This window comes from Kitasatospora sp. NPDC018058, from assembly GCF_044327205.1.
Classification (GTDB): domain Bacteria; phylum Actinomycetota; class Actinomycetes; order Streptomycetales; family Streptomycetaceae; genus Kitasatospora.
The window spans coordinates 1-57066 of the sequence record NZ_JBIRFA010000012.1 but is presented as its reverse complement, the minus strand read 5'-3'; the positions used below and the strand labels follow the sequence as shown (position 1 = coordinate 57066).

Sequence of the window (57066 nt, the reverse complement as noted above, 5' to 3'; positions counted from 1 at the left end):
CTTCGGCGGCAACGGCGCGCTGGCGGACCAGAAGGTCCGCCAGGCGCTCGGCAAGGCGCTCGACCGCTCGGCGCTGATCAAGATCGCCAACAACGGGGTGCCGGTGGAGTTCAAGCCGCTCGGCAACCACATCATCATGCCCAACCAGGCGGGCTACCAGGACAACTCGGGGGACTGGGCCAAGTTCGACCTCGCCGCCGCCAAGAAGCTGCTGGACGAGGCGGGTTGGCGGGAGTCGGGCAGCGGGCCGCGCACCAAGGACGGCCAGTCGCTGGAGCTCCACTGGGTGCTCAGCGACGGCACCCAGCAGGCGCAGCTCGACCTCGCCACCGCGGCCGCGGCGATGTGGCAGGCGGCCGGGGTGAAGGTCGACCTGGACAAGGTGCCCGCCAACGACTTCTTCGCCAAGTACGTGACCCCGGGCAAGTTCGACATCGCCAGCTGGCGCAACACCGACTCCTTCCCGAACTCCAAGAGCCTGGCCAACTTCCGCCTGCCGGTGGGCGACAACTCCTTCCAGAACCCGTCGCGTCTGGGCAGCCAGGAGATCGACGACCTGCTGAAGAAGGCGGCCGGAACGGTCGACCCGGTGGAGGCCGCGAAGCTCTACAACCAGGCGGACGCGAAGATCTGGGAGCTCGGCCACACCGTCGAGCTCTACCAGCGGCCGGTCGTGGCGGCGGTGCGCAAGGGGCTCGCCAACTACGGCGCCTTCGGCCTCGGCAGTGAGGACTACAGCAAGGTCGGCTGGGAGAAGTAGCCGGGGCCGCCGACGCGGCGAGCGCGACCGCGCGGCGGGCGCTGGCGAGCAGCGCGGTGATCACGAGGCCGGTGGTGCGGACACGGGTGGGTCGGCCGTGCCGCCCCCGCTGTCCTGCCACCCGCCTTGACCTTCCGCGTTGCCCGCAGGCCGCCCGTGTCGTGGGGCCCCGCAGGGCCCGCGATCGCTTCCAATCGGGGACGAATCTAGCGGGGCGTCGCGGCGGGTCGAGGCGCAGCGCGCGGGGCGCGCCCGGAAACCCGCCGCGCTGTCACCCGGTTCGCGCACCGGGTCGTCAACTACGGCTGACAGCAAGGAGGAAAGGGGTATACGGGGCATCGTGGCCGGGGTCGAGCGGGGTTGCCGGAGCGGCGCGGCGGCCCCGCGTGCGCGCCGCGCCGGTGCGTGCACCGGGCCCGGGCCGCTGCCAGGCCTGCACTTCCGGCACACCAAGCGCGGCCCGGTCGCGCAGGCGCTGGCACCGGCCGGGGCCGTGCTGGTACTGGCCTGCACGGCGTTCGGCGGCTCCGGGGTGCTGGCGGCGGGGCTGGTCTGCGCGCTGATGGTCACGGTGGGCGTGCCGATCCACAGCCGGGTGAGCCGGGCCTGAACCCGCTCAGGGGGCGCCCTGGATCCGCCCCAGCAGCACCGGTTCGTGTCGCGCCAACCAGGCCAGGTAGGCCGGGTTGACCTTGGCCAGATCCAGGTAGGCGGCGCGCAGTTCGCCGTACAGCGCGGCCAGGGCGGGCGGGCTGAGCGCGCGCGGGCGCCAGGTGAACAGCAGTCGGACGGCCAGCGGGTCCCCGTGCACCGGGCGGACCACGGTGCCGGGCCCGGGCAGTGAGGTCGGCTGGCAGGGGCGGACGGCCTCGCCGGAGGCGACCAGCTCGGCGGCGGTGGCGTTGTCCCGTACCTGCACCACCCGGGGGTTGAGCCCGGCCTCGCTGAACACCCGGCGCATCGCCGCGTACTCGTGGTCGGCGGTCGGGTCCACCATCCAGGTGTCCTCGGCGAGGTCGGCCAGGTGGACGACCGGACGGGCGGCGGCCGGGTGGCCGGCGGCGAGCGCGACGAACTGCGGCTCCCGGGGCATCAGCACCCGGTGCTCGGCGTCCGGCGGCACCCGCAGCGGGAAGCCCTCGCTCTCGTGGACGAAGGCCACGTCCAACTGGTCGGCGGCGACCATCCGCAGCAGCGCGCTGGCGGAGATGTCGACGTGGATGGTGGTGTCGGCGTCCGGCAGCCGCTCGTGCACCCGGCGCAGCCAGGCCGCGACCACCCGGCTGCCGACGCTGCCGATGCGTAGCCGCCGCTGCCGGCCGGGCCCGGTGGCGTCCCGGGCCTCCTGGCGGGCGGCGGTCACCAGCGCGGCCATCTCGCTGATCACCGGCCGGGCCCGGGACAGCACCGAGTGGCCGAGCATGGTGGGCCGACTGCCGGTCTGTTCGCGGGTGAACAGGGTTCCGCCGATGGCCCGTTCGATGCGGTGCAGCTGGGTGGTGAGGGATGGCTGGGTCATGCCGAGTTGGAGCGCGGCCTTGCGGAGGCTGCCGGTGTCGGCGATCGCGCACAGCACCCGCAGGTGTCTCACGTCGAGCTCCACGTCGGGAGCATAGACGTCGCCGCACCGCCTCGCCAAGGACATGACATGGAATCAAAGGCCCGCCGGGGGAGCGCTCGACCGAACCCGGCCGGTATGCGGCCGGGCTATCGCCGGTTGACATCATCCGCGACCGGCCCGGGCGGGTCGAAGCTCGGTGGCAGCACACCGCCCCGGTCCCCGCCGGGGCGGCCCCCACCGTGCGCCGTGCGAGCCGTGCCCGGCCCCCACCGGCCCCGGCGAACCGGCGCACCCACGAATTCGGAGCCCCCACATGAAGCGATCCGTGCTGTCCGCCGCCCTGGGCCTGGCCGTTGCCGCCGGCCTCGCGATCGTGCCCGCCACCGCCGTCGCCGCGCCCGCCGCTCCGGCCGCCGTGCAGGGCTACACCGCCTCGACGTACGCCGGTTCGGCCGCCGAGGCGGCCGACAACCGGGCGTTCTTCCAGGCCGTGATGGCCTCCGCCAAGGCCAAGCAGGCCGCCAACCCGTGGCTGCAGACCGTCACCGTCACCTACGACACCGCCGGCGCCCCCTCCTTCACCGGCCAGATAGCCAACGCCGCGCAGATCTGGAACGGCTCGGTGCACAACGTCCAGCTCCAGGAATCCAGTGGTACCGGCGACTTCTCGTACTACGAGGGCGATGACAGCCGCGGCTCGTACGCCAGCACCGACGGGCACGGGCACGGCTACATCTTCCTCGACTACCAGCAGAACCAGCAGTACGACTCGGTGCGCGTCACCGCGCACGAGACCGGGCACGTGCTCGGCCTGCCGGACCACTACTCCGGCCCGTGCAGCGAGCTGATGTCGGGTGGCGGCCCCGGCCCGTCCTGCACCAACCCGTACCCCGACGGCAACGAGCGCGCGCAGGTCGACTCGCTCTGGGCGAACGGCGCAGCGCCCGCGAACTAGCCGCACTGCCCAGCGGATCGGGGCGCGGCGGGCCGCCCGGCCGGAAACGGGCGGCCCGCCGCAGTGGGTACTTCCCCGCCTCGGAGCCTAGCCGCCGACGGAACGGAATGCCAGGGATATGGGTGAGTCAAGACTAGGAAAAGACGACTCGAATCCGCCGGGCCGCGGGGGTATTGGGTCGGGCTATCGCGGGTTGACATCATCCGCCCGCCCGCCGGGCTGCCCGAAGCTCTGGGGACATCACCCGTTCACCAGGTGTCCCCCAGGGCCGGACCCCAACCGGCCGCGGCACCACAGGAATCGGAGCCCCCACATGAAGCGATCCGTGCTGTCCGCCACCCTCGGCCTGGCCCTCGCGGCCGGCCTCGCCGTGCTGCCCGCCACCGCGGCCGCCGCCGCACCGGCCGCACCGGCCGTGCAGGGCTACACCGCCTCGACGTACGCAGGCTCGGCCGCCGAGGCCGCGGACAACCAGGCGTTCTTCCAGGCCGTGATGGCCTCCGCCAAGGCCAAGCAGGCCGCCGACCCGGGTCTGGCCACCGTCGTGGTCACCTACGACGCCAGCTCGGCCCCGTCCTTCCGCACCCAGATCGCCAACGCCGCGCAGATCTGGAACAGTTCGGTCAGGAACGTCCAGCTGAGGTCCGGTTCGGCCGCCGACTTCCGCTACTACGAGGGCAACGACAGCCGTGGCTCGTACGCCAGCACCGACGGGCACGGGCGCGGCTACATCTTCCTCGACTACCAGCAGAACCGGCAGTACAACTCGGTCCGGGTGACGGCCCACGAGACCGGGCACGTGCTCGGCCTGCCGGACCACTACTCCGGCCCGTGCAGCGAGCTGATGTCGGGCGGCGGCCCCGGCCCGTCCTGCACCAACCCGTACCCGAACAGCACGGAGCGCAGCCGGGTCAACTCGCTCTGGGCGCGCGGCTGACGGCCCTGAGTACCCCCGGACCGGCCGCACGCCGCTGCGGCCGGTCCCGGGTGTTGTCGGTGGCGCGTGCGAGCATGCGGGCGAGATCCGTCCCGAAAGGTGCCGCCATGCCCCGTTCCGCCCCCGACCGGCTCGCCGACCTCCCGTACGCCGAGCTGCTGCGCCCGCACACCGGGCCGCTGCGCAGCGACGACCGCTACGACACCGCGCACTTCGACGGCGGCGAGCACACCGACGAGTCGGCCGCCGGGGCGGCCTTCCTGGAGTGCGCCTTCACCGGGGTCGCGCTCAGCGGGGTCAAGCTGCGCCAGGCCCGGTTCAACGAGGTCTGGGTGCAGGCCGGCCGCTGGGTGGCCTGCGACCTGAGCGACACCGAGTGGCAGGACAGCGCCTTCGTCGGCGGCGTGCTGGCCGGGGTGGCCGGGTACGGCTCGGCGCTGAGGCGGGTGGTGTTCCGCGGCTGCAAGCTGGAGGCGGTCAACCTGCGGTCGGCCGTGCTGCGGGACGTCGTGTTCGAGGACTGCCTGCTGCGCGACGTGGACTTCGGGGAGGCGAAGCTGACCGGGGTGTCCTTCCCCGGCTCGACGCTGGAGGAGGTCCGGCTGCGCGGGGCCGTGCTGAGCGGGACCGACCTGCGCGGCGCCGTCCGGCTCGGGCTGGCGGACGGCCACCAGGGGCTGCGCGGAGCTGTCATCAGCTCCACCCAACTGCTGGAACTGGCACCGCAGTTCGCTCACGCGCTGGGGATCGAGGTGAAGGATGTCTGAACAACTCGTTCACCGGCCCGTCGCTCGGCGATGGGCCGGTGAACAGTCCGCCAAAGCTTGACCGGGGGCCCTTTCCCGCGGCTCCCACCTGCGCAAAGATGCTCGCCGTTCGGGGGCTGAGGCACGACCTGTATACACACCTCGGGAATGGACGGGCCGGTCAGATGGCTGAGCTGAATCGCAGGAAGTTCATGGCACTCTCCGCGGGCGCCGCGGCGGGAGCGGCGGTGGTCGGTGGATCCGCCGTCGCCGGCAGCGCTCCGGCGGCGGCCGCGACGCTGAGCACCACCGGGACCATCACCGACGTCCAGCACGTCGTGATCCTGATGCAGGAGAACCGGAGCTTCGACCACTACTTCGGCACTCTCAAGGGCGTCCGCGGCTTCGCCGACAAGGCCACCATCCAGATCTCCGGCGGCTACAGCGTCTTCAACCAGCCGAACGGCCTGTTCGCCCGCCAGTACCCGTGGGCCTTCAACCCCTCGGGCAACAGCGGCTCCCCGGAGACCCTGGCGCAGTGCAACGGCGACCTCTCGCACGCCTGGTCCGACCAGCACAAGGCCTGGAACGGCGGCAAGATGGACTCCTGGGTGTCCGCCAAGGGCACCGTCCGCACCCTCGGCTACCTCCAGCGCGCCGACATCCCGTTCCACTACGCGCTGGCCGACAACTGGACCATCTGCGACGCCTACCACTGCTCGGTACTGAGCGCGACCGGCCCCAACCGCACCTACCACTGGTCGGGTTGGATCGACCCCAACGGCACCGCCGGAGGCCCCGCCTACGACGGCGGATCCGAGTCCAACCTGCGCTGGCAGACCTACGCCGAGGCGCTGGAGAACGCCGGCGTCAGCTGGAAGGTCTACCAGAACGCCAACGACAACTTCGGCGACAACGCCCTCGCCTACTTCAGCCAGTTCACCGGCGCCCCGGCCGGCAGCCCGCTCGCCGTCAAGGGCATGGGCTCCGTCCCCGCCGTCACCGGCAGGACCCCGGACGACATCGCCGCCGCGATCAAGGCCGACGTGCTGAACGGCACCCTGCCGCAGGTCTCCTGGATCGTCGCCGACCAGCAGTCCTCCGAGCACCCCTACGCCACTCCGGAGGACGGCGCGCACTTCGTCCACATGGTGATGAACGCCCTGAACGCGGACCCCAACGTGTTCAACTCCACCGTTCTGCTGATCAACTACGACGAGAACGACGGCTTCTTCGACCACGTCCCGCCGCCGGCGGCGCCCTCCGGCACCGCGGACGAGTTCTACAACTCCACCAACGTCGGCCTCGGCTTCCGCGTCCCGCTGATCGCCGTCTCCCCGTGGAGCCGCGGCGGCTGGGTCAACTCCGAGACCTTCGACCACACCTCGGTGCTGCGCTTCCTGGAGGTGTGGACCGCCGCCATCGGCAAGCCCGCCACCAGCCCCAACATCAGCGCCTGGCGCCGGCAGGTCTGCGGCGACCTCACCTCGATCTTCGACTTCGCCGACCCGGTGTACGGCATGCCCTCGCTGCCCGACACCTCGCAGACCATCGGTCTGTCCACCTGCGGCCCGCTGCCCAACCCCTCGCCCGGCAACAACGCGCTGCCCGCGCAGGAGCCCGGAACCCGTCCGGCCCGTGCCCTGCCGTACCAGCCCAACGCCAACCTGGACCACTGGGACACCAACGCCAGCGGCGTCATGCACGTCTGGCTGAAGATGTCCAACGACGGAGCCGCCCGGGCCGCGCACTTCGCCGCCTACGCCAACGCCTACCGCAGCGGAGGTCCCTGGCAGTACACCGTCGATTCCGGCAGCCCGGTCACCGACTTCTTCAACTGCGGCACCAACGGCTTCGGCAACGGCAAGTACGACCTGACCGTGGTCGGCCCGAACCGCTTCCTGCGCCGCTTCACCGGTGACCTCACCCAGCCGGGCAAGAACGCGGCCGTCACCGCCTCGTACGCGGTCGAGCCGGGCACCGGCAAGCCGGCGATCTACTTCAAGCTGGCCAACTCCGGCAGCACGCCGGTGACCTTCACCATCACCTCCGACAACTACCGGACGGACGGCCCCTGGACGTATCAGGTGCCGGCCGGCGGCAGCGTCAGTGACTTCTTCAACGCCGTGGCCTACAACAACGGCTGGTACGACTTCACCGTCACGGTGGACTCCGACGGCAGCTGGTCGCAGCGGTTCACCGGCCACCTGGAGACGGGCGCGCCCAGCGTCAGCGGCTGAGCCGACGGCTCAGACGAACGGGCCCCGGGGGAACCACGGATCGCGGACCTCCCGGGGCCCGTACGGCGTCAGCAGCGTGAGGGTGTGCGGCGCGGCCGCGTACTCGGCCAGCTGCACCGCGCCGTAGCGGGTCTCCAGCTCGGCCTGCACCGGCACCGGCAGCTTGCTCAGCGCCCGCCGCAGCTGCAGCGCGTCCCGCCGGCTCACCGGGTGCGGGGCGCGCAGCACCAGTCGCAGCGGGCTCAGCGGTCCGGCCACCGGCACCCCGGTGCCCAGCTCGTAGGCGACCGCGCCGATCGGCCCCCAGGACAGCCGGTGGTCCGCCACCAGCCGGCCGACCTCCGGCAGCAGGGCCAGCGCCGCGATCCCGGCGACCCGCTCGGGGGCCAGCCGCTCGCGCCGCTCGGCCAGCTGCTCGGGCCGCAGTGTCCGGGCCACCGCGGCCCAGGGCGCCAGCGCGTCCAGCCGCTGCCCGGGGCGCGGGCCGCGTACGGTCACCGGGATCCAGTGCTCGGGCGCCGCCTCCGGGTCCCGGGTGCAGCGCTGCGGTCGCGGTACGTCCACCGGGCCGCCGACCACCGAGGGCGCCCGGCCGACGGTCACCCACGGGTGCGTCCGCAGCACCGCCCGCGCCCACTCCGGCAGTTCGCCGCCGGCCAGCGGCCGCAGCGAACTCGGGCACTGCATCAGCAGCAGGTCGTGGGCGCCGGGCAGCCGCCCGTCCAGCGCGGCCAGCGGACCGACCCGTCGGCGCGGTCCGTCGTGCAGTTCCTCGGTCGAGTTCCTCACACCGCCACCCTCCGCCTGCTCCACGCCCCCGGCTACGGCCCTTCGACGTGTTCCGCCGGGACCAAAGGCTCAAGGTGCGTCCGCCCGGACCCGGTGTGAGAGTGGGGGCAGCCCGGTATTCCGTCATTCCGCCCCGAGGAGGAGGAGCCATGGGCATCTTCGACAGGTTGTTCCACCGGCCGCCGCAGCACGAGTCCACCAGCGAGGACGCCACCCAGCGTGCCGCCCTGGCCCACGACGAGGCCGCCGACGCGTTCAGCAACGACGTCGAGCGGTCCCGCGAGACGCGGGAGCGGCTCGCCCAGGAAGAGGCCGACCGGCGCGCCGCCGAGAACATGACGGCCGAGGGCGACCCCTGGGACTGACGCCCGACACCTTCAACGCGTCCGTGGCGGCAGTGGCGGCCGCCGCAGGTCCGGCCGGGGCGTGGACTCCGGCGGGGGCGCCGCGGCCGGGGCGTCCTCCAGCAGGTCCAGGGCCAGCTGGACGGCGGTCATCAGCTCCGGGTGGCGCCCGCGCGCCCAGTCCTGCGGGGTGCGCAGCACGTGCACGTCCGGCTCGACGCCCCGGTTCTCCACCGACCAGCCGAGCCCGCCGCTGAACCAGGAGGCGTTCTTCGGCACCGAGATCTGGGTGCCGTCGCCCAGGGTGTGCCGTCCGGTCATCCCGACCACCCCGCCCCAGGTGCGGTTGCCGATCACCGGGCCGAGTCCGAGCAGCTTGATCGCCGCGATGATCACGTCCCCGTCCGAGCAGGTCGCCTCGTCGGCGAGCGCCACCAGCGGACCGCGCAGGGCGTGGCGCGGCCAGCGGACCGGCTGGCGGTCCCGGGTGAAGTCCCAGGCGAGGACCTGCCGGGTGAGCTTCTCCAGCACCAGTTCGGAGACGTTGCCGCCGGCGTTGCCGCGCACGTCCAGCACCAGTGCGGGTTTGTCCAGTTCCCGCCGCCGGTCCCGGTTGAACTGCGCCCAGCCGGAGCCGCCGAGGTCCGGGATGTGCAGGTAGCCGCACCGCCCGTCGCTGTACTCCCGCACCAGGGCGCGGCGTTTGACCACCCAGTCCTGGTAGCGGATGGCCCGTTCGTCGGTCAGCGGGGTGACCGCGATCCGCCGCACCGGGCCGTCCGGGCCGCTGCGCAGGGTGAGTTCCACGGTGGTGCCGCCGGTGCCGACCAGCTGCGGGGACGGGCCGCGAAGCGGGTCCACCGGGCGGCCGCCGACCTCCAGCAGCTCGTCGCCCTTCCGGACGCCCTTGGCGGCCAGCGGGGCGCGGGCGCGCGGGTCGGAGGACTCGCCGGGCAGCACCCGGTCGACCAGCCAGCGGCCGTCGGGGGAGCGGTGGGCGCTGGCGCCGAGCAGGCCGAGCGGCTGCTGGGCGAGCGAGGGGCCTTCGGCGCGCCGGGAGGGGGTGACGTAGGCGTGCGAGGTGCCGAGTTCGCCGAGGAGTTCGCGCAGCAGGTCGGCGAAGTCGTCGGGTGAGCAGACCCGTTCCAGCAGCGGCTCGTACTGGGCGACCATTGCCGGCCAGTCCAGGCCGGACATCTGCTCGTCCCAGAACTGGTCCCGGACGATCCGGGCCGCCTCGTGGTACGCCTGGCGCCACTCGGCGGCCGGGTGCACGGTGTGGGTGATCCGGCGCAGGTCGACGGTGGTCCCGGCGGAGGGGACGCCGACCGGGAACACCCGCAGTGTCCCGGCCGAGTAGACCGCGATCGAGCCGCCGTCGCCGGAGACCGCGTAGCCGTCCAGTTTGTCGACCAGGGTGGTGCGGCTGCCCCGGGCCAGGTCGTAGTGCTCCAGCGAGGGGCGGCCGGAGGTGTCCTCGGGGCTGGCGAAGGTCTGCCCGAGGGTGCCGGAGATCGGCCAGCGCAGCCAGACCAGGCCGCCGCGCACCGCGTCGGTGGCCGAGTATTTGGAGGCGATCACCGGGAACTGCAGTAGCCGCTCGCCGATGCCCTCGGGGTCGACCCGGACGGTGCCGTCGCCGCCGCCGTTCCCGCGCGGGGCGCCGTCCTCGGCGGGCGCGGCGAACGGCGAGGGGGTATCGGCGCTGAGCGGGACGAGGTACGGGCGGCAGCCGACGGGGAAGGAGAGGTCGCCGGTGTGCACGTCGTGCACCGGGTCGAAGCCGCGCCAGGAGAGGAAGGCCAGGTAGCGGCCGTCCCGGGTGAAGACCGGCTGCTCGTCCTCGAACCGCCCGTCGGTGACGTCGACGACCGGTGCGGGCGCGTCGGTGCGGGTGAGCCGGATCCGGCGCAGCGAGCGCCCGGCGGCCGGCTGGGACCAGGTGATCCAGTGCGAGTCGGGGGAGAACCGGGCGCTGGAGACCGGCCCGTAGTCGGAGGCGGTCAGCTCGCGCACCTCACCGTCGGTGGCGGAGACCAGCAGCAGCCGCCCGTCCGAGGCGGCGGCGGCGAGGTGGGTGCCGTCGGGGGAGGCGGTGAGCTCCAGGACCCGGCCGAGCCTTCCGGCGGCGAGCACCCGGTGGCGGTGCTTCTTCGCTCCCTCGTGACCGGGGAAGTCGTCGTGGCCGGGCAGCGGCGTCACCTCGATGGCGTCGGCGCCCTCCGCGTCGGTGACCCAGGCCGCCTCGCCGGTGTGGCCGAGCACCACCGGCAGTCGGGTCCGCACCCCGGGGCTGTCGGCGAGCGCGCGGGCCGGGCCGTCCTTGTGGGTGAGCCAGTACTGGCTGCCGCGCACGGTGATCACCCCGGCCCGCCCGGTCTGGTCGCAGGCGAGGTCCTTGACCTGGGCGGCGGCGTTGACCTGGTACGGGCGGCGGCCGGCCCGGGCGCCGCCGAGCGGGACGTGCAGCCGGCGCGGGGCGGGGGCGTCCAGGTCGTCCAGCAGCCAGAGGTCGCCGGCGTGCTGGTAGACGATCCGGGTGCCGTCGGTGGCGGCCTCGCGGGCGTAGTAGGAGGCGTGGTCGGTGTGCCGGCGCAGGTCGCCGCCGTCGGGGAGGCAGGAGTAGAGGTTGCCGATGCCCTCGTGGTCGGAGAGGAAGGCGATCCGGCCGCCGACCGGCATGGGTGAGGCGAGGTGGCCGGTGTGGTCGGGCAGGATCAGCCCGCCGTCCACCCAGAGCCGCCCGATGGCGCCGCCGCGGTAGCGCTTCCAGGCGGCGGGTTCGTGCGGAGCGGCGCCGGTGAGCAGCACGGTCCGCTCGCGGCTCATCTGGGCGTCGCCCACGGGGCCCCAGGGCATCCGGCGGCCGGGGGAGCCGTCCGGCGGCAGGGCGTGTGCCCAGGTGTAGTGGCCGAAGGGCTCGTGGAAGGAGGTGACGGCCAGTACCTCGCCGTCCGGCAGCCAGCCGCGGACCCGGGTGTCCTGGCTGCCCCAGAAGCTGAGCCGGCGGGTCTCGCCGCCCTCGACCGGGGCGGTCCACACCTCGGGGGTGAGGCTGAGCCAGCTGGTCCAGGCGAGGGTGGTGCCGTCGGGGGAGAAGCGGGGGTGGCTGACCCGGGTGCGGTCGCAGCCGACCCGCCAGGCCCGTCCGGTGCCGCCGCCGTCGGCGTCCAGCGGGGCGATCCAGACGTCGTCCTCGGCGGTGAAGGTGAGCAGGCCGCCGTGCAGATGGGGGTAGCGGAGGTAGCCGGACGGGGTCACTCCTCCATCCTTCGACGGAGTGTCATCCCCGGCAACCGGGGTGGTCTTCCCGAGCCGGCCCAACCGGGGGCTTCCGGGCCCGGACGCCGACGGGGACCGTGCTTGAACCTGACACCGGTGTGAGGTCCAAGCACGGCCCCCATGGCGACCACACGGCTCACAACCCCGGTATCCCGTAAGCCCTTTCCGCTCCCCGGCCTGCTCGGCCCGGCCACCGCCGTCTTCGGCACCGCGCTCACCGAGAACCTGCCCGCGGGTGTCCCCGGCGGCGCTGTCGCTGGGCGTGCCGGTGGGCACCTTCCTCGGCCTGGTCCTCGCCGCCCCCGCCACGCCTTCGCGGCGAAGCGCGGCCAGCGGTCAGCGGAGCAGCAGCCGGTTCGCCCGCAGCTCCTCGGCGATCCCGGCCGGGGCGGTCGTGATGTGGCCCGCCGAGTACGGGGGCTGCGGGTCGTACTCGATGAGCAGTTGGATCGCCTGCGCGGTCGCGTCGCCGGCGATCCGCCCGGTCAGCGTCAGTGCGAGGTCGATGCCGGCCGAGACGCCCGCCGCGGTCGCGTACTTGCCGTCGATGACGACCCGCTCGGTGCCGGTCGGCTCCGCACCGAACTGCGGCAGCTGGTCCAGACAGACCCAGTGCGAGGTGGCCCGGCGGCCCTGGAGCAGCCCGGCGGCGCCCAGCAACAGCGAGCCGGAGCAGACCGAGGTGGTCCAGGTGGTCGTCGCGTCCACCGCGCGCACCCACTCGACCACGGCCTGGTCGGCCAGCTGGGCCTCCGTCCCCGGCCCGCCGGGCACCAGCAGCAGGTCGGCCGAGTCCACCTCGTCCAGGGCGGCGTCGGCGGTGAGCGCCAGGCTCGTCATGTCGGTGCGGACCGGCCCGCGCCGGGCGGCGGTGAACACCACCTCGGCGCCGGGGATGCGGGACAGCACCTCGTACGGGCCGACGGCGTCCAGGGCGGTGAAGTCGTCGTAGAGCAGGACGGCGATGCGCATCAGTGTCCTCCATCGGGACTGGTTCGGACATCGGAACTGGAACGGAAGCGGCGTCGGTATTCCGCGGGCGGGGCGGCCAGGGTCCGGACGAAGGCGCGCCGCATCGCCTCCGGGGTGCCGTAGCCGCAGGAGCGGGAGATCTCCTCGATGCCGTCGTCGGTGTCCTCCAGCAGCCGCCGGGCGGCCTCCAGCCGGACGCCGTCCACGTACCGGCCCGGCGTCACCCCCACCTCGGCGGCGAAGGCCCGGGCGAAGTGCCGGGGCGACAGTGCCGAACGACCGGCCAGCGCCTCGACCGACAGGTCGGCCTCGGGGTGCTCGGCGATCCACCGCTGCACCTCGCGCAGCGGTTGCCGGGCCGCCACCTGGGCGGCCAGCTGGGTGCTGAACTGGGCCTGGTTGCCCGGCCTGCGCAGGAAGACCACTAGACGGCGGGCGATCAGCAGCGCGGTGTCGCGGCCGAGGTCCTCCTCGACCAGGGCCAGCGCCAGGTCGATGCCGGCGGTGACCCCGGCGGAGGTGGCGATGTGCCCGTCCCGGACGTGGATCGGATCCGGGTCCACCTCGATGTCGGGGAACCGCCGGGCCAGCGCCTCGCAGTACGCCCAGTGCGTGGTCGCCCGGCGCCCGGCCAGCAGCCCGGCCTCGGCGAGCAGGAAGGCCCCGGTGCACACCGACACCACCCGTTCGGCCCGGTCGGCCAGTTCCCGGATCCGCGCCACCAGCGCGCCGTCCGGATGCTCGGTGCCCTCCCCGCCGGGGACCAGCAGGGTGTGTACCGGCCCGACGTCGGCCAGGTCCGTGTCCGGCAGCAGCCGCAGCCCGCTGAGGCCGCGCACCGGTCCGCCGCCGAGCGAGGCGGTGGTCACCCGGTACGCGCCCGGCCGCCCGGCGGCGGCGCCCGCTCCCGCGAACACCTCCACGGGCCCGGTCACGTCCAGGCTCTGCACGCCGTCGTAGAGGACGACGACCACGCTGTGCGCTCTCATGCGGCCAGCCTGTCAGCGGGCCGGGGTGGCAGCAATGACCTGTTCCCCACCTTTCCTGCCACAGGCGGCGAGTGATCCCGCCCCGAGCCGACGGGGCGCGCCGGTGCCGAACGGGAGAAGTGACGAGCGAGGTACGAGGGCCGGAGCGACGACCGTCGGCACCGGGTCAGAGCGCCCCGGAGGCAGGTGGGCGAGTGGGTGAGTAACCGCCGAAACGCCGAGGGGCCCCTTGCTTTCGCAAGGGGCCCCTCGACTGTCTGTGCGCCGCCAGGGACTCGAACCCCGGACCCGCTGATTAAGAGTCAGCTGCTCTAACCAACTGAGCTAGCGGCGCTTGCTGACGTGGAGAACATTACCTGGTCAGCGGCCGAAACACACAATCGGCCCGGATGGCCCCCGCTCGCTCAGGCGGTCAGCACCACCTTGCCCCGGACGTGCCCGGTGGCGACCAGCCGGTGGGCCTCGGCGGCCTTCTCCAGCGGCAGCGCCTCGGCGACCTCCAGCCGCAGCGCGCCCGCCTCCCACAGTCGCACCAGCTCGGCAAGCCGTTCGGCCGTCCGCGGCGCCCGCAGCCCCCGGACGCCCAGGCGCTCGGCCTCCGGATAGTCGACCACGGTGCCGATCCGGTCCTTGTCGGCGACCAGCTCGACCGAGGCCTGCAGTGCGCCCCGGCCGGCCGCGTCGAAGGCCGCGGTCACCCCCTGCGGCGCCACCGTCCGGACCCGCTCGACCAGACCCTCGCCGTAGCCGACCGGGATCGCGCCCAGCTCGCGCAGGTAGTCGTGGTTGCGCTCGCTCGCCGTGCCGATGACGGTGGCGCCCCAGACCCGGGCGAGCTGGACGGCGACGGTGCCGACCCCGCCGGTGGCGCCGTGCACCAGCACCGTGTCGCCGGGGCCGAGCCCGAGCAGGGCGAGTGCCATGTGCGCGGTCTGGCCGGAGGCGGAGAGCGAGCCGGCCTGCTCCCAGGGCATCGTGGCGGGCTTGGCCACCAGCTGGGCGGCGTCCACCGTGACCAGCTCGGCGTGGCAGTCCAGTACCCGGAAGCCCAGCACCTCGTCGCCGACCTTCCAGTCCCCGGCGCCCGGGCCCAGCCGGTCGATCACCCCGGCGAACTCGTTGCCGAGCGTGAACGGCGGCTCGACCGTCAGTCCCGGCGGGCGGAACCCCTCCCGGATCGCGAGGTCCACCGGCTGCACCCCGGCGGCGTAGACCCGCACCCGGACCTCGCCCGGGCCGGGCTCCGGTGCGGGCACCTCGGTGACCCGCAGGACCTCCGGACCGCCGGACCGCGCCACGGTGACCGCCTTCACGGGGGCTCCTCTCCCTCGACTGTTCGACTGATCGTCTGCCTGATCGTCCGCCCGATCGTTCGACGCTCCCGATCCTCGAACCTGAAGTGCACTTGAGGTCAAGCGCCGCTCGGCGCGCCCCCACCTATGGGCGCATTGTCAGATTTATCCTGGGCGGCGCTCAGCCGTCCGCCGTCGAGAGGAACCTCCCCGTGGGCCAGCTGCCCCTGTTCTTCCTGGTGCTGCTCGCCTCCGTGGTGACGATGCCACTCGCCCGCAGGACGGGGGTGCCGCAACCGGTCCTGATGACCCTGCTCGGCATCGCGATGGCGCTCATCCCGCAGATCCCGGACGTCTCGCTCGAACCCGAGCTGATCCTCCCGCTGGTCCTGCCGCCGCTGATCTTCGCGGTCGCCCGGCGCTCCTCGGTCCGCTACTTCAAGGCCAACATCCGCTCGATCCTGCTGCTGGCCGTCGCCCTGGTGGTGGTCACCACGATCGCGGTCGCCGGGACGGTGCACTGGCTCCTGCCCACCCTGCCGCTGGCCGCCGCCATCGCGGTCGGCGCGTTGGTCTCCCCGCCCGACCCGGTCGCCGCCGTCGCGGTGGCCGGCAGCGTCGGCCTGCCCCGGCACTTGGTGGCGATTCTGGAGAGCGAGGGCCTGTTCAACGACGTCACCGCGATCGTCATCTACTCGCTGGCCATCGAGGCCATGGTCAGCGGCGACTTCTCGGTCGGCAACGCGGTGCTGCGCTTCATCCTGTCCGCCGTGCTCGCCGTGGTCATCGGCGTCGCCCTGGGCTGGATGAACGCCAAGCTCGCCGAACGCCTGGACGACCCGACCCAGCAGGTCGCGCTCAACCTGCTGGTGCCCTTCGCCGCCTACACCATCGCCGAGGAGATCCACGGCTCCGGGGTGCTCGCCGTCGTGGTCTGCGCGCTCTACCTCGCCGACCGGGCCGCCGACGCCGACGCCGTCTCCTATCGGCTGGTCGGCAACGCCTTCTGGGAAGTGGTCGAGATCCTGATCACCGGTGTCGCCTTCGGCCTGATCGGCCTGGAGCTGGCCACCGTGCTCAAGGAGGCGGGCAACGGCTGGACCGGCTTCATCGGCGACGCCGCCGTGGTCATCGCGGTGGTCGTCGTGGTCCGGCTGCTCTGGCTGCTGCCGGCCGGCTGGCTGTCCCGGAGGCTGCGCCGCGACGACGACGAGGACACCCCGTTCAGCTGGAAGGAGAGCGTGGTCCTCTGGTGGTCCGGCATGCGTGGCGTGGCCACCGTCGCCCTGGTCCTCGCCATCCCGCTCACCCTGCACTCCGGCGCGGACTTCCCCGAGCGCGGCCGGCTGGTCTTCATCGCCTTCAGCGTGGTGCTGTTCACCCTGTTGGTCCAGGGCCTGAGCCTGCCCTGGCTGGCCAAGCGGCTCCGACTGGACATCGACCAGGACCGGCACGAGCAGGCCGTCCGTCAGCTCTGGTGGCGGGCCGCCAAGGCCGGGCTCACGCGCCTCGGCGAACTGGAGGAGCAGGACAAACTGCCCGCCGAGGTCGCCGACCGTCTGCGGGACCGTCAGCACGACCGGCTGGCCCGGCTCTGCCCGGAGAACTACGCCGAGGAGGACGCCGCCGAGGCCAAGCTGCGCCTCGCCCAGTGGCGGGCCGCCCGGGACGTCGAGCAGGAGATGATCGCCGCCTCCCGGCGCGAGATGCTCGTCGCCCGCAGCGAGCTCGGGGCCGACCCGGAACTGGTCGACGAGGTGCTGCGCGGGCTGGACCTGCGCACGGAACGGAAATGACGGGCAGTCCGCGCGCCAGGCGGAATGTGCGCGACCGCCTCCGGGGTTGCATAGGCTGAACCCGGGCAGGCCGTCAACGGAGTCGGCGCACCACCAGTACCCGCACGACCTCGCACAGACCCTCACCGCCTGGCCTCACGCCTGGCCCTGCCGGTTTCTGCACCCAGATGAATCGAGGACCCACCGATGTCGGAGACCCGCGCCGACGCCCGCACCCCGCTCGACCGCACCCCGCAGTGGGCCGCGCTGGCCAAGCACCGGGACGAGCTGGGCGAGACCCACCTGCGCGAGCTGTTCGCCGCCGACCCGGAGCGCGGCAGCCGCTACACCCTGCAGGTCGGCGACCTGCACGTGGACTACGCCAAGCACCTGGTCACCGACGAGACGCTGGAGCTGCTGCGCGAACTCGCCGCCGCCACCGGCGTCGCCGAGCTGCGGGACGCCATGTTCCGCGGCGAGAAGATCAACAACACCGAGCAGCGCGCCGTCCTGCACACCGCGCTGCGCGCCCCGCGGGACGCGGTCGTCGACGTCGACGGCGTCAACGTCGTCCCCGGCGTGCACGCCGTCCTGGACAAGATGGCCGGCTTCGCCGACCGGGTCCGCAGCGGCGAGTGGAAGGGCCACACCGGCAAGCCGATCCGCACCGTCGTCAACATCGGCATCGGCGGCTCCGACCTCGGCCCGGCGATGGCCTACGAGGTGCTCCGCTCGTTCACCAAGCGCGACCTGGACGTCCGCTTCGTCTCCAACGTGGACGGCGCCGACCTGCACGAGGCGGTCCGCGACCTCGACCCGGCCGAGACGCTGTTCATCGTGGCCTCGAAGACCTTCACCACCATCGAGACCATCACCAACGCCGTCTCCGCCCGCGACTGGCTGCTCACCGGCCTGGGCGCCGGCACCGAGGCGGTGGCCAAGCACTTCGTCGCGCTGTCCACCAACACCCAGGGCGTGCAGGACTTCGGCATTGACACCGACAACATGTTCGAGTTCTGGGACTGGGTCGGCGGCCGCTACTCCTACGACTCGGCGATCGGCCTCTCGCTGATGATCGCCATCGGCCCGGACGCCTTCCGCGAGATGCTGGACGGCTTCCACCTGGTCGACGAGCACTTCCGCACCGCCCCGGCGGAGCAGAACGTCCCGCTGCTGCTCGGCCTGCTCGGGGTCTGGTACGGCGCGTTCTTCGACGCCCAGGCGCACGCGGTGCTGCCGTACTCGCACTACCTGTCCAAGTTCACCGCCTACCTGCAGCAGCTGGACATGGAGTCCAACGGCAAGTCGGTGACCCGCGACGGCACCCCGGTCAACTGGCAGACCGGCCCGGTGGTCTGGGGCACCCCCGGCACCAACGGCCAGCACGCCTACTACCAGCTGCTCCACCAGGGCACCAAGGTGATCCCGGCCGACTTCATCGGCTTCGCCCGGCCGGTCGCCGACCTGCTGCCGGGCCTGGTCGCCCAGCACGACCTGCTGCTGGCCAACTTCTTCGCCCAGACCCAGGCGCTGGCCTTCGGCAAGACCCCGGAGGAGGTCGCCGCCGAGGGCGTGCCGGCCGAGCTGGTCCCGCACAAGACCTTCAAGGGCAACCACCCGACCACCACCATCCTGGCCGGAGAGCTGACCCCGTCCGTGCTCGGCCAGCTGGTCGCGCTGTACGAGCACAAGGTGTTCGTCCAGGGCGCGATCTGGAACATCGATTCCTTCGACCAGTGGGGCGTCGAGCTGGGCAAGGTGCTCGCCAGGCGGATCGAGCCGGTGCTCCTCACCGGCGAGGGCGGCGAGCAGCTGGACAGCTCCACCGCGGCGCTGGTCGCCCGCTACCGCATGCTGCGCGGCCGCTGAGCCCCGCCCGGGCCGTCCGCTCCGGCGGGCGGCCCGGCTGCTTCGGTACGGGCAGCGCCTGCACCGGGAAACGCCGAGAGGCCCCTTGCTTTCGCAAGGGGCCTCTCGGCTGTCTGTGCGCCGCCAGGGACTCGAACCCCGGACCCGCTGATTAAGAGTCAGCTGCTCTAACCAACTGAGCTAGCGGCGCCTGCTGACAGAGAAGACTCTAGCAGCGGCCCGCGTCCGAGCCAAAATCGAATACCGGTCGCCCTCCGTTCACCCTCCGGTCACGACGGAAGGCTCCGCCGGGACGGGCGTGCCGGGCTCGCGCGCCGCCCGGACGCAGGCCCAGAGCACCACCGAGGCGCCGGGCAGCCAGGGCTCCCGCTCCTCCGGGGCGACGATCCAGCGGCCGGATCCCCGACCGGGGGAGTCTGGGCCGTGCACCATCCGCTGGATCGGCGGCACGGTCACCGCGTCGCCCCTGCCGTGGCACAGCAGCGGCGGCACGTCCCGGGCCCACTCCTCCCAGGCCAGCAGCCGGCGCAGCCGGGGTGCCGCGCCGGGCTGGACGAACAGGAGGGTGCGCCCCCGGTAGCTCGCGACCGGTCCGCAGCCCGGGCCGGAGGCCCAGAGCTCGTCCAGCACCCGGCGGCCGAACAGCGCCGGCATGCTGATCACGTCGAAGGCCCGGCCGCAGGGCAGCACCGACGGCGCCCACGGGCGGGACTCCCAGAGGGCGCGCATGCTGCGCGGATATTCGCTGGCGGAGGCGAGCCAGGCCTCTCCGGCCACGGTGACGTACTCCACCGACTGCAAGGTCCAGATGTCCACGCCCAGCAGCCTGCGCGGTGCGCGCCCCCGGTGTGGTGGAAAGCGCTGTTCGCCGGACAGGGCGGCGGGGCACGGCGTACCCTTCCGCTTCTGGCATATGCCAGGGGCCGGCCGATCAGTCCTCGTGGCGGCGCGGCTGGAGCAGACCGCGGCCGTACTCGATCATCTTGGCGGCATAGTCGGGGGTCCAGTCCGCCTGCTCGGCGATCTCGGTGTTCGACAGCGCGTCGAACCGGCGCGGGTCCGCCAGCTGAGCAGCGGCGACCGCCTGGAAGTCGGTGGCCCGCTCGGCGGCCGCCCGGAAGGCCAGGGCCAGTTCGGTGGAGCGGCGCAGCAGCTCCGCCGGGTCGTCGATGGACTCCAGGTCGAAGAATCGTTCCGGCTCCGGCTCGGCGGACTGCGGCTCGAACAGCAGCTGCGAGGGGCGCAGGCGCCGGGTGGGCTCAGGCGCCTCGGCGGGGGAGTCGGGCATGGACGGACACCTCCGGGGTCTCGGTGAGGGAGGGCGGGCGGGCTGCTCCGGGCCGCACCGCCCGGTTGTGGCCGTCGTCCATTGTCTCGCGGCGGCGGCCGGTAACGGAACGGTGCGCGTGCAGGCGCTATTCCCCGGCGCGCGCCGGGGGCGTGCCTCGGGTGCCGCGCATCCGGATCGGGTGCGAACCGGTTGTTCCGGGTGTACGGGAACCAGTCACCGTCGAACCGGGAGTACCCCATGCGCGCACCGAAGACCCTGTCCACCGGCGTCCTGCTGGCCGCCGCCGTCCTGGCCCCGGCCGCACCCGCCTTCGCGGCGGAGACGGCGAAGGTGGTCACCGGCCCGCCGAGCGCCCCGGGCGGCGTCTCGACCGCGACCTGCCCGGCCGGCACCCACCTGACCGGCGGCGGCTACCGGCTCCAGCCCGACGCGGACGGGCCGGTGCGCGCCAGCGGCCCGACCGCCGACGCGACCGGCTGGAGCGCCCGGGCGGAGCGCGGCTCCGTGGTGGCCTTCGCGGTGTGCGAGACCGAGGACTGAGCCCTACCTAGCGCATGTGGACCCGGTGGCCGCTGAGGTGCTGGAGGACCTGGTGGTTGGCCTCCCAGCCGTCTGGGAAGGTCACCGGGACGCCCAACTGGACTGGCTCGGTGGCGGGGTGTTCGTCCAGCAGCTCGGCGATCCCGGCCCGGGCCACCACGATGCAGGCGTGCCGGTGCCGGGAGGCGAGCACGCACAGCCGGCCGGTCTCCAGGTGGAAGGCGGTCGCGTCCGGGCGTCCGGAGAGCGGGTGCAGCACCACCGTGACGTCGTACTCCCGGCCCTGCAGCCGGTTGGCGGTGTCCACGGTGACGGCCGGACCGGCCGCGCCGTCCACCGGGACGCCCGCCTTGAGCAGGGCGGCCCGGACGGCCGCCGCCTGGTCCCGGTGCGCGGTGCCGACGGCGATCCGGTCCGCGGTGAGCGGGGATCCACCCTGCTCGGAGTGGGCGGTCAGCCCGCGCTCCAGCAGCCGACGGACGGTGGCCGCGACGGCCGCCACCGCCTGCGGGTCGGTCCGTACGGTGTGCCGGGCGGGCAGTTCCAGCAGCGCCCAGCCGTGCTCGGCGGCCCGGTCGATCACGGCGTCCAGTGCCGAACCGTCGGGGCGGACGGCTGCGGTCAGCAGGCGGTCGTCCGGGCCGGTACCGGAGCGGAACGGCGTGTATGGGTAGAACGCCCGCGAGATCAGCGGCGCCGCGCTGGCGGGCAGCCGCCAGGAGACCGGCAGCCGGTGCGGCTCGATCTGCGGGTTGTGGGCCAGCATGGTGACCACGGCGCTGCTGGACGGGTCGTACGACAGGCCCGCCCACTGCTCGGTGCCGACCACGGTGAACGGGTCCAGTTGGCCCGGGTCGCCGACGAACAGCGCCCGCTCGAACAGCCGGGCCACCGCGAGCAGGGCGTCCGAGCGCATCTGGTAGGCCTCGTCGACGATCGCGTGCCGCCACGGCGCCTCGGCCCGGACCCACTGCCACTTGGCGGAGGTGGAGATCACCACGTCCTGCTCGACCAGGTCGGCGACCTTGTCGGAGGGCGTGACATTGGCGTGCCTGAGCACCTCCGGGCCGGGCCGGGAGTCCGCCGCGTGCAGCCGGCCGATCGTCAACTCCGGCGCCTTCTCGGCCAGTCGGCCGACCAGGTCGTCCACCTGCCCGTTGGTCTGGGCGACGATCATCAGCCGTTCGCCGGCCTCCACCAGCTCGCGGGCGGCCCGCACCACCAGGGTGGACTTCCCGGCGCCGGGCGGGGAGTCCACCACCACGCCGCGCGGGGCGCCGGCCGACGGGCGGACGGTGGCCGTCAGGATCCGGGCCACGGCGGCGTCGGCGGCCGCGCCCGGGGACTGCTCGGGGGCCGATTCGGCCATTACTCCCACTCCTCGGCGGCAGCGGACGGGGCGGTTGCGGGCGCGGTGCCGGGCGGGCCGCCGTGGGTCCACGGGGTGTCGTCCGGCTCGGGTAGCGGCGCGGACTGGCGGACCGTCAACTCGAACAGGGTGAAGGTGACCGGCTCACCGGGCTCGGGCAGGCTGCCCGGTTCGGGCTCCTTCTTGCGGCCCATGCCGGACAGCACCCGCAGGGTGATGGTGCCCTCGATGGGATCGACCGCGACGATCTCGGCCTTCTGCGCGGACGGGCCGTGCACCCGGTGAACCTCCCGGCCGAGGTCGGCGTGCGGGCGGTCGGCGGTGCGCAGGGTGAGCAGCGGGCGGGGCTTGGGGGAGCGGCCGGTGGTGTCCCAGTCCGGCACCACCTCGGTCACCACCCCGCTGAACGCCTCGCCGGACAGTCGGTGTTCGGCCATCGCCAGCGGGTCGTCCAGCGCCTCCTGGACGTCGAGGCGGGCCTGCTCGCGCTCGCGCTGGGCGAGCTTGCGGGCGGCGGTGACGGCGTCGTCCTGCCGGGGCTGCGGGGGCTCGCCGGCCGCGAGGCGGTCCCGGTGACCGGTGTAGGACCAGCGGTCGCCGGTCCAGCGCTCCTCCAGGTGCCCGGCCGGCGGCAGGGCGCGCAGCAGGTCCAGGCCCTGCCAGACGTCCCGCCAGGTGGGCAGCAGGACGGCCGACAGCACCTCCGTCAGCTGGTCGACCGCCGAGCGGACGGCCGCCCGGGCGCGCCCGACGGCGGCCTCGTCCTGCTGCTCGGTGCTGTGCTGCAGGGCGTTGACGGCGGCGTCGTAGCGGGCGATCGCCGGGGCGAGCAGGAACTCGTCGAAGCGCGGGTCGGTGGTCGGGCCGGCCGGCGGGTGCAGCAGCAGGCCCTGCTCGTCCCGGCCGGTCTCGGCCAGCTCGGCCGCCTGCGCGCCGGTCAGGCCCGCAGGCGGGTTGTGCCAGGCCAGCCGGGCGGCCAGGTGCTGGTCCTCCAGGTGGCTCTGGCCGGTGGCCCAGTGCCGGGCGAGCAGGCCGGTCATCGGCAGCAGCAGGCTGGAACCGGGCACCTGGGCTCGGTCGGTGAGGTGGGTCAGCCAGCGGCCGAGCAGCGGCACCCGCATCGGCGCCGGGTAGGGGCCGGGCTCGGCGTCCTCCACGGTGCGGCGGAACCGGGTGGAGCGGCCGATCAGCGCCAGGTGGTGCACGCCCGCGCTGTTGGGCACGATCAGCTGCGGCGCGTCGGCGCACAGCTCGCGGAACACCTGGGTCTTCTCGCCGGTCTCCGGGTCCTTCTCAGAGCCCTCGATCTGCTCGACGTCGTCGGCGAAGGACTCCAGGTAGGGCAGCAGGTCGGCGGCCAGCTCGGCCAGGAAGTCGAACCGCAGGGTGCGGTTGAGCGGCTGCGGCACCAGGTGCAGCCGGGGCGCGGCCCGGTCGGTGCCGAGCATCACGGCCAGCGGCGCGCCGGACTCACCGGCGGCGGTCAGCGGGATCAGCACCATCGGGCGCTCGGACAGGTGCCGGTGCCGGACGGTGGCCAGCGGTTCGGCGTGCCCGCTGCGGACGGCCTCCAGCCGGGCGAGGGTGGTGAGGAGAGTCATGCGCCCGCCTCTCCCCCAGCCTCCGGCCGGGGGCACCCCCACCGCTCGGGGGCATTCGCCCACGCGCACCTTTCGGTGATTCGTTCTCCCCCAGCCTCCGGCCGGGGGTACCCCCATCGCTCGCTCATGCGCCCACTCCCAGCGCTTCCGCGCGCAGGGCGGCCGCGTAGGCCAGGCGCTCGGCCGCGTCGTCCGCGCCGTCGCCGTCCCCGGCGCCGTTGTCCGCGCCGGATGCGGCGGCCAGCGCCTCGGTGACCGTACGGATGCCGCCCAGCTCGCCGCGCACGCCCCGGCCGAGCTGCTCGACCCGGTCGCCGCAGCGGGACCGGGCGCGGCAGTGGAAGCCGAGCTCGCAGGTGGAGAGGCAGTCCGGGCTGTACGCGGCGGGCACCGCCTCGACCGCGGCGGTCAGCTGCTCGGAGGTCCGGGCCGGGGCGCCGTCCTGGTCGGCGGCCAGGTCGAAGTCGGTGCCCGGCGGCAGGGTGTCCAGCAGCCGGCCGATGCCGGTCATCCGGCTCAGCTGGCGGCGGGTGGTGGCCAGCTCGCGGCGGACGTCGACGGCGACCGCGGTCGGCCGGTTGCCGAAGTCCTTCGGGCAGACCAGCAGCACGCTGGTGCGGGGGCTGCCCGGCAGCCGCTGCTCGGTGTACGGGTCCTCGGCGAGCGTCTGCCCGGCGGCCGCGGCGGCGGTCCGCTGGAGCGCCAGCACGTACACCGCGGCCTGGCGGGCGGCGGCGCCGACCTTGGCCGGGTCCGCGCTGCCGTCCAGCACCGGGAAGGACTTGATCTCGACCACCGTGCACCGCCCGCCGTGCACCACCAGCGCGTCCGGCTCCAGGTAGGCGGTGCTGCCGGCCACCTCCAGGCGCAGCATCGGGTGGTCCAGCAGTGTCCAGGCCTCCGGCTCGGCGGCGGCCCGGGCCAGCGCCTCGGCCGTCCGGTCGGCGCGGACGGCCGGGCCGGAACGGTGCAGCAGGTCGGGCACCAGCAGCGGGGTGCGGTCGTCGGCCGGGACGCCGAGGTGGGCGCGGAGCGGTTCCAGCAGCGCGGAGTGGTCGTCCGCCTTCAGCCGGGACTCGAAGATCACGCCGCGGGCGATCGCGAACGGGGACTGGCCGAAGGGGGCGGGGCGGCCGAGCCGGGCGGCCAGTGCCGATTTGTCCACTCCGGCCGCGTCCAGCACGGCGCGGCGGTGACAGCCCGGATTGGCGGCGAGCGCGGCGAGGGCGCGGGCGTTCAGACTGCGCTGCTGGGCCGGTCCGCGCAGCTCGGCGAGCCGCTGGGCGAGCGGCTCAGCGGACCCGCTGAGCGGGACGTTCGTCGAGGCGTTCATGGTGCGGCCCAGTGTCGCATCCGGGTCCGACAATGCGGTGCGGACCGGCCCGTTCCGGCCGGAACCGCCGGGTATCGAAGCCCGCGATCGTGGCCGCGGCCCGGGTGGGGGATCATGGAGCCCGGTGCTCAAGGGTGAGACCGACCGTTGACCGCCCCGTTGCGAGGAGCCCACCATGCCCGCCCGAATCGTGCTGGTCCGCCACGGCGAGACCGAGTGGTCGGCCACCGGCCGCCACACCGGCCGCACCGACATCCCGCTGACCGAGGAGGGCCGCGCGATGGCCCGGGCGCTCGGCGCCCGGCTCGCCAAGGCGCCCTGGAGCGGGCTGCCGGACGCGCTCGTCTACACCAGCCCGCTCGGTCGGGCCAAGGAGACCTGCGAACTGGCCGGCTTCGGCGACCGCGCGGTGGAACGCCCCGAGCTGATGGAGTGGGACTACGGCCAGTACGAGGGCCGCACCGGCGCCGACATCCGGGCCACCGACCACCCCGGCTGGCTGATCTGGCGCGACGGGGTGCCCGGTGGCGAGAAGCTCTCCGAGGTGGCCGCCCGGGTGGACGCCTTCCTCGCCGGCCTGAACGCGGAGCACGGCGTCCCGGAGCCGGACACCACCGTCATGCACTGCGCCGACCGGGACGTCGTCCTGTTCGCGCACGGTCACGTGCTGCGCATCCTGACCGCCCGCTGGCTGGGCCTGCCGCCCGAGTTCGCCCAGCGGTTCAAGCTCGGTACGGCGGCGCTGTGCGTGCTGTCCTGGGAGTACGGCGCCCCGGCGGTGGAGGTCTGGAACGACCTGTCCCACCTGGAGGGGCTGAACTCGGGCCACTGAGCCCGCGGTCGACGGCCTTCGGGGGGCCGCTCGGGCCTTTGCCCGTCCGGGCCTGCGACCGCTCGGGCCTTTGCCCGTCCGGGCCTGCGCCCGCTCGGACCTCGACCGCTCGGACCTCGACCGTTCAGGCCGCCGCGGCCTGGTCGTACCCGGCCAGGAAGCGGCGGACCTCGGGCACCGAGGCGTGCCGGCGCAGCTGTTCGGCGGTGTCCGCCAGCATGCTGCGGATCCGGGCCGAGCGGACCTCGCCGAACAGCGCGACGGCGGCCGAGCCGTGGTGCGCCGCCCCCGCCAAGTCCCCCCGGCCGAGCCGGTCGTGGGCCAGTTCGGCGGTGTACAGCACCCGGTTGCGGACGAAGTGCGGCTCCTGCAGCGCTATGGCCAGCGCGGCCTGCTCGCTGGCCCGGTCCCAGTCTCCGAGCGCGGACCAGCACTGCGACTGCAGACCGGCGATCTCCGCCTCGCCGAAGAAGGACATCCACTCCGGGTCGGCCTCGGAGGGCCCCCGATCGAACAGGATGTACGCCCGGCCGATCGCGCGTTCGCAGGAGGAACGGTCCCGCAGTACGGCCCAGGCGCCGGCCTCGCGCATGGCCAACAGGGCGAGCAGCCGGGCGGAGTCCAGCAGCCGGGCGGCGGACTGCCCGGCCTGCGCGGCACGCAGTGCCTCGCGTGGGCGCCCGGCGTCCCGGGCGAGGAAGGCGCTGTTGCAGAAGACGTGCGCCTCCAGCGCGGAGTCCCCGGCCATCCGGGCGGTGGCGAGCGCCTCGGCGTAGAACGAGCGGGCGTCCGCGAGCCGGTTCGAGTCGTGCGCCAACCAGCCTACTGAGATGGCCAGTTCACCGGCTCCGGCCTGCAGTCGGCGCTCCGTCTCGGCGCTGTACTCGCCCTCGTTGAGCAGCAGGTAGGCGGTGCGCAGTGACTGCCCGGCGAGGTCGTAGAGGGCGTCGGCGCCGTGCGCGTCGTCGGCCAGTCTGATCTCCCGGACGGCCTGTTCGACGCCGAGCACCTCGGCGGCGCCGACCTTGCGCAACGGCGGCACCGGTCCGGGGCGGCCGGGTACCACCGGGTCCAGGCCGAGCAGCGAGGGTGCGGTGAACTCCGCACCGGGGACGGTACCTCGGCTGGCGGGCGGGCGGAAGCCGGCACCGGTGGCGGGACCGGCCGCGGCCGGCCGGTCGATGCCGATCACGGTGGCCAGCGCGGTCGAGCCGCCGGCCAGGAACGTACGGCGACGCACGTCGTCGTTCTCCTCGTCGAGATAGGGCGATCCATCGGGCCCCCTGGGCACCGCGCCGGCCCTCGGCCACGGGGGCCCGTCCGGAGCGGCTGGATCCGCGTACGGCGAGGCAGCGTACGGGAGTTGGGTGGAGAGTGGTGAGCGCGGGGCGGGCAGGGGCGGGAACGGTGGATGGAGCGGGGGCACCCCGGCCGCCCCGTCGGCGCCGTCCGCCGAGCGGCGGCGGACGGCGATGCGGGGGGCGAAGCCGAGGTCGGTGAGCGTGCGGTCCGGCCACATGTGCCGGAAGACGCGCTCGTAGGCGTAGTTGGGGCAGCGGATCTCACCGGACTCGACCCGTCCGACGTAGCGGGCGTCGCAGGACACGTGCTCGCCGATCTCGCGGGCGGCCCGGCGGACGGCCGTGGCGAACTCGCCGGGTGAGCGGTCGCCGCGCAGCGCGCGCATCACGGTGTTGGGGGACGGTCGGTTCGGCTCGGCCGGTGGGGTGGCTGCCATGGCGCCGAGAGTACTCGGAGTCACCGGGTGGCCACAGTCGGTTTGCGGTATATATATATCGTCAATCCGGTGCAAACCGGGCGTTGTTGCGGGATATCCGCCATGAAATGCCATGCCTTGCTGTAATGCGCCCCGTGGCCTCGGGTGCCACTGCCGCGTTGTCCTGATACGCGGAAGCCCAGGCCGTCCCCCGGCCCCTCCCCGCCTCGGGCGACTGCGCTTCCGATCCGACGAGGTACAGGAGGGCCCATGATGGCCGCCGGACTGCCGCAGTACCGACCCGTCGCCGGGAGTGTGCTCGCCGGCGCCGCCCCGGCCCTGCTCCCCGACCCCGCCGACGACCGATTCCCCGGCCGGGGCGCGGTGGGCGGCGGTCGCGGCTCCTGCGGCGGCCTGCGCCGGGACGCCGCCGTCCCCGAGGAGGGCACCCTGCTGACCAGCTGCGACACCGTGACCGTCGCCCTGCGGCACGGCCTGGAGGCCGTCGACATCCTGCGGCTGCGCCGTGCCTGCGGGGCCGTCCTGCAGAGCCGCAACGGCAGCACCGTCTCCTTCCTCGTCCCGGCCGGCACCTGGGAGACCTGGCACCTGCCCGGTAGCTCCTGTACGGCCGGCGCCCTGGTGCCCGGCGCCACCGACCCGCGCTGGGTGATCCCGCCCTCCGGCACCGGTCGCAAGACCCGCCCCACCGACGCCTGGGTGCTCCGCTCCGCCCTCTGCGAGGCCGCCTGCACGCTCACCGCAGGCGGCCTCGGCCCGTTCTAGTGGGCGTGCCGCGAGGATTCCGCCGGGCCCCTTCAGCCACCGGCCGGATCCCCACGGCACGCCCCTGACCTGTGGGTGTTCCCTCCCGGCGGCGATAATGGCGGCCATGGGACGAAGCAGCAGAGCCGCGCGCAACCCGGAGCCGGCGGCCACCACCGGGCCGGGCGGCCGCACCCACGCCCAGGGCCCGCTCACCCGCCCCGTCGGCTCCGGCCTGGCCGAACTGCGCCCAGACCGCGACCGCCCCGCCGTCTGGACGCTGCTGATCGACGGCGCCCCGCAGTCCCTGGTCGACCTCGCCGACCCCACCCACCTCGGCTTCGAGTACCAGCGCCGGCTCGGTCACCTGATCGACCTGGCCGCCCCGCCCGGCCGCCCGCTGACCGTCCTCCACCTGGGCGGCGGCGCCCTCACCCTGGCCCGCTACGTGGCCGCCACCCGGCCGCGCTCCCGCCAGCAGGTCGCCGAGATCGACACCGAGCTCACCGAACTCGTCCGCGCCGAACTCCCGTTGGAGCGCGGCTGGCAGATCAAGGTGCGCGGCGCGGACGCCCGCAGCGTGCTGGAACGCACCCCCGAGGCTAGCGTCGACCTGGTCATCACCGACGTGTTCTCCGGCGCCCGCACCCCGGCCCACTGCACCACCGTCGAGTTCGCCGCCCTCGCCGCCCGCGCCCTCGCCCCCGGCGGCTGGTACACCGCCAACATCGCCGACGGCGCCGCCCTCCCCTTCGCCCGCTCCCAGGTCGCCACCCTCGCCGCGGTCTTCCCCGAACTCTGCCTGGTCGCCGACCCCGCCGTCCTGCGCGGCAAGCGTTTCGGCAACCTCGTCCTCGCCGCCGCCCACACTCCCCTCCCCATTCCCGACCTCACCCGCCGCGTCGCCTCCGACTCCTCCCACGGCCGGGTCGAACACGGCCGCTCCCTCGGCGACTTCACCGCCGGAGCCGTCCCCGCCACGGACGCCACCGCCGCGCCCTCCCCGGCCCCGCCGCCGGGCGTCTTCCGCTGACGGGCGTGCCGGGCGGTCCCCGTCGACCGCAAAACCGTTGGCAGACGACCGAGTTGCGCCGGATAATGGCCACCGCCGCCCGGCCGTCGACCCGAGGGGACACCGTGCGCATCCGACCCGCCCGCCCGGCCGAGGCCGAGCTGCTCACCGGCATCGCCGTGCGGGCCAAGGCGCACTGGGGCTACGACGAGGCGTTCATGGCCGCCTGCCGGGACGAACTGACCCTGGACGCCGCCGCGATCGGGTGGGCGTCGGCTTCGACGGTGGTGGCCGAGGACGGTGGCCGGGTGCTGGGGTTCGCCGTGCTGAGCCCTTCTACCTGGCGATGGGTGCCACCCGCATCGGCAGCACGCCGTCCGGCTCGGTCCCCGGGCGTGAACTCCCCCTGATGGAAGTGGAGCTGGCCCCCGGAGCCTAGCCAGTGCCGGTCCGGGCCGTTCAGTGCCCGCGTGGCAGTCCGCGGTGCTTGTACATGGCCGCGCCGGTGAGCAGCAGTCCGGCGGCGATGGGGGCGAGCACCGCGGTCGCCGTCGCGGAGCCGTCGTCCACGGCCGTCACGGGCGCCGTGTCGGCGAGGTCGAGCGCCTGGGGCGTCCCGCCGTCCGTCGATACGGCGGGATCCGCGGCCGCCTCCGTAACCCCCGTCGCACCGACGGGTTCCACTGCGGACTGCCCCTCGAAGGCGGTGGCCTCCCGCACCACCGGAGCCTCGGCCGCCTCGGAGCGGGGCCGGGCGGCCACCGGCCGCGGCAGGGTGGCCGGCTCGGCGGCCTCGCCCTCGCGGGCGGTGCGGGTCCCGGCCGGGCGGGCCTGGGCCTGGACGGCGCCGAGCAAACCGGAGGCGAGGGCGAAGGCGTCGGGGACGGCGGCGCGTTGGCCGGGGAGGGGGAGCCCGCCGGCCCGGATGCGCTCCCGGAGGACGCCGCCGACCGCGCCGGTGGCCTGGTCGACCGGTGCTCCGTCGGTCAGTCCCCCGACCAGCCCGGGGGAGCGGCCGGGCTCCGCGGTCGCCGGGTGCCCGGGTTCCTCGGGGTGGGCGGCTGACTGCCCGTCGATCACGGTGCCGCCGTGCAGGGCCCGGCGGGCGGCGGGCTGGGCCTGCCCGGGCAGCGCCTCGGCGGAGGCCGCGTACGCGCCGGGCGCTCCGACGCCCCAGAGCTGTGCGAGCAGTGCCCCGCCGGCGGCGACGGCGCGGGGGTGGGGCAGCCACCGGGCGATCGCCCGCCACGCTCCGGCGACGCCGCGGAGGGCGGGTTCCTGGGGCTTGGTCGCGTGATTGGCTCGCACGTGAGTTGAGAACGAGCGGACGGGCGGCGAGGTCACGCCAGCCGTTACGGACAGTCATCGCGCAGGTGGCCCCGGGACGCTCCGCCCGGGGCCACCGACCGCGCGGCGGTCAGGAGTTGGGGCGCAGGGTCCAAGTGACCGTCATCACGCCGGTGACGGCGCCGTCGGCGCGGGTGATCTCGACGGTGACCGGGAACTCGGGGCGGCCGCCGGCGTCCAGTTCGGCCACGACCTCGGCGGCCGGGCGGCCGAGCACGGCGGTGGCGGTGACGTCGCCCATGGCGAGCTTCTTGTAGGCGATCTCGGCGTTCACGGCGAGCGGCACGGCCCGGGACAGCTGATCCCCGAAGGCGGCGAGCACGATGCAGCCGCTGGCGGACTCGGCGAGCGTGAACATGGCGCCGGCGTGCGGGCCGCCGACGTGGTTGTGGTACGCGGGCTGGTCGGGCAGTCGGAGCACGGCGCGCTCCGGGGTGGTCTCCAGGTACTCGAGCTTCAGGGTGTGCGCCATCGGCACGGTGGCGTCGAGCATCTGGCCGATCGAAGGAGTGGTCATGGCGACGATGTTACTAGCCGGTAGCTTCTCGCGGCAGGGGCCGACCGGAAAAGCCGGACCGTCACGCAGAACTGAGGCAACGCGAAAACGCCTGAGGGGCCGATCTCTTGAAGAGATCGGCCCCTCAGGCTCTGGGGTGAGTGACGGGACTCGAACCCGCGACCACCTGGACCACAACCAGGTGCTCTACCAACTGAGCTACACCCACCATCTGTCCGGTCCGTTCCCGCTCTCGCGTTCCCGTTCCGACAGGAAGAACTCTACAGGATCCGAGAGGGTGCTCGCGCCAGGGTTTCGCTCCGGCGAACGCGGGCACCCTCCCCGACCCTCCGGGGGCCGCCCGCACGGCCCCCTCCGCGGTGGTCGCGCCGGGGTGGGGTCGCTGCGGAGGGGGCCCGCGTTCGCCGGGTCAGCCGGGTCAGCCGGCCGAGGCCTGGTACTTCCCGGCGATGGCGCGCGCGGTGTCCGCGTCCGGGCCGGGCTGCGGGACGAACACCGCCTCGCGGTAGTACCGCAGTTCGTCGATGCTCTCCCGGATGTCGGCGAGCGCCCGGTGGTTCCCGCCCTTCTGCGGGCTGTTGTAGTACGCCTTCGGGTACCAGCGGCGGGCCAGCTCCTTGATCGAGGAGACGTCCACGATCCGGTAGTGCAGGTGCTTCTCCAGGGCCGGCATGTCCCGGGCCAGGAAGCCGCGGTCGGTGGCCACCGAGTTGCCGCACAACGGCGTCTTCCCGGCCTCCGGCACGTGCTGGCGCACGTACGCGAGCACGCGCTCCTCGGCCTCGGCCAGGGTCATGCCCTGCTCCAGCTCGTCGAGCAGGCCGGAGGCGGTGTGCATCTCGCGCACCACCTCCGGCATGTTCGCCAGCGCCTCCGCCGGCGGGCGGATGATGACGTCCACGCCCTCGCCGAGGATGTTCAGCTCGGAGTCCGTCACCAGCACCGCGACCTCGACCAGGGCGTCCCGGTCGAGGTCGAGGCCGGTCATTTCACAGTCGATCCATACCAAACGGTCATTCACGCAACTCACCCTACGGCGCGATCACGCGCCGCGGGCACCGGTGGAGCCGGGCGGGGTGCCGGAGCGAGGTCCTCGGTCCGGTGCTCCTCCGGCCCGTCGTGCGGGCCGCGGCCGTCCGGGTGCTCGCCCTCCCGGCCGGTGCGGACCGCGTGGCCGTCCCGCCCGGGACGGGCCTCGCGCGCCGCCCGTCCGCCGTCCGACGCCGCGGCCCGACCGCCTTGGGCGCGGACCTGCGGCGCCCGGGCCTGCCGGCCGCGGAGCTCGCCCGCCCCGGCCGCCGGCTGCCCGGCGGCGGTGGTCGGCACCCGGCCGCCCGGCGCACCGTGCGCACGCCCGGCCGCGCCCGGCACGTCCGCGGGCCGTTCGACCGCGCTGCGGTGCCCCTGGCCCTGGCCGCGTGCCCCCGGCTGGGGGAGGCCGTCCTCGGCCGCCGCGTGCTCGGCGGTGCGCGGCGGACGCCCCGCACCCGGCCCGGCCTGCGGCGGCACCAGCGGAGGCCGCACCGGACCGCGCGCCACACCCTGCTGCCCGGGGTGCGGCTGCTGCGCGGCCTGCTGGTGCGTGTACGGCTGACCCGCGCGGGCGTGGAAGCCCTGGGCGGCCGGCGTCCCGACCTGCCCCGGACCGTACGGACCGGCGTGACCGTGCGGCACCGGCTGCCCGGGACCGACCGGCTGACCGTGCGGGCCCGCCTGGCCGACCGGAACCTGCGTCCCCGGTCCGGCCGGGAACGGGTGGGCCGGTTGCCCGCCGTGCCCCGCCGCGCCGAACAGTGCCCCGCCCGCCGCCGAGGCGGGTGCCGCGTGGGACAGTGCGCCGGGCAGTCGCAGGTCGCCGCCGTGCGCCCCGGCCGGGGCACTCGACGGCTGCCCGGGCCGACGGGCCCGGTAGCTGGTCCGGTACGCGGCCGGCGAGACCCCGAGCTGGCGGCGGAAGTGCCCGCGCAGCGCCACCGGCGAACGGAACCCGCACCGGCGCGCGACGTCGTCCACCGACAGCTCCGAGGTCTCCAACAGCCGCTGCGCCTGGAGCACCCGCTGGGTGATCAGCCACTGCAGCGGCGCACTGCCGGTGAGCGTGCGGAACCGGCGGTCGAAGGTGCGGCGGCTCATGTACGCGCGGGCCGCCAGCACCTCGACGTCGAACTGCTGGTTGAGGTTCTCCAGCGCCCAGGTGACCACCTCGGCCAGCGGGTCGTTGCCGATCTCCTCCGGTAAAGACTGATCGATGTACTGGGCCTGTCCGCCGCCACCGCGACGGCTGGGCACCACCAGCCTGCGGGCCAGCGCGTTGGCCGCCTCGGTGCCGTGGTCGCTGCGCACCACGTGCAGGCACAGGTCGATCCCGGCGGCGGTACCGGCCGAGGTGAGCACGTCGCCGTCGTCCACGAAGAGCTCGCGCGGGTCGACGTGCACCCGGGGGTAGCGCTTGGCCAGGGTCGGCGCGTACATCCAGTGGGTGGTCGCCGGGCGGCCGTCCAGCAGTCCGGCGGCGGCGAGCACGAAGGCGCCGGTGCACAAGCCGATGATCCGCGCGCCCTCGTGGTGCGCCTTGCGCAGGGCGGTGATCGCTTCGACCGGCGGGGGCTGGGAGATCGAGCGCCAGGCCGGGACGACGATCGTGCCGGCCCGGGCGAGGGCCTCCAGGCCGTACGGCGCGGAGAGGGTCAGGCCGCCGGTGGTGGCCAGCGGGCCCTCCTCCCCGGCGCAGACCAGCAGTCGGTAGCGGGGGACCCCGGCGTCCTGGCGGTCCACGCCGAAGACCGAGAGCGGGATGGAGCTCTCGAAGATCGGGGCGCCGCCGAAGATCAGCACCGCGACGGTCTCCCGGCGGCGTCGGCCGGACAGCTTGCGCGGGGCGCCGGCCGGCGACGGGGTCGCCGGGGAGCCGTTGGCGCCCGGACCGCCGTGGCCCAGCGGGCCGTGGCCGGGGGCGGTGCCCAGGGCGAGGCCGCCGAGCGGGCCGCCCGCACCGTTCGGGCCCGGGGCCGCGCCGCCGGCGGGGTAGGCCGGGTGGCCGTTGTAGCCGGAGTACTCGCCGGTGAAGGGCTGGGCGGGGTTGCCGTAGGTCTGGCCGGGGTTGACGGGGCCTCGAATGACGGGCTGTCCGCCGTAGTTCGGGTGCCCGCCCTGGGGCGGCTGCGCCCCGTACGACGTCTGGCCGCTGTGGGCCTGGGCGCCGTGGGCTGGACTGCCGTACGCCTGGCCGCCGTACGCCGGACTGCCGTACGCCGGACCGCCGTATGCCTGACCGCCGTACGCCGGACCACTGTGCTCGGCCGGGACGGAGCCGGTGGAGGCCGGCGCCGCGGGATAGGAGGAGTGCGAGGCCGGGCCCGAGGTGCTCGGGGTGCCGGAGGTACGGGGGGTGGCGGCGGTCGCGGAGGTGCCGGTGCTTCTCGCGGACCGACCCGCGGTGCCGGCCAGCGCCTGGCCGCTGTCAGGACCCGCGTCGCTCCTGCTCACCCTGCTCAAGGCGCTCAAGCCCCCTCGGTGGTGTGGTGTGGGTGGTGCGGCACTGCTAGCCAAGATCGAAATCTATCGGGTGGACCATTGCCGTTGTGACAAGTTCACCATCCGACGCTATGTCGACATGGCAATTTGGCGTGATGCATTCGATCACGAAGCGTGGCACCCGTCGACCCTTCTGGGAAGAGGGCCGGGGCAACGGTGGCTGGTTGTCGCGGGACTGCTCCTGGGGTGTCCGGCTTCCGGGCGCCCGGCCGGCGGGTCTGGGCTGCGGATTTGCCCAAGGGGGACGGAGCAGCGAGAAATTGACCGAAAATAGGCAGTGCACGTGAGGGCGCACGGGCACGGGTCGTGCGCCTCCCAGGCTTCATCCGGCCAGTGCCGGTGCGGCTCGACCGGGGCAGGGGTCGCCGGACTACGGTCCTGCCGTGAACACTGACAGCCGGCTCGAACAGGCCAACGACAACGCCGCCGCCTTCTGGCTCGCCCAAGCCCGCGCGCACGGCTGGCAGTTCCGGGTCCGACCGGGGCTGACGGCGGTCCGCTGCGCCCGCACCCCGGGCGACTCGCAGCGCTTCCTGGTCACCCGCCACTACGCCGAACCGGGCCTCGTGGAAGAGGAGTTGGCGGGGCTCCTGAATGAGTGGGAGACCATCCGCTTCACCCTGGAGGACCCGTACGGTGGGCTCGACCTCTCCCGCTTCGGGGCCACCCGGATGCCGGTCATGCCGGTGATGGCGCGTGAGCCCGGCCCGGTCGACGGCGTGACGGCCGAGCTGCCCGCCGCTTCCCGGGCGCGCGGTGGCGGCTCCCTGACGGTGGATGAGGCGCTGGACGGCGACTCCTTCGCCCAGGTCGAGCGGACCGTCGTGGACGGCTTCCCGCTGCCCGCCCGTCAGCCCTGGACCCGTGGCGACGCGCTCCCGGAGCAGCTGCTGCGCCAACCCGACTGCCGGGGCTGGATCGGCCGGGTCGACGGCGCCCCGGCGGGCGCCTGCCTCACCTACGACGACGGCCGGGCCACCGGGGTGTACTGGGTCGCCACTCTGCCCGACCAGCGCGGTCAGGGGGTGGCCCGCGCCGTGCTGCAGACCGCCCTGGCCCACGCGCACCCGGACCGCCCGGCCACCCTGGTCGCCACCTCGCTCGGCGAACCGCTCTACCGCGCCCTCGGGTTCACCGGGCTGGCCCCCACCTGCTGGTGGACCCGAACCTCGGCGGGCGGCTGAACGGCGGCGTCGGGGCGTGGGGCGCGCAGCGGCGCTGTGTGTCCGATTCCGAGCGGGGTCTTCGAAGCGGCCGGACCCGGCCCCGGTGCTACTGGGCGGCCGCCGTGGCCGTGATCGTGACCGGCGCCGAAGCGAAGACGGTCCGGGCGGGTGCGGTGTCATCGACCGTCGCACGGAGGGGCGTTGGGCGCGCCAGCGCAACGGGCCGACCGCCGTACGCGCCCGGCTCCGCCCCGGCGCCCGCCCCGATGACCGGTTCCGTGCGCACTTCCGCGCCCTGGCGACCGTCGGCGATCACAGCAAATTCGCCTGATCGGTTTCGGACATCGACCCCCGCTCCGAAGCCCGAGGCGCCGACCGCCCCGGCCTTCACCCCGGCGTTCAGGGCGACGGGCGCACGGGGGCCCTCCGGGGCGGTCCCCGTCGGGCGTGCGCCGGACCGCGCGCCGAGCGGCGCCGTCGCGCGCACCGGGACCCTGTCGGGGGGCCCGGCGGGCTGCCGACGCACCGGCTGGCCCGCGCGGACGCCCGGCCGGGCGGAGGGCGCGTTGCGCGCGGCCAGCACCAACCCGACGGCCTCCGGCAACCCGGCGGCCTTCAACGTCGGTCGGTAGCCGCTCTCCGCCCACGGCCGGCCGTGGTGCAGCCAGACGCTGCGCAGCCCGGCCAGTTCGGCGCCGGCGATGTCGGCGGGCGCGTGGTCCCCGACCATCCAGGTGTGCGCCGCCCAGTCCCCGGTCGGTCGGACGCCGCAGCGCTGGGCGGCGATCTCGAAGATCAGCGGATCCGGCTTGACGCAGTCGGCCTCCTCCGAGATCACCCAACCGTCGACCATCGACCCCAGTCCGGTCCGCCGGATCTTCTCCAACTGAGGCGTGGTGCCCCCGTTGGAGACGATCCCGAGTGTCCACCCGGCCGCCCGTGCCGCCCGCAGCGCCTCGATGTGCCGGGACGGACAGCGGATGTGCGAGTTGATGCCACGTCGGAAGTGCGCGAGCAGGAACTCGACGGAGGCGTCCAGCCCGTAGCGGCGCCGGACGGCGGACAGTACGGTGCTGCGCGGCACGTAGCCGCCGCCGTCGAGGGTGACGAACCAGTCGAGGTCGCCGGGCGGTAGGTGGTGTTCGGACAGGAAGTCCTGCGCCCAGGCCCGGAAGGCGGCGTCCCGGGGCAGCAGCGTGTTGTCGAGGTCGAACAGGAGCAGGGGCATGCCGAGCATGGTGCCAGCGCCCGCGCCTATGCACTTGGCAAATGCCAGAGCGCGTCGCGAAGCAGTACGAAGTGGCTGAAACGGGCCTGGGCGCGTGATGGACGGATGGCGTTCGGACGGGCTGGTGGGGCCCGGCGGGACTCGCGGGGCGTAACGGTTCGCGACGTCCCGCAACGGATCGTCGCCAATCCATGACAGTCCGGTCACGGTGTCCGGTGGGCCTGTTGCGCCTTCCGGTCCGCTCAGTCAAGCTCCAGGGAACCTCCTTTCCGGAGGGGGCGCGATCGCCTGCGGGCAGGGCGCACTGTTTCGGCGTGCGCATCCCCCTTTCGCGGGAACAACATCGCTCCGGGGCTTCGCCGCTGGGCTGGGCCCCGTGCCCGTCGTACTCTGAAAGGAACAGGTCACATACGGTGCTGCTCGGCGTAGACCGACGTCATGCCGTGGGCGGGCCTGCTGCCCGGGCAGCGTTGTCCTCTCCTGTCGGCCCCTCTCCCCTGAAGAGCCGTGAGCCATGGCTGTTTTTGAGCCTTCCCGACCGGTCGAACCGGACGCGTCCTGCAGTGCGGGCGCAGGGCCCGGGGGAGACGGCGCCCGCACGAACCTCGACCCGGTCGACGGGCACCGTGACGAGCGCGCCGAAGGGCTCCTGGGCGAGCACGCCGAAGACCACGCCGACGGCGGCCGTGTCGATGGGGGGTGTGCCGACGACGGGCGTGCCGATGACCGCCGCGCCGATGACGGCGTCGACGGCCGCGCCGTCGGGCCTGCCGACCCGCACGTCGAGCGTGCCGAGTGCGCCGAGTGCGCCGAGTACGCCGAGCCCGATGGCCACCCGTCGACCGGCGAGCCGGACTGTGAGCGGACCGATGCGCCCGGCGAGGCGGCCGGGCCCGCAGGCGCGATCCCTGGGCGGGGTGAACCCCGGGGCCTCGCACGCGCTCTGCGCAGCCTCACCCGCCGTGGCGGCCTCGCCCGCCGCGACCGTCCAGGGCCGCGCCAGCGGCGTGGCGAGCACCCGCCCGGTCCTGCGGAGCCCCCGGTGACGGGCCGCACCGGCCCGGGCGCCGAGCATCCGGAGACGGCGCCCGGCATCCTCGGCGGGCACGCCGAGCCCTCGGCTCAGGAAGCGCCCGGGCACTCCCTCGACCCGGTGTTCCAGCACGGCGTGGTGGTCGGCTTCGACGGCTCGCTGTCGAGCGAGCGAGCTCTCGCCTACGCGGTCGGCATGGCCCGCCGGTCGCAGTGCGGCCTGGTGATCGTGCACGTCGCCAACCGCCTGCCGGCCACGGTCTGGGCGGGCTGTGAACCGCCGGTCTTCGTCGACCTACCCGACCATCGGACCGAGGTCCTCGGCCTGGAACTCGCCTGCGCGGACTTCCTCGCCGGGGTGCCGTGGATCCTGATCGAGCGGGGCGGCGACATCTGTCACGAGATCGAGGAGGTCGGCCGCGAGTACGCCGCCGACGCGATCGTCGTCGGCACGACGCACGGCCTGCTCGGCAAGCTCTTCGGCTCGGTCTCCGGTCGGCTGGCGCGGCGGGCCAACCGCCCGGTGATCGTGATCCCTTGAGGACTTCCGAGGGCCCGTGAGACCGCTGCGGATCCCCTGGCGAGTCCCTACGGGCCCTGGGAGTCCCCGCGGACGTCCGCCCGGGCACCCTGTTGCTCCGATATCCCCTGATGCCTCCTCCTGATGCCTCCTCCACCCCCGGCCGCTCCTCAACACGCTTTGCGGAGCGGTGGGTTGACCCGGTGGACTCGGCTCAGGAGGTGACCATCAGGAAGTGATCGTCACGACGTGACGCCGAGCTCCCGGGCGATGAGCATGCGCTGAACCTCAGACGTGCCCTCCCCGATCTCGAGAATCTTGCAGTCGCGCCAGAAGCGGGCGACCGGGAATTCGTTCATGAAGCCGTACCCGCCGTGGATCTGGGTCGCCTCGCGGGCGTTGTCGACGGCGGCCTCGGACGAGTACAACTTCGCGATCGCGGCTTCCTTCTTGAACGGTTCGCCGTGCAGCAGCCGGGAGGCGGCGTCCCGCCAGGCCAGGCGGGAGGTGTGGGCGCGCAGCTCCATGTCGGCAAGCTTGAACTGGATGGCCTGGTTGGCGCCGATCGGCCGGCCGAAGGCCCGGCGCTCGCCGGCGTACTTCACGGACTCGTCGACGCACCCCTGGGCCAGGCCGGTGGCCAGGGCCGCGATCGCGATGCGGCCCTCGTCGAGGATCCGCAGGAACTGGGCGTAGCCTCGGCCACGCTCGCCCAGCAGGTTGGCCGCGGGAACGCGGCAGTCGGTAAAGGACAATTCGCGGGTGTCGGATGCGTTCCACCCGACCTTCGAGTACTTCTTCGAGACCTGGAACCCGGGGGTCCCGGTGGGCACGATGATGGAGGAGATCTCCCGTACAGACGAGCGGAATTCGCCCTCTTCACTCGAACGAGCGATCGGTTCGGTGAGCGCGGTGACGGTGACCAGTCCGGTGATGTCGGTGCCGGAGTTGGTGATGAAGCACTTCGTGCCGTTGATGACCCACTCGTCGGTGGTCTCGTCGTAGCGCGCGGTGGTGCGGGTGGCGCCGGCGTCCGAACCGCCCTCCGGCTCGGTGAGGCCGAAGGCTCCGAGGAGTTCGCCCGAGGTCAGTCGGGGCAGCCACTCGCGCTTCTGCTCCTCGGTGCCGAACCGGTAGATCGGCATCGCGCCGAGTGAGACGGCGGCCTCCAGGGTGATCGCCACCGAGGAGTCGACACGGGCGAGCTCCTCCAGCGCGAGGCCGAGCGCGAAGTAGTCGCCGCCCATGCCGCCGTACTCCTCCGGGAAGGGCAGGCCGAACAGCCCCATCCGCCCCATCTCCCGGACGATCTCGTACGGGAACTCCTCCCGCTCGTAGAACTCGCCGATCTTCGGCGCCACCACGTCCTGGGCGAACTCGGCGACGGTGCGCCGCAGTTCCTCGTACTCGCTGCTGAGCCGGTGGTCGAGCATCTGATCCTCCTGGTGCCCGGCCGGGGTGGCCGCGGCGTGAACGGGATGACCGGCGTCCGTCAGGCGGTGTGACGGTCGCACGGTGTGATTGAGGGATGAACGCGGTGCGTGGGGCGCCGGCCGGACCGAACGGGCGGCCGGCGCCGGGGGGTCGGGTCGGGGCGGGGTCAGCCCCGGTCGGCGCCGAGCAGCGCCTGGACGGTGCGGGACGGGCTCGGGCGGCCGAGGCGCTCGGCCATCCAGCCGCTGGTCGCCACCAGCGCGCGCAGGTCGACGCCGGTCCGGATGCCGAGCCCGTGCAGCATCCACACCAGGTCCTCGGTGGCGAGGTTGCCGGTGGCGCTCTTCGCGTACGGGCAGCCACCCAGGCCGCCCGCCGAGGCGTCCACCGTGGTGACGCCCTCGCGAAGCGCCGCCAGGGTGTTGCTGAGCGCCTGGCCGTAGGTGTCGTGGAAGTGCACGGCGAGCCGGTCGGCCGGTACACCGGCCTTCGCGAAGCCGGTCAGCAGGGCACCGACCTGGCCGGGGGTGGCCACGCCGATGGTGTCGCCGAGGCTCAGCTCCGCGCAGCCCATCTCCAGCAGCTGCACGCCGTACCGGACCACCTGGTCGACCGGGACGGGCCCCTCCCAGGGGTCGCCGAAGCACATCGAGAGGTAGCCGCGGACCGTGACCCCGGCCTCGGCGGCCCGGGTCACGACCGGACGGAACATCTCCATGGCCTCGTCCGCCGAGCGGTTGAGGTTGCGCCGGGCGAAGGTCTCGGTGGCGCTGGCGAACACCGCGATGTCGGTGGCGTGGTGGGCGAGCGCGCGGTCGAGGCCGCGCTCGTTGGGAACCAGCACCGGCAGCTGCAGGCCGGGGTGACGCTCCGGCAGGTCGGCGAGCCGGGGCATCAGCTCCTCGGCGTCGGCGAGCTGGGGTACCCATTTCGGGTGAACGAAGCTGGTGGCCTCGACGGTCCGCAGCCCGGCGGCCGCGAGCCGGGCGATGAACTCCGCCTTGACCTCGACGGGCACCAGCGAGCCCTCGTTCTGCAGGCCGTCGCGCGGGCCGACCTCGTGGATCCGGACCTCCTCGGGCAGGCCGGGGGCGCGGACCGGGTCGGGCAGGCCCAGGTCGAGGGCGTCGGGGTCGTGGGTGGCGTCGGTCATGACCGCACCTCCGCGGGCTCGGCGGCCTCCTCGGCCGGGGTGACCACGACCAGCAGGTCCTCCATCGCGACGGTGGCGCCGGCGGCGGCCCGCAGCTCGGCCACCACGCCGTCGTGCGGGGCGGCGATCACGTGTTCCATCTTCATGGCCTCCAGCACGAGCAGGGGCTGGCCCTTGCGGACGGTCTCGCCCGCCGTGGTCTTCACGACGGTGACGGTGCCGGGCATCGGGGCGGTCAGGGCGCCGTGGTGGGCGGCGGCCCCGGCGGCGCTCTCGATGACCGGGTCGTAGGCGTGCAGCGGCCAGGCGTCGCCCTCGACGCCGAGCCAGGTCACCGGGCCGGCCGCCAGACCGGGGGTGGTGTCGGTGGCCAGCGCGAAGGCGGTCTGCAGGCCGTCGACGGTCAGGTGCAGCCGGTCGCCGGCCAGGGTCGCACGGGCGCGGTGGACGGGCCCGGCGTCGAGCCGCAGCTCCACCTCGCGGGTGAGCCCGGCGGAATTGTCAGTGGGGTCGGTTACGTTGCCCGCAGTGATCGAACGGATGCGCACCGACACCGGGTCCTGGCCGGGGGTACGGAGTCGGTGGGTGGTCCAGGCGGGGGTGCCGCCCAGGCGCCAGCCGGAGAGAAGGGAGAACGGGTCGGTCCAGCCGCCGGGGTCGGCGGTCGGGATCAGTTCCAGGTGCCGTGCCAGCGCGGCCGCGTAATAGAGGAGGTGGGCGGGTGACGGCGGCTCGGCGGCCGCGGTGTCGGCTTCGTCCGCGGGGTGGGCGGAGCCAGCGGCTCCGGCCGGGGCGGCAGCGTTCGACGGGGAGTACGGCGCGGTGAGCAGGGCTGGCTGCTGCTGGGCCGTCTGTTCCACCAGGCCGGTGTCCAGTCGGCCGGCGACGACCTCCGGGTGGGCGAGCAGTCGGCGCAGGAAGCCGGTGTTGGTGGTGACACCCAGGATGCGGGTGTCGGCCAGCGCGGCGCGGAGCCGGCGCAGCGCGGTCGGGCGGTCGGGCCCGTACGCGATGACCTTGGCGAGCATGGGGTCGTAGGCGCTGGTCACGACAGTTCCGGGGGTGACCCCGGAGTCGACGCGGATGCCCTCGCCCCGGGGCTCGTCCAGGGTGAGGATGCGGCCGCCGGTGGGCAGGAAGTCGCGTTCCGGGTCCTCGGCGCAGATGCGGGCCTCGATGGCGTGGCCCAGGAAGGAGATGTCGGACTGGGCGAAGGCGAGCGGTTCGCCGGCGGCGACGCGCAGCTGCCACTCGACCAGGTCGAGCCGGGCTGAGTCCGGGCCGACGGCGACGGCGAGTTCGGTGACGGGGTGTTCCACCTGGAGACGGGTGTTCATCTCCATGAAGAAGAAGTCCCGTACCCCCTCGGCGGCGGAGGCGGGGGCGTCCGGGTCGATGCCGGGGACGATGAACTCCACGGTGCCGGCCCCGGTGTAGCCGCAGGACTCCGCGGCGCGGACGGCCGCGGCGCCCATCGCGGCGCGGGTCTCGGCATTGAGGAGAACGGAGGGAGCCTCTTCGATCAGCTTCTGGTGGCGGCGCTGCAGACTGCACTCGCGCTCGCCGAGGTGGACGGTGGTGCCGTGGGCGTCGGCCAGCACCTGCACCTCGATGTGGCGCGGCCGGTCGACCCAGCGCTCCAGCAGCAGGGTGTCGTCGCCGAAGGCGGTGCGGGCGACGCGGCGGGCGGCGGCGATCTCGGTGGGCAGGTCGGCGCGGTCCCGCACCAGGCGCATGCCCTTGCCGCCGCCACCGGCGGACGGCTTGAGCAGCACGGGGTAGCCGATCTCGTCGGCGGCGGCGACGAGCTCCTCGTCGGTGGGCGCGGTGGCCTGGCTGCCGGGGACCACCGGGACGCCGGCGGTGCGCACAGCCTCCTTGGCGTTGATCTTGTCGCCCATCAGCTCGACCGCGCCGGGAGGCGGGCCGATGAAGACGAGGCCCGCGTCGGCGCAGGCACGGGCGAAGCCGGGGTTCTCCGCGAGGAAGCCGTAGCCGGGGTGGACGGCCTGGGCGCCAGTGCGGCGGGCGGCGGTGAGGATCTGGTCGGTCCGCAGGTAGGTCTCGGCGGCCGAGCTGTCGCTGCGGTCGGCCGGGCCGAGGCGGACCGCGACGTCGGCCTCGCGGACGTGCGGGGCGTCGGCGTCCGCGTCGCTGAAGACGGCGACCGAGCGGACACCGAGCCGCCGCAGGGTGCGGATCACCCGCAGGGCGATCTCGCCGCGGTTGGCGACCAGAACTGTGTCGAACATGGGAGGCGTTCCTCCGGGTCGAGGGGAGCCGTACGAAGGAGGTGGCGGCGGGCGGTTGGGGCGCCGGCCCGAAGGGCGGGCCGGCGCCGCGGGAGTCACACCCGGAAGAGAGGGGTCACATCAGGGGGTGCATCACGAGGGTCACGCCGTGAGGCGTCACATGCGGAAGACGCCGTACGGTGCGGGCGGCGCCAGCGGGGCGTTGGCGCAGGCGGTGAGGGCGAGCCCGACGACGGTGCGGGTGTCCATCGGGTCGATCACGCCGTCGTCCCAGAGCCGGGCGGTGGCGTAGTAGGCGTTGCCCTGGCGCTCGTACTGCTCGCGGACGGGTCGCTTGAACTCCTCCTCCGCCTCGGTCGGCCATTCCTCGCCGTGCGCCTCCAGTTGGTCGCGGCGGACGGTGGCGAGGACGGAGGCCGCCTGCTCGCCGCCCATCACGGAGATCTTGGAGCCCGGCCACATCCACAGGAAGCGAGGTGAGTAGGCCCGGCCGCACATCGAGTAGTTGCCGGCTCCGTACGAGCCGCCGATCACCACGGTCAGCTTCGGGACCCGGGTGCAGGCCACGGCGTTGACCATCTTGGCGCCGTGCTTGGCGATGCCGCCCGCCTCGTACTGCCGGCCGACCATGAACCCGGTGATGTTCTGCAGGAAGAGGAGGGGGATGCCGCGCTGGTCGCACAACTCGATGAAGTGGGCGCCCTTGAGGGCCGACTCCGAGAAGAGCACACCGTTGTTGGCGACGATGCCGACGGGGTGGCCGTGGATCCGGGCGAAGCCGGTGACCAGGGTCGCGCCGTACTCGGCCTTGAACTCGGCGAAGCGGCTGCCGTCGACCAGCCGGGCGATCACCTCGCGCACGTCGTAGGGCGTGCGCGGGTCGACCGGGACGGCCCCGTATAGGCCGGCCGGGTCGACGGACGGCGGCTCGACCGGGGTGAGCGGCCACGGCTTGGCAGGGCGCGGGCCGAGCCCGGACACGATGTTGCGGACGATGGAGAGGGCGTGGGCGTCGTCCTCGGCCAGGTGGTCCGTCACGCCCGAGGTGCGGGAGTGCAGGTCGCCGCCGCCCAGTTCCTCGGCGGTGACCACCTCGCCGGTGGCGGCCTTCACCAGCGGCGGCCCGCCCAGGAAGATCGTGCCCTGGTTGCGGACGATCACGGCTTGGTCGCTCATCGCCGGGACGTAGGCGCCGCCGGCCGTGCAGGAGCCGAGCACGGCGGCGATCTGCGGGATGCCCGCGGCGGAGAGCCGGGCCTGGTTGTAGAAGATCCGGCCGAAGTGGTCGCGGTCCGGGAAGACCTCGTCCTGCATGGGAAGGAAGGCGCCGCCGGAGTCCACCAGGTAGACGCAGGGGAGCCGGTTCTCCAGCGCGACCTCCTGGGCGCGCAGGTGCTTCTTCACTGTCATCGGGTAGTAGGTGCCGCCCTTGACGGTGGCGTCGTTGGCGACCACCACCACCTCGCGTCCGGCGACCCGGCCGATGCCGGCGATCACCCCGGCCGCGGGCGCCGCCCCGTCGTACATCCCCTCGGCGGCCAGCGGGGCCAGCTCCAGGAAGGGCGAGGCGGGGTCGAGCAGGGTGTCCACCCGGTCGCGGGGGAGCAGCTTGCCGCGCGCCGTGTGCCGGGCGCGGGCCTTGGCGCCGCCGCCCAGGGCCGCCGCGGCGAGCTTGGCGCGCAGCTCGGCGACCAGGGCCTGGTGCGCCTCGGTGTTGGCCTGGTAGGCCGCGGAGCCCGGGTCGACGGAGGTGCCGAGCCGGGGAGCCGGAGCGGCGGCTCCCGGCGGTACGGCACCCGGTGCCGCCGCCGTGCCGTTCGCCGCGCTGAGCCGGACGCCGGAGGGGGCGCCGGTGGTTGAGATGGCCATTCCCAAGAGCTCCCTTGCCCTCGGCAGCAGGTGCGCGGGCCGGGTGCGGTGCGCCCGTGATCCCACGTTAATTAACGTTAACTTACACGCCCAGGTTAACGGCCGATAACCCGACTGTCTACGATGGGCAGCATGCCGAACGTCCCCGCAGCCTCCGCGCTCCCACGCCGCGACCAGATCCGCCGGGAGGCCGCGCGACTGTTCGCCGCCCGGGGCTTCCTCGGTGTGGGCGTGGACGAGATCGGCAAGGCCGTCGGCATCAGCGGCCCCGGGCTCTACCGCCACTTCGCCGGCAAGGACGCGATGCTCGCCGATCTGCTGATCGGCATCAGCGAGCGCCTGCTGGAGGAGGGGCGACGCCGGGCGGGCGGCGGCGACGGCCCGTCCGCCGCGCTGGACGCGCTGATCAGCGGCCACGTCGACTTCGCCCTGAACGACCGCGACCTGATCACCCTGCACGACCGCGAGCTGCTGAACCTCAAGGAGGAGGACCGCCGCACCGTCCGCCGGCTCCAGCGCGGCTATGTCGAGCTGTGGGTGGACGTGGTCCGGCAGGCTTACCCGCCGCTCGCCGACCCCGCCGCCGAGCCGGTGGCGCGGGCCGCCGTGCACGCGGTGTTCGGCCTGATCAACTCGACCCCGCACAGCCTCGGCCCGAACCCGGCCCAGGGTGAGCGCACCGGCCTGCAGCGCGACGGCATGGCGGCACTGCTGCACACCCTCGCCCACGGCGCCTTCGCGGCCGCCGCCGATTCGGCCGGTTCCGATTCGGTCGGCTCCGACTCGGCGGCCACCGACCCGTCCGGGCGGGCCTGAGGACCGGGCGTCACATACCCGAGCGCTACACCGCTCGAGCGCTCAACCTCCAGCCCGCACCGCACCGCACCGCACCGCCCGCACCGCACCGCCCGCACCGCACCGCCCGCACCGCACCGCACCGCACCGCACCGCCCGTGCCCGCCCCCGGCCCTAGGTCCAAAGAACGGCCCCGCCCGCCCCCGGGCCGCTGGGCTGCCCGACGGGCTGTCGGCGACCCTGGAAGGGCGGCGGACGTGCGAACCGCAGATGTGTTCGGCCGGGAATCAGCGCAGGCCGCAGGCTGTTGCCCAGTCCGCCGGACCGGACGATCCAGGCCGCCCCGGTGCCCACCCCGGCCGCCGCGCGCGGCCGGAAAATGCCATGGCGGTCAACCGATGAAATGGTTAGCATCCCTAAATATGCCTGAGACTCACGGATCCACGGTGGAGCAATCCCCGAGCGGCCCACCGGCCCCCGAGCCGCCCACGGACACGCTCGTCGAGCAGCAGCCCGAGACGCCCGCCGAGACGCACCCCGACGCGCCCGCCGAGGCAGTCGGCTGGCTGCGCCGACTGATCGGCTACAGCTGGCGGTCCCGACGCAGCCTGCTGCTCGCTTTCGGTGCCTCGCTCCTCGGCATGGCCGTCACCGCGTTGGTGCCGCTGGTCACCAAGCTGATCATCGATGACGTCATCGTCGCCCACACCCGCTCACTGACCCCGTGGGCGGTGGTGCTGCTGCTCGCGGCCGTCGTGGTCTTCGGCTGCACCCAGGTCCGCCGCTACTACGGCGGTCAGCTCGCCCTCGACGTCCAGCACGACATGCGCAGTGACCTGTTCCGCTCGCTCGGTCGGCTTGACGGCCACCGCCAGGACCGCCTGGACACCGGCCAGGTGGTCGGGCGCGCGACCTCGGACCTCCAGCTGATCAACGGCCTGCTCTCGATGCTGCCCATGATGACCGGCTATCTGCTGATGTTCGTCATGTCGCTGGCCGTGATGCTCTGGCTGTCCCCGCCGCTCACCCTGATCGCCCTGGTCATGGCCCCCGCGCTGTGGTGGGTCAGCGTGCTCAGCCGCAAGCGCCTGTTCCCCGCCACCTGGGCCGCCCAGCAGGAGGCGGCCGCAGTCGCGGGCGTGGTGGACGGCGCGATCGGCGGCGTCCGGGTGGTCAAGGGCTTCGGTCAGGAGGCGCAGGAGCAGGGCAAGCTGGAGCAGGCCTCCCACAACCTCTTCGCCGCCCGGCTCCGTTCGATTCGCCTCAACGCCCGGTACAACCCGGCGATGCAGGCGATCCCGGCTCTCGCCCAGGTCGCGGTGCTGGCCTTCGGCGGCTGGCTGGCCGTCGACGGGCAGGTCTCGCTCGGTACCTTCGTCGCCTTCTCCACCTACGTCGCCCAGATGACCGGGCCGGTGCGGATGCTGACCATGGTCATCACGGTCGGCCAGCAGGCCCGGGCGGGCGTCGAGCGCGTCCTGCAGCTGATCGACGAGCGCCCGCTGGTCCAGGAGCGCCCGGAGGCGCTCACCCTGGACCTCACCCGCGCCAGCACTCCCGCCGGCACCGCCGACGGGGCCCGGAAGGATGACGCCCCGACCGGTACCGCCGTCGGCCCCAGGGCCCTCGAGGTCGCCCTGGAGTTCGACCAGGTCGAGTTCCGCTACGACCCCGAGCACCCCGCCCCCGTCCTGCACGGCCTCAGCCTGCAGCTGGCCCCCGGCGAGACCCTCGCCCTGGTCGGCGCCTCCGGCTCCGGCAAGTCGACGGTGGCCCAGCTGGTGCCCCGCTTCTACGACCCGGCCGCGGGCGCCGTCCGCCTCTACGGGCACGATCTGCGCGACCTCACCCTGGACTCGGTCCGCGCGGCGGTCGGCATCGTCCCCGAGGAGAGCTTCCTCTTCTCGGAGTCGGTCCGCACCAACATCGCCTACGGCCGTCCGGACGCCACCGACGAGCAGATCGTCGCCGCCGCCCGCGCCGCCCAGGCCGACGAGTTCGTCCGCGCGCTGCCGGACGGCTACGAGACCAAGGTCGGTGAGCAGGGCCTGACCCTGTCCGGCGGCCAGCGCCAGCGCATAGCCCTGGCCCGGGCGATCCTCACCGATCCCCGGATCCTGCTGCTGGACGACGCCACCTCCGCGGTGGACCCACAGGTCGAGGCGGAGATCCACGACGCGCTGCGCTCGGTGATGACCGGCCGTACCACCCTGCTGATCGCCCACCGCCGCTCGACCCTCCAGCTCGCCGACCGGATCGCCGTCCTGGACCGCGGCCGACTGCTGGACATCGGGACGCACGAGGAACTCGAAGCCCGATGTCCCCAGTACCGGGCCCTGATCACGGACCCCGAGGCCGGCCGCATCCCTCAGCCCGACCAGACGACCGATCCCACCGGGCCGGCGACCGACGAGGCCGAGCAGGGCGGGCGAACCGGCCGGGCCGAGCAGCCCCCCGCTGCCGCGACCGCCGCCACCCCCGCCCTGACCAAGGCGGCCCGAACCGCCGACCCCGACCTGATGGCCAAGGTCGCCGCGCTCCCGCCGGCCGCCGACACCCCGGCCGTCCCCCGCGTCGAGGCCGAGGCCGGCGACCCTGACTTCACCCTGGGCCGCCTGCTGCGGCCTTTCCGTGCCCCGCTGGCCCTGGCCTTCCTCCTGGTCGCCCTGGACGCGGCCGCCGGCCTGGTGCTTCCGGTGCTGATCCGGCACGGCATCGACGAGGGCGTTCGCAAGGGCCTGATGGCCGGCGTCGCGGTGGCCGCGCTCACCGCGCTGGTCGTGGTGCTGCTGGACTGGGTGGTGCAGAGCGCCGAGAACCGGGTCAGCGGCCGCACCGGCGAGCGCGTGCTCTACACCCTCCGGCTCAAGATCTTCGCGCACCTCAACCGGCTCGGCCTGGACTACTACGAGCGCGAGCTGACCGGCCGGATCATGACCCGGATGACCACCGACCTGGACTCGCTGACGTCCTTCCTGCAGACCGGCATGGTCACTGCCGTGGTCAGCCTGCTGACCTTCGCCGGGATCTTCGTCGCCCTGCTGATCATCGACGCCGGCCTGGCCCTGGTGGTCTTCGCCGTGCTGCCGCTGCTGGTGATCGCCACCTTGGTGTTCCGCAAGAAGTCCAAGGACCAGTACGAGCGCTCCCGCGACCTGATCAGCACGGTCAACGCCGACCTGCAGGAGAACGTGGCCGGCATGCGGATCGTTCAGGCCTTCCGCCGGCTGGACACCAACACCGACCGCTTCGTGGCCCGCGGCATCGCGTACCGCGAGGCCCGGGTCCGCGCACAGCTCTACATCTCGCTGTACTTCCCGTTCGTCCAGTTCCTCTCCAGCGTGGCCGCCGCGCTCGTGCTGATCGTCGGTGCCGCCCGGGTCGACGCCGGGACACTGACGGTCGGCGCGCTGGTCGCGTACCTGCTCTACATCGACCTCTTCTTCGCCCCGGTCAACCAGCTGTCCCAGGTGTTCGACGGCTACCAGCAGGCCTCGGTCGGCCTGGGCCGGATCCGCGAGCTGCTGCGCACCCCGACCACCACCGCCGAGGCGGCCGACCCGGTCCCGGTACCCAAGGGGCTGCGCGGCGAGATCTCCTTCGAGGGCGTCGGCTTCGCCTACAACGGCGGCGCGGACGGCGCCCCGGAGGTGCTGAGCGACGTGAACCTGCACATCCCCGCCGGTCAGACGGTGGCGCTGGTCGGCGAGACCGGCGCGGGCAAGTCGACGCTGGTCAAGCTGGTCGCCCGGTTCTACGACGCGACGGCCGGCACCGTCCGGGTGGACGGGGTCGACCTGACCCACTACGACCTGGCACAGTACCGCCACCGCCTGGGCGTGGTGCCGCAGGAGGCGTACCTGTTCGCCGGCACGATCCGCGAGGCGATCGCGTACGGCCGGCCGGACGCCTCGGCGTCCGAGGTGGAGGCGGCGGCCCGCGCGGTCGGCGCGCACGACATGATCGTCCGACTGCCGGACGGCTACGACCACGAGGTCGCCGGCCGCGGACGGAACCTCTCGGCGGGTCAGCGCCAGCTGATCGCCCTGGCCCGGGCCGAACTGGTCGACCCGGACATCCTGCTGCTGGACGAGGCCACCGCGGCGCTCGACCTGGCCACCGAGGCGGCCGTCAACCAGGCCGCGGACCGGCTCAGCGGCGGTCGCACCACCCTGGTCATCGCGCACCGCCTGACCACCGCCGAGCGAGCCGACCGGGTGGTCGTGCTGGACCACGGCCGGGTGGTCGAGGACGGCACCCACACCGAACTGCTGGCCCGGGACGGCGTGTACGCCCGGCTCTGGCAGGCGTTCATCGCGGACGGCCACCCGGCGGCCGAAACGGTCGCCGCCGGGTAGCCCGTCCGGCCTCGACGGAAGCCGCCTCGACGGAAGCCGCCCCGACTGAAGCAGCCCCGACCGAAGGGGGTCCGGACCGATCGCCGCCCGACGGGCAAGCCGTCAGGCGGCGATCAGCGAGGCCAGCAGCCCCGACGCATCGATCCCGCGCGGCAGGTCGCTCACCTGCCCGTCCCCGACCTCGACCACTCGCCAGCCGGACCCGTCGGCCCGGCTGGCGAGGTCGGTGGTGACGAAGCGGCAGCCGAGTCTGCGCACCAGTGCGGGGACGTCGGTCAGGTCGGGCTCGACCTCCTGGTGCGGGGCGTCCGGGTGCGGCCCGATCAGGATCGGCCGGCCGTCCAGCCACCACACCCGGGCCTCCACGGCCCGCCCGCCGGCACCGTTCGCGCCGTCCGACCCGTCGCTCGCGTGGTCCGGCCCCCCATCCGAGCGCTCGAACTCCTCGTACCGCCGCAGCACCACTCCGCCGGTCAGGAACTCGCCCTGCAGCTCGATGAACCGTCCGACCACCCGGCCGACGGCTGCCAGGTCGGCCAGCTCCGGTACGTAGCAGGCCTCGTGCCATTCGTGCTTGCGCGACTTCACGTAGTCCTTGACGATCGCCGGCCCGCTCCCGCCGAGCCTGGCCGCGGCCGCCGCCAGCTCCTCCGGCCCGGGCGCCGCCGTCCCGGTGGACGGGATCCAGACGCTGGGCGGGGTCGCCCCCTCGAACGCGCCGTACCAGCCGGGCAGTTCGTGTGCCGCCGCGTAACCGGGCGCACTGGTCAGCAGGTTGCCGCCGCGGGCGGTGAGCGCGGCGGCGAACTCGGCGTACCGGGCGGAGGGGAGCATCCAACCCCGGTACCAGAGCGGGCCGCTGTCCCGGGGCACCCGCCGGACCGCCTCCTCGGCGTGCCCGGCGAGCAGCGCGTCGTGGTCGACGAGGTGGTGTTCGCCGCCCAATTCCCGCAGCGTCCTGGCCTCCCAGGTGAAGTGCGGATCGGGCCGGCGTGGGTTGAGCGGATCGGCGGGGAAGATGATCGAGGGCACGGGCATGGCGGCCAGGGTACGGCCGGCGGGCCGGCCGCGGCGCCGCCTCGGTGCAGGGCGCGGTTCAAGCGGGTGACCAGCGCGGTGAATTCGCTCGACGCCCCGGTCGGGCGCTGTCAGAGTGTCCCGATGCGAAATCTGCTGCGACCCCGCAAACGCGTTCCCCGGCAGGCCGCCCGCACGGTGGTGCTGGACGAGAACGGCTCGGTGTTCCTGCTCCGTTCGGACAACGACGAGGTCGGCGTGCACTGGACCATGCCGGGGGGTGGACTGGAGCGCGGCGAGAGCCCGCTGGTCGGCGCCCGGCGTGAGCTGTGGGAGGAGACCGGCTGGACCGACCTCGAGCCCGGCCCGCTGCTCTGCACCTGGGAGCACGACTTCACCTGGCACGGCACCCCGGTCCGCCAGCACGAGCACATCTACCTGACCAGCGGACCGCACCGCGGCCCGGTCGGCGACGTCAGCGCGGTGCACGCGCAGGACCGGATCCTCGACTGGCGCTGGTGGACCCCGGCCGATCTGGCCGACGAGAACGCCGACGCGCTCTGGCCGCCCCGGCTCCCGGAGTTGCTGGACGCCGTCCGCGCGGGCTGGGCGGTCGACGGGCGCCCTCCGGTGCCCGTCGACCTCGGCTACATCCCGAATGCCCCGGCGACCCGCTAGCCCGCCGCCCCGGACCGCCGTCGCTACCCGCGCCCGCCGCGCCCGGCGGCCGGACCGGGCTCCCAGCCGTGCAGGTCCAGCTCCCGGTCGTGCAGCGCCCAGGGGTTCATCATCACCGTCAGCTGGGCGTCGGCGAGTTGCCCGACGGTCAGCCCGGTCTCGGCGAGCAGCTGCTCGGTCGACACGGAGACGGCGATAGCGGGACGCCAGGAGGGCAGCACGACCAGGCTGGTGCCGCGTCCGACCCGGATCGGCTCCGCCGCCACCCGGACCGGTGTCCGCTCCTCCGAGCGGCCGACGGCCTCGGGCTGGCCGGGGCTGCCGCCGATCAGGATGCCCAGCGGCGGTTCCGCCCGGGCCGCCCCGGGCCCGGCCTCGCTCCCGGCTCCGGCCGAAGCCCCGAACGAAGCCCCGAACAAAGCTCCGTTCGGGGCACCGTACGAGGCCCCGAACGCGGTCTCCACAGCGGTGCCCGGAGGTATGTGATCAGCCACCGCCCCCGTTGCACCGGCCAGTCCACCTGCCCACCCCGCACCGCGCGGCTCCGCCCCCACCGGGTCGGTCGCGGCCGTCTCCCGTGCGGCCGCCTCCTGCCCGGTCCGATCGGCCTGCGGGTGCATCCGGCGCAGTCGGCGCGAGGGCGACGGCCGCCGGGAACCGAGGCTCCGGACCTCCTCGCGTGCCGAACGCGGCACCGGTGCGGGCCGGTTGGCCTCCGCCGGCGCGGTCGGCTGCTGGAGCCGGACGAACCCCGGCCCGGTCCCGCCGACGGGGACGTCCTGCTCGGAGGGGCCCTCCACGGCCTCCTCGCCGATCAGTGCCCGTACCTCCTCGACCGGGCGCCGGCACGCGGCCGCCAGCTCGGTCAGCGAACGCCCCTCGGCGCGCGCGGCCCGCAGCCGGTCGGCGAAGGCCGCCCGGAGCCGCGCTGCCGTCGGATCGCCCCCCGCCGCAGCCGGTTCGGCGGCCGCGGCGAGGTACGCCTCCACGTCCTCCTCGGTGCGCGGCCGCGGCACCGAGTCGTGGCGGGAGGTGCCGCCCTGCCGGGTCGCGCCGGACGCGGCTGCGCCGCCCTCGGCCGCCGTGGCGATCGAGCAGATCTGCGCGGAGAGCGCGTCCGGTACGGATGTTGCGGCCGTGACGGGCGGGACGGCGCCCGGAGGCGAGGAGTCGGTGCCGTCCGCAGGCGGGCAGGGCAGGGACGGGTCGGTGGCAGTGGGATGGAGCGAGGTCATCGGCGGGCCCTTCGGGGGACGGTCCCGACGATCCTCCCGCACCGCGCGACCAGCTCCAAGCGTCATTCCCGGGCGTGTGCGCGCGACCACCGAGAGATCACCGCCGCCCCCTACCGGGCGTATCGGCTCAACTCCCGGTCGCGACGAAGCCCTTGAGATCGGCCAGTACCGCGTTCACCGCCGTGACGCCGAGCCCGAGGAACCAGGTCTCGTCCGAAACCGGCCGGGCCTGAGCGGACTTGACCGCGCCGAGGGTCATCCAGAGGGCGCCGCCGAGCACCGCGTCCTGGTTGGTCGAGCCGGGGCTGCCGTACCCGTGGTAGAGGATCCGGTCGGCGTCGGCATCCTGCTGCTCGGTGCCGGGTTGATGACCTGGTACGACCTGGTACGACCTGGTACGACCGGAGTTCTTCCGCAGCGCAACGCTGCGCACGGACACCCTCGCGCTGGTCGTGGAGGACCGACGCGGCCGTCGCCGAGGGGCTATGCCTGCAAAGGCCGGTGCCGCGGCGGGAGTGCCGCTATCGTTGCACGCATGAAGCGCTTCACTGGCCTGTGCTGGTGGCCGTCCTAGGACGGCCACCTCACTCGCCTGACCAGGGCCGTCCGGGATGGACGGCCCTGCTGCGTTTCCCCCGCGGGACGGGCCCCTCGCCCCGGACGGCCGACACCACCGCCGTACCGAGGGAGAACCCCGATGACCACCGCCACCGCGACCACCGTCACCGCGACCACGTCCGACCTGCTCGCCCCGGAGCCGATCGACGACCCGGCCGCCCACCGCGTCCTCACCGGTGACCGCCCCACCGGCCCGCTCCACCTCGGCCACTACTTCGGCACCCTGCACAACCGGGTCCGGCTTCAGGACCAGGGCGTCGAGATGTTCGTCCTGGTCGCCGACTACCAGGTCATCACCGACCGCGACCTGGCCGACCGGCTCGCCGAGCACACCGAGAACCTCGTCCTCGACTACCTCGCAGCCGGCCTCGACCCCGAGCGCGCCACGATCTTCGCGCACAGTGCCGTTCCCGCCCTCAACCAGCTGCTGCTGCCCTTCCTCAGCCTGGTCAGCGTCGCCGAACTGAGCCGCAACCCCACCGTCAAGGACGAGATCGCCCACTCCAGCCAGGCCGCCGTCAACGGACTGATGTTCACCTACCCCGTCCACCAGGCCGCCGACATCCTGTTCTGCAAGGCCGACCTCGTCCCGGTCGGCCAGGACCAGCTGCCCCACCTCGAAGTCGCCCGCACCGTCGCCCGCCGCTTCAACGAGCGCTACCCGCACGCCGACGGCAGCGCCGTCTTCCCCCGGCCCAGGGCCCTGCTCTCCGAAGCCCCGATGCTGCTCGGTACCGACGGCGGCAAGATGAGCAAGAGCCGCGGCAACGCCGTCGCCCTCGGCGCCACCGAGGACGAGACCGCCCGGATCATCCGCGGCGCCAAGACCGACACCGAACGCCGGATCAGCTACGACCCGGAGAACCGCCCCGAGGTGTCCGGCCTGGTCCTGCTCGCCGCGCTCTGCCAGGACCGCGCCCCCGAGACGATCGCTGAGGAGATCGGTGACGGCGGGGCCGCCGCGCTCAAGCGCACCGTCACCGAATCGGTCAACGAGTACTTCCGCCCGATGCGCGCCCGCCGCGCCGACCTCGCCGCCGACCGCGGCCACCTGCGGCAGGTCCTGCACGACGGCGCCGAGCGGGCCAACGCCATCGCCGATGCCACCCTCGCCGAAGTGCGGCAGGTGATGGGGGCGATCTGAAGGGCCATCGGCCGGCTTCGGAGCGTCCCCAGCCGGCCTGAAGCGCCCTCAGCCCGCCGACCCGCGGACATCGGCAGGTCAGGGCGGGGGCATATCGTCACCGGGCGGCCTCGACCACGTCCCGAGGCCGCCCGCAGCCCCCACTCCTTCCTCGAAAGGCTCGGCCCATGGACCAGAACCCGACCACGTCCGGCCAGGGACTGACCCGTCCGCCGCACCTGCGCCCCGGCGACCACATCGCCGTCGTCGCCCCCAGCGGCCCGATCGACCCCGAGCGACTCACCGCCGGCTGCGAGATCCTCCGCTCCTGGGGCCTGCGCGTCACCGTCGCACCGCACGTCCTCGACACCCACCCCACCCTCGGCTACCTGGCCGGAACCGACGCCGACCGTGCCGCCGACATCCAGAACGCCTGGCTCGACCCCACCGTCGACGCCGTCATCTGCGCTCGCGGCGGCTACGGCGTCCACCGCCTGGTCGACCTGTTCGACTGGACGGCGATGCGCGCGGCCCGGCCCAAGCCCTTCATCGGCTTCAGCGACGTCAGCTCGCTGCACGAGGCCTTCGCCCAGCACGTCGGCCTCGCCACCCTGTACGGCCCGCTGGTCGCCAGCGCCTCCTTCGTCAACGACGGCCCCACCGCCGAACACCTGCGCCGCACCCTCTTCGAGCCCGCCGCCACCACCCTCCTCACCTCGCCCACCGCCACCGCGCTCGTCCCCGGTCGCGCCGGCGGTGTCACCGCAGGGGGATGCGTCCACGTCCTCGCCGCCGAGCGCGGCACACCAGCCGCCCGCCCCTCCTATGAGGGCAGCATCCTGATCCTCGAAGACGTGAACGAGCACCCGTACCAGCTCGACCGCCTGCTCACCCAGTTCCTGCGCTCCGGCGCCCTCGAGGGCGTGGCCGGCATAGCCCTCGGTTCCTGGGAGGGCTGCGGACGCCCCGAACGCGTCCGGGACGTGATGCTCGACCGCCTCGGCGGCCTCGGCGTGCCCGTGCTCTGGGAACTGGGCTTCGGCCACTGCCCGTCCACCCTCACCGTCCCGCTCGGCGTCCCCGCCCTGCTCGACGCCGACGCCGGCACCCTCACGCTGGATCTGCCCGCCCTCTCCTGAGCCGGCCTCCAGGCCCACCCGAATGAGTAGGGTGCGGCCATGAACGAGGACCGCGTCACCGCCCTTGCCCTCGGATTCCTCCGCGGCCCGGGCAGCAACGCCCGTACGATCCTCGGACTTGCCGGCCCGCCCGGCGCCGGCAAGTCCACTCTGGCCCGCCACCTGGTCGCCGAGGTCGAACGCACCGAAGGCCCCGGCACCGCCGCGTACGTCCCGCTCGACGGCTTCCACCTCTCCGCCGCCCAGCTCGACCGCCTCGGCCTGACCCACCGCAAGGGCGCCCCGGCCACCTTCGACGCTCACGGCTACCTTGCCCTGCTGCGCCGCATCGCCGCCGACCGCTTCCAGGACATCTACGTCCCCGACTTCGACCGGACCCTGGACGAGCCGGTCGCCGCCCGCCACGTCGTCCGCCCGCACACCCGCCTGGTCATCACCGAGGGCAACTACCTCGCCTCCGCCGACACCCCCTGGCCGGACGCCCGTCGCCTGCTCCGCGAACTCTGGTACATCCACACCGACGACGCCGTCCGCGAGGAGCGCCTGCTCCGCCGCCACCGCGACGGCGGCCGCGACGAGGCCGCCGCCCGCCAGTGGGTCACCGGCAACGACCACCCCAACGGTGAGTACGTGAAGCCGGGCCGCGTGCTCTGCACCCGGACCGTCCCCGGAATCGGTTTGCCCGAAGCGCCGGAGAGGGGTAGTGTTCTCTAGTCGCTCGACAGGGAGCACCGGACACGCATCTGCGCGGACGGTCCCGGGGCGGCCAATCCCCTGAAACACCACTTCCGGTTCTCGCCGGTCGTTTTCGCGTGCTTGCGTTGCGGCCTGGCGCTTATTCGGCGTGCGCGTTTTATCGGATTGCGGCCGGATTCGCTTTTCGGAGCGGGGATCGGCTAGAGTTTGAAACGTCAGACGGGGTGTCAAGCCCTAGAAGACAGCGGCGAGTTGGATGAACGAAGCCCCGGAAACGGAGCGGAAAACGTCTGATAAGCTGGAAACACGAAAGAACGAAGCGCCCGGAGGGCCCGCTGGAAGGCGGTCCGAAGGAAGCGTCCGTTCCTTGAGAACTCAACAGCG

The 57066-nt window shown here is 73.9% G+C and carries 46 protein-coding genes, 3 tRNA genes and 1 pseudogene (1 of these 50 only partly in view); 22 read left to right on the top strand and 28 right to left on the bottom strand.

Annotated features, from left to right (window positions below; translation table 11 throughout):
* A protein-coding gene (locus ACH4E7_RS18625) for an ABC transporter family substrate-binding protein (protein ID WP_396250109.1) crosses the window boundary here: on the top strand, positions 1–760 show its final stretch. The gene continues 944 nt to the left of window position 1, outside the view; 760 of the gene's 1704 nt are visible here — the last part of the coding sequence; its start codon lies off the left edge, out of view; it ends in the stop codon at positions 758–760.
* Positions 761–1100: 340 nt separating this feature from the next.
* Positions 1101–1370, top strand: coding sequence for a hypothetical protein (locus ACH4E7_RS18620; RefSeq protein WP_396250108.1), 270 nt, complete (start codon positions 1101–1103; stop codon positions 1368–1370).
* Between the two features lie 6 nt (positions 1371–1376).
* Here ACH4E7_RS18620 and ACH4E7_RS18615 read toward each other — a convergent pair whose 3' ends face one another.
* A complete protein-coding gene (locus ACH4E7_RS18615) occupies positions 1377–2363 on the bottom strand; it encodes a LysR family transcriptional regulator (RefSeq protein ID WP_396250107.1) in 987 nt (328 codons plus the stop codon).
* A 271-nt stretch (positions 2364–2634) separates the two neighbouring features.
* On the opposite strand from ACH4E7_RS18615, the gene snpA (ACH4E7_RS18610) reads away from it, so the two are divergent.
* From snpA (ACH4E7_RS18610) to ACH4E7_RS18595, 4 genes are all read left to right on the top strand, one after another.
* Entirely contained in the window at positions 2635–3276 is a 642-nt protein-coding gene (snpA, locus tag ACH4E7_RS18610; RefSeq protein ID WP_396250106.1) for a snapalysin, read from the top strand.
* Positions 3277–3589: 313 nt separating this feature from the next.
* Positions 3590–4213 (top strand): snapalysin, encoded by a 624-nt coding sequence (gene snpA / locus ACH4E7_RS18605; RefSeq protein WP_396250105.1) that lies wholly within the window; start codon positions 3590–3592, stop codon positions 4211–4213.
* A gap of 107 nt (positions 4214–4320) precedes the next feature.
* Positions 4321–4980, top strand: a complete 660-nt coding sequence (locus ACH4E7_RS18600; RefSeq protein ID WP_396250104.1) for a pentapeptide repeat-containing protein — start codon at positions 4321–4323, stop codon at positions 4978–4980.
* 164 nt (positions 4981–5144) lie between these two features.
* Complete coding sequence (locus tag ACH4E7_RS18595) at positions 5145–7199, top strand: phosphocholine-specific phospholipase C (protein WP_396250103.1); 2055 nt, start codon at positions 5145–5147, stop codon at positions 7197–7199.
* A gap of 9 nt (positions 7200–7208) precedes the next feature.
* Here the strand turns inward: ACH4E7_RS18595 and ACH4E7_RS18590 are convergent, their stop codons facing one another.
* Positions 7209–7988 carry a phosphoribosyl-dephospho-CoA transferase MdcG domain-containing protein gene (locus tag ACH4E7_RS18590; protein WP_396250102.1) on the bottom strand — a complete coding sequence of 260 codons (780 nt, stop codon included), beginning with the start codon at positions 7986–7988 and terminating at the stop codon, positions 7209–7211.
* Between the two features lie 149 nt (positions 7989–8137).
* On the opposite strand from ACH4E7_RS18590, the gene ACH4E7_RS18585 reads away from it, so the two are divergent.
* The gene (locus ACH4E7_RS18585; protein ID WP_396250101.1) at positions 8138–8353 is read left to right on the top strand and encodes a hypothetical protein; all 216 of its coding nucleotides are present in this window, start codon (positions 8138–8140) and stop codon (positions 8351–8353) included.
* 12 nt (positions 8354–8365) lie between these two features.
* Here ACH4E7_RS18585 and ACH4E7_RS18580 read toward each other — a convergent pair whose 3' ends face one another.
* The 5 genes from ACH4E7_RS18580 to ACH4E7_RS18560 all read right to left on the bottom strand — a co-directional run bounded on the left by ACH4E7_RS18580 (position 8366) and on the right by ACH4E7_RS18560 (position 14888).
* Positions 8366–11593 carry a S41 family peptidase gene (locus tag ACH4E7_RS18580; protein WP_396250100.1) on the bottom strand — a complete coding sequence of 1076 codons (3228 nt, stop codon included), beginning with the start codon at positions 11591–11593 and terminating at the stop codon, positions 8366–8368.
* A 357-nt stretch (positions 11594–11950) separates the two neighbouring features.
* Positions 11951–12586 (bottom strand): DJ-1/PfpI family protein, encoded by a 636-nt coding sequence (locus tag ACH4E7_RS18575; RefSeq protein ID WP_396250099.1) that lies wholly within the window; start codon positions 12584–12586, stop codon positions 11951–11953.
* Positions 12586–13575, bottom strand: coding sequence for a GlxA family transcriptional regulator (locus tag ACH4E7_RS18570; RefSeq protein WP_396250098.1), 990 nt, complete (start codon positions 13573–13575; stop codon positions 12586–12588). Before ACH4E7_RS18570 ends, ACH4E7_RS18575 begins: the two co-directional genes overlap by 1 nt.
* A gap of 260 nt (positions 13576–13835) precedes the next feature.
* Positions 13836–13909 (bottom strand) — tRNA-Lys (locus ACH4E7_RS18565).
* A 70-nt stretch (positions 13910–13979) separates the two neighbouring features.
* Positions 13980–14888, bottom strand: coding sequence for an NADP-dependent oxidoreductase (locus tag ACH4E7_RS18560; RefSeq protein WP_396250097.1), 909 nt, complete (start codon positions 14886–14888; stop codon positions 13980–13982).
* Between the two features lie 191 nt (positions 14889–15079).
* On the opposite strand from ACH4E7_RS18560, the gene ACH4E7_RS18555 reads away from it, so the two are divergent.
* Both ACH4E7_RS18555 and pgi read left to right on the top strand, forming a co-directional pair.
* On the top strand, positions 15080–16663 hold the full coding sequence (locus tag ACH4E7_RS18555; RefSeq protein WP_396250096.1) for a Na+/H+ antiporter: 1584 nt from the start codon (positions 15080–15082) through the stop codon (positions 16661–16663).
* A 186-nt stretch (positions 16664–16849) separates the two neighbouring features.
* Positions 16850–18511, top strand: coding sequence for a glucose-6-phosphate isomerase (pgi, locus tag ACH4E7_RS18550; protein ID WP_396250095.1), 1662 nt, complete (start codon positions 16850–16852; stop codon positions 18509–18511).
* A gap of 116 nt (positions 18512–18627) precedes the next feature.
* On the opposite strand, the gene ACH4E7_RS18545 is transcribed toward pgi, so the two are convergent.
* The 3 genes from ACH4E7_RS18545 to ACH4E7_RS18535 form a co-directional block, all read right to left on the bottom strand.
* Positions 18628–18701 (bottom strand) — tRNA-Lys (locus ACH4E7_RS18545).
* A 68-nt stretch (positions 18702–18769) separates the two neighbouring features.
* On the bottom strand, positions 18770–19387 hold the full coding sequence (locus tag ACH4E7_RS18540) for a bifunctional DNA primase/polymerase (RefSeq protein ID WP_396250258.1): 618 nt from the start codon (positions 19385–19387) through the stop codon (positions 18770–18772).
* A 55-nt stretch (positions 19388–19442) separates the two neighbouring features.
* Positions 19443–19799, bottom strand: coding sequence for a hypothetical protein (locus ACH4E7_RS18535; protein ID WP_396250094.1), 357 nt, complete (start codon positions 19797–19799; stop codon positions 19443–19445).
* 240 nt (positions 19800–20039) lie between these two features.
* On the opposite strand from ACH4E7_RS18535, the gene ACH4E7_RS18530 reads away from it, so the two are divergent.
* Positions 20040–20342 carry a hypothetical protein gene (locus tag ACH4E7_RS18530; RefSeq protein WP_396250093.1) on the top strand — a complete coding sequence of 101 codons (303 nt, stop codon included), beginning with the start codon at positions 20040–20042 and terminating at the stop codon, positions 20340–20342.
* Positions 20343–20349: 7 nt separating this feature from the next.
* Here ACH4E7_RS18530 and ACH4E7_RS18525 read toward each other — a convergent pair whose 3' ends face one another.
* The 3 genes from ACH4E7_RS18525 to ACH4E7_RS18515 form a co-directional block, all read right to left on the bottom strand.
* Positions 20350–21711, bottom strand: coding sequence for an AAA family ATPase (locus ACH4E7_RS18525; RefSeq protein WP_396250092.1), 1362 nt, complete (start codon positions 21709–21711; stop codon positions 20350–20352).
* The gene (locus tag ACH4E7_RS18520) at positions 21711–23312 is read right to left on the bottom strand and encodes a hypothetical protein (protein ID WP_396250091.1); all 1602 of its coding nucleotides are present in this window, start codon (positions 23310–23312) and stop codon (positions 21711–21713) included. Before ACH4E7_RS18520 ends, ACH4E7_RS18525 begins: the two co-directional genes overlap by 1 nt.
* A gap of 124 nt (positions 23313–23436) precedes the next feature.
* Entirely contained in the window at positions 23437–24645 is a 1209-nt protein-coding gene (locus ACH4E7_RS18515) for a hypothetical protein (RefSeq protein WP_396250090.1), read from the bottom strand.
* Between the two features lie 175 nt (positions 24646–24820).
* Here ACH4E7_RS18515 and ACH4E7_RS18510 point away from each other — a divergent pair, with 175 nt between their 5' ends.
* Positions 24821–25477, top strand: coding sequence for a histidine phosphatase family protein (locus tag ACH4E7_RS18510; RefSeq protein WP_396250089.1), 657 nt, complete (start codon positions 24821–24823; stop codon positions 25475–25477).
* 124 nt (positions 25478–25601) lie between these two features.
* Here the strand turns inward: ACH4E7_RS18510 and ACH4E7_RS18505 are convergent, their stop codons facing one another.
* Entirely contained in the window at positions 25602–27215 is a 1614-nt protein-coding gene (locus tag ACH4E7_RS18505; RefSeq protein ID WP_396250088.1) for a tetratricopeptide repeat protein, read from the bottom strand.
* A gap of 249 nt (positions 27216–27464) precedes the next feature.
* Here ACH4E7_RS18505 and ACH4E7_RS18500 point away from each other — a divergent pair, with 249 nt between their 5' ends.
* The 3 genes from ACH4E7_RS18500 (at position 27465) to ACH4E7_RS18490 (ending at position 29381) form a co-directional block, all read left to right on the top strand.
* On the top strand, positions 27465–27980 hold the full coding sequence (locus ACH4E7_RS18500; RefSeq protein ID WP_396250087.1) for a hypothetical protein: 516 nt from the start codon (positions 27465–27467) through the stop codon (positions 27978–27980).
* Positions 27981–28086: 106 nt separating this feature from the next.
* Positions 28087–28992 carry a spermidine synthase gene (locus ACH4E7_RS18495; RefSeq protein ID WP_396250086.1) on the top strand — a complete coding sequence of 302 codons (906 nt, stop codon included), beginning with the start codon at positions 28087–28089 and terminating at the stop codon, positions 28990–28992.
* 104 nt (positions 28993–29096) lie between these two features.
* The gene (locus ACH4E7_RS18490; RefSeq protein ID WP_396250085.1) at positions 29097–29381 is read left to right on the top strand and encodes a hypothetical protein; all 285 of its coding nucleotides are present in this window, start codon (positions 29097–29099) and stop codon (positions 29379–29381) included.
* 49 nt (positions 29382–29430) lie between these two features.
* Here ACH4E7_RS18490 and ACH4E7_RS18485 read toward each other — a convergent pair whose 3' ends face one another.
* The 5 genes and pseudogenes from ACH4E7_RS18485 to ACH4E7_RS18465 all read right to left on the bottom strand — a co-directional run.
* Positions 29431–30279 (bottom strand): hypothetical protein, encoded by an 849-nt coding sequence (locus ACH4E7_RS18485; protein ID WP_396250084.1) that lies wholly within the window; start codon positions 30277–30279, stop codon positions 29431–29433.
* Positions 30280–30388: 109 nt separating this feature from the next.
* Positions 30389–30835, bottom strand: a complete 447-nt coding sequence (locus ACH4E7_RS18480; protein WP_392904612.1) for a DUF4442 domain-containing protein — start codon at positions 30833–30835, stop codon at positions 30389–30391.
* Between the two features lie 132 nt (positions 30836–30967).
* A tRNA-His gene (locus ACH4E7_RS18475) sits at positions 30968–31043 on the bottom strand.
* A gap of 210 nt (positions 31044–31253) precedes the next feature.
* A complete protein-coding gene (orn, locus tag ACH4E7_RS18470) occupies positions 31254–31856 on the bottom strand; it encodes an oligoribonuclease (RefSeq protein ID WP_355676463.1) in 603 nt (200 codons plus the stop codon).
* An 868-nt stretch (positions 31857–32724) separates the two neighbouring features.
* Positions 32725–33703 (bottom strand): annotated as a pseudogene (locus tag ACH4E7_RS18465) (helix-turn-helix domain-containing protein); the annotation flags it as partial.
* A 1049-nt stretch (positions 33704–34752) separates the two neighbouring features.
* Between ACH4E7_RS18465 and ACH4E7_RS18460 the strand changes: the two are divergent.
* On the top strand, positions 34753–35553 hold the full coding sequence (locus ACH4E7_RS18460) for a GNAT family N-acetyltransferase (protein ID WP_396250083.1): 801 nt from the start codon (positions 34753–34755) through the stop codon (positions 35551–35553).
* A gap of 88 nt (positions 35554–35641) precedes the next feature.
* Here ACH4E7_RS18460 and ACH4E7_RS18455 read toward each other — a convergent pair whose 3' ends face one another.
* Positions 35642–36763, bottom strand: a complete 1122-nt coding sequence (locus tag ACH4E7_RS18455; RefSeq protein WP_396250082.1) for an HAD-IA family hydrolase — start codon at positions 36761–36763, stop codon at positions 35642–35644.
* Between the two features lie 436 nt (positions 36764–37199).
* The gene (locus tag ACH4E7_RS18450; RefSeq protein ID WP_396250081.1) at positions 37200–37781 is read right to left on the bottom strand and encodes a hypothetical protein; all 582 of its coding nucleotides are present in this window, start codon (positions 37779–37781) and stop codon (positions 37200–37202) included.
* A 75-nt stretch (positions 37782–37856) separates the two neighbouring features.
* Here ACH4E7_RS18450 and ACH4E7_RS18445 point away from each other — a divergent pair, with 75 nt between their 5' ends.
* Positions 37857–38336 (top strand): universal stress protein, encoded by a 480-nt coding sequence (locus ACH4E7_RS18445; RefSeq protein WP_396250257.1) that lies wholly within the window; start codon positions 37857–37859, stop codon positions 38334–38336.
* Positions 38337–38557: 221 nt separating this feature from the next.
* Here ACH4E7_RS18445 and ACH4E7_RS18440 read toward each other — a convergent pair whose 3' ends face one another.
* The 4 genes from ACH4E7_RS18440 to ACH4E7_RS18425 all read right to left on the bottom strand — a co-directional run bounded on the left by ACH4E7_RS18440 (position 38558) and on the right by ACH4E7_RS18425 (position 45023).
* On the bottom strand, positions 38558–39748 hold the full coding sequence (locus ACH4E7_RS18440; protein WP_396250080.1) for an acyl-CoA dehydrogenase family protein: 1191 nt from the start codon (positions 39746–39748) through the stop codon (positions 38558–38560).
* A gap of 167 nt (positions 39749–39915) precedes the next feature.
* Positions 39916–40902 carry a hydroxymethylglutaryl-CoA lyase gene (locus ACH4E7_RS18435; RefSeq protein WP_396250079.1) on the bottom strand — a complete coding sequence of 329 codons (987 nt, stop codon included), beginning with the start codon at positions 40900–40902 and terminating at the stop codon, positions 39916–39918.
* Positions 40899–43154 (bottom strand): biotin carboxylase N-terminal domain-containing protein, encoded by a 2256-nt coding sequence (locus ACH4E7_RS18430; RefSeq protein WP_396250078.1) that lies wholly within the window; start codon positions 43152–43154, stop codon positions 40899–40901. Before ACH4E7_RS18430 ends, ACH4E7_RS18435 begins: the two co-directional genes overlap by 4 nt.
* 156 nt (positions 43155–43310) lie before the next feature.
* On the bottom strand, positions 43311–45023 hold the full coding sequence (locus ACH4E7_RS18425) for a carboxyl transferase domain-containing protein (RefSeq protein WP_396250077.1): 1713 nt from the start codon (positions 45021–45023) through the stop codon (positions 43311–43313).
* A 132-nt stretch (positions 45024–45155) separates the two neighbouring features.
* Between ACH4E7_RS18425 and ACH4E7_RS18420 the strand changes: the two genes are divergently transcribed.
* The gene (locus tag ACH4E7_RS18420) at positions 45156–45839 is read left to right on the top strand and encodes a TetR/AcrR family transcriptional regulator (RefSeq protein ID WP_396250076.1); all 684 of its coding nucleotides are present in this window, start codon (positions 45156–45158) and stop codon (positions 45837–45839) included.
* A 401-nt stretch (positions 45840–46240) separates the two neighbouring features.
* Entirely contained in the window at positions 46241–50176 is a 3936-nt protein-coding gene (locus ACH4E7_RS18415) for an ABC transporter ATP-binding protein (RefSeq protein WP_396250075.1), read from the top strand.
* 102 nt (positions 50177–50278) lie between these two features.
* Here the strand turns inward: ACH4E7_RS18415 and ACH4E7_RS18410 are convergent, their stop codons facing one another.
* Complete coding sequence (locus ACH4E7_RS18410) at positions 50279–51214, bottom strand: ATP-grasp domain-containing protein (RefSeq protein ID WP_396250074.1); 936 nt, start codon at positions 51212–51214, stop codon at positions 50279–50281.
* A 123-nt stretch (positions 51215–51337) separates the two neighbouring features.
* Between ACH4E7_RS18410 and ACH4E7_RS18405 the strand changes: the two genes are divergently transcribed.
* Entirely contained in the window at positions 51338–51871 is a 534-nt protein-coding gene (locus ACH4E7_RS18405) for an NUDIX hydrolase (RefSeq protein WP_396250073.1), read from the top strand.
* A gap of 23 nt (positions 51872–51894) precedes the next feature.
* Here ACH4E7_RS18405 and ACH4E7_RS18400 read toward each other — a convergent pair whose 3' ends face one another.
* Positions 51895–53106 (bottom strand): hypothetical protein, encoded by a 1212-nt coding sequence (locus ACH4E7_RS18400; protein ID WP_396250072.1) that lies wholly within the window; start codon positions 53104–53106, stop codon positions 51895–51897.
* A 127-nt stretch (positions 53107–53233) separates the two neighbouring features.
* On the bottom strand, positions 53234–53539 hold the full coding sequence (locus ACH4E7_RS18395) for a hypothetical protein (protein WP_396250071.1): 306 nt from the start codon (positions 53537–53539) through the stop codon (positions 53234–53236).
* Positions 53540–53803: 264 nt separating this feature from the next.
* Between ACH4E7_RS18395 and trpS the strand changes: the two genes are divergently transcribed.
* The 3 genes from trpS to ACH4E7_RS18380 all read left to right on the top strand — a co-directional run bounded on the left by trpS (position 53804) and on the right by ACH4E7_RS18380 (position 56700).
* On the top strand, positions 53804–54868 hold the full coding sequence (gene trpS, locus ACH4E7_RS18390) for a tryptophan--tRNA ligase (RefSeq protein WP_396250070.1): 1065 nt from the start codon (positions 53804–53806) through the stop codon (positions 54866–54868).
* A 167-nt stretch (positions 54869–55035) separates the two neighbouring features.
* Positions 55036–55986 carry an LD-carboxypeptidase gene (locus tag ACH4E7_RS18385; protein WP_396250069.1) on the top strand — a complete coding sequence of 317 codons (951 nt, stop codon included), beginning with the start codon at positions 55036–55038 and terminating at the stop codon, positions 55984–55986.
* A gap of 39 nt (positions 55987–56025) precedes the next feature.
* Positions 56026–56700 carry a nucleoside/nucleotide kinase family protein gene (locus ACH4E7_RS18380; protein WP_396250068.1) on the top strand — a complete coding sequence of 225 codons (675 nt, stop codon included), beginning with the start codon at positions 56026–56028 and terminating at the stop codon, positions 56698–56700.
* Positions 56701–57066 lie beyond the last annotated feature (366 nt).

Coding starts and splice junctions, on each gene's coding strand:
- snpA (WP_396250106.1), top strand. CDS start 2,635: ATGAAGCGATCCGTGCTGTCCGCCGCCCTGGGCCTGGCCGTTGCCGCC.
- snpA (WP_396250105.1), top strand. CDS start 3,590: ATGAAGCGATCCGTGCTGTCCGCCACCCTCGGCCTGGCCCTCGCGGCC.
- ACH4E7_RS18600 (WP_396250104.1), top strand. CDS start 4,321: ATGCCCCGTTCCGCCCCCGACCGGCTCGCCGACCTCCCGTACGCCGAG.
- ACH4E7_RS18595 (WP_396250103.1), top strand. CDS start 5,145: ATGGCTGAGCTGAATCGCAGGAAGTTCATGGCACTCTCCGCGGGCGCC.
- ACH4E7_RS18585 (WP_396250101.1), top strand. CDS start 8,138: ATGGGCATCTTCGACAGGTTGTTCCACCGGCCGCCGCAGCACGAGTCC.
- ACH4E7_RS18575 (WP_396250099.1), bottom strand. CDS start 12,586: ATGCGCATCGCCGTCCTGCTCTACGACGACTTCACCGCCCTGGACGCC.
- ACH4E7_RS18570 (WP_396250098.1), bottom strand. CDS start 13,575: ATGAGAGCGCACAGCGTGGTCGTCGTCCTCTACGACGGCGTGCAGAGC.
- pgi (WP_396250095.1), top strand. CDS start 16,850: ATGTCGGAGACCCGCGCCGACGCCCGCACCCCGCTCGACCGCACCCCG.
- ACH4E7_RS18535 (WP_396250094.1), bottom strand. CDS start 19,799: ATGCCCGACTCCCCCGCCGAGGCGCCTGAGCCCACCCGGCGCCTGCGC.
- ACH4E7_RS18530 (WP_396250093.1), top strand. CDS start 20,040: ATGCGCGCACCGAAGACCCTGTCCACCGGCGTCCTGCTGGCCGCCGCC.
- ACH4E7_RS18525 (WP_396250092.1), bottom strand. CDS start 21,711: ATGGCCGAATCGGCCCCCGAGCAGTCCCCGGGCGCGGCCGCCGACGCC.
- ACH4E7_RS18520 (WP_396250091.1), bottom strand. CDS start 23,312: ATGACTCTCCTCACCACCCTCGCCCGGCTGGAGGCCGTCCGCAGCGGG.
- ACH4E7_RS18515 (WP_396250090.1), bottom strand. CDS start 24,645: ATGAACGCCTCGACGAACGTCCCGCTCAGCGGGTCCGCTGAGCCGCTC.
- ACH4E7_RS18510 (WP_396250089.1), top strand. CDS start 24,821: ATGCCCGCCCGAATCGTGCTGGTCCGCCACGGCGAGACCGAGTGGTCG.
- ACH4E7_RS18505 (WP_396250088.1), bottom strand. CDS start 27,215: ATGGCAGCCACCCCACCGGCCGAGCCGAACCGACCGTCCCCCAACACC.
- ACH4E7_RS18500 (WP_396250087.1), top strand. CDS start 27,465: ATGATGGCCGCCGGACTGCCGCAGTACCGACCCGTCGCCGGGAGTGTG.
- ACH4E7_RS18495 (WP_396250086.1), top strand. CDS start 28,087: ATGGGACGAAGCAGCAGAGCCGCGCGCAACCCGGAGCCGGCGGCCACC.
- ACH4E7_RS18480 (WP_392904612.1), bottom strand. CDS start 30,835: ATGACCACTCCTTCGATCGGCCAGATGCTCGACGCCACCGTGCCGATG.
- ACH4E7_RS18455 (WP_396250082.1), bottom strand. CDS start 36,763: ATGCCCCTGCTCCTGTTCGACCTCGACAACACGCTGCTGCCCCGGGAC.
- ACH4E7_RS18440 (WP_396250080.1), bottom strand. CDS start 39,748: ATGCTCGACCACCGGCTCAGCAGCGAGTACGAGGAACTGCGGCGCACC.
- ACH4E7_RS18435 (WP_396250079.1), bottom strand. CDS start 40,902: ATGACCGACGCCACCCACGACCCCGACGCCCTCGACCTGGGCCTGCCC.
- ACH4E7_RS18430 (WP_396250078.1), bottom strand. CDS start 43,154: ATGTTCGACACAGTTCTGGTCGCCAACCGCGGCGAGATCGCCCTGCGG.
- ACH4E7_RS18425 (WP_396250077.1), bottom strand. CDS start 45,023: ATGGCCATCTCAACCACCGGCGCCCCCTCCGGCGTCCGGCTCAGCGCG.
- ACH4E7_RS18420 (WP_396250076.1), top strand. CDS start 45,156: ATGCCGAACGTCCCCGCAGCCTCCGCGCTCCCACGCCGCGACCAGATC.
- ACH4E7_RS18415 (WP_396250075.1), top strand. CDS start 46,241: ATGCCTGAGACTCACGGATCCACGGTGGAGCAATCCCCGAGCGGCCCA.
- ACH4E7_RS18410 (WP_396250074.1), bottom strand. CDS start 51,214: ATGCCCGTGCCCTCGATCATCTTCCCCGCCGATCCGCTCAACCCACGC.
- ACH4E7_RS18405 (WP_396250073.1), top strand. CDS start 51,338: ATGCGAAATCTGCTGCGACCCCGCAAACGCGTTCCCCGGCAGGCCGCC.
- ACH4E7_RS18400 (WP_396250072.1), bottom strand. CDS start 53,106: ATGACCTCGCTCCATCCCACTGCCACCGACCCGTCCCTGCCCTGCCCG.
- trpS (WP_396250070.1), top strand. CDS start 53,804: ATGACCACCGCCACCGCGACCACCGTCACCGCGACCACGTCCGACCTG.
- ACH4E7_RS18385 (WP_396250069.1), top strand. CDS start 55,036: ATGGACCAGAACCCGACCACGTCCGGCCAGGGACTGACCCGTCCGCCG.
- ACH4E7_RS18380 (WP_396250068.1), top strand. CDS start 56,026: ATGAACGAGGACCGCGTCACCGCCCTTGCCCTCGGATTCCTCCGCGGC.